The sequence below is a fragment of the Acinetobacter gandensis genome (assembly GCF_001678755.1).
GTDB lineage: Bacteria > Pseudomonadota > Gammaproteobacteria > Pseudomonadales > Moraxellaceae > Acinetobacter > Acinetobacter gandensis.
Map to the genome: position 1 here is coordinate 57,672 of NZ_LZDS01000028.1, position 57,671 is coordinate 115,342.

The following is a 57,671-nucleotide window of genomic DNA, read 5'->3' on the forward strand; positions in this document are numbered from 1 at the left end:
TTAATGTTTGTACCATGGTTGGGTCAAACTGTTGTTTTTGCATAGATATGTTCTGAATCGCAATCAAAGCATTTTTAATCACAGGATAAATTTGTTCGGCAAATGGCGTAGGTAACATTTTTGCACCTGCACGCACAAATAAATCATCCTGTAAATGTTGTCTTAAGCGTTGTAGTGCGTGACTTGCTGCTGATTGGGTAATACATAGAATTTGTGCAGCTTTAGAAATACTTCGTTGCTCATAAATAGCCACAAAAAGTGGATACAAATTGATATCGATTCGGTGAAATAGACTCATATCGATGATAGATTTTTTATGAATTGTATTCATATTTAAATATGGGATTAAATCATTTTGTTCATATTAGATTTCAGGTTATGGTGTTGTAAAGATCAAAGAACAGAATATTTTGAGGGATGATGCCATGTTTGAACTTTCAGCACGTGCACAAGACTATATTGAAAGAACTAAGAAATTCATTAAGGACGAAATTGAACCGATTGAAACGGAATTTTGGGCTGAAGTACATGAGCTGAATCAAGGTGGTGATTGGACGAAATGGCAGTGGCCAGCGCAACTAGAAGTACTTAAACAAAAAGCCAAAGAGTCAAATCTTTGGAATATGTTTTTACCTTGTGAAAAATTAGGACAAGGCTTATCTGTTCAGGAATATGCCCATATTGCCGAATTGTCTGGACGCAGTTTGTTAGCACCTACAGTATTTAACTGTAATGCACCTGATAGCGGCAATATGGAAGTTATTTGGCGCTATGGTACAGAAGAGCAAAAACAGCAATGGTTAGCGCCTCTGCTTGAAGGAAAAATTCGTTCTGTTTTTTGTATGACAGAGCCTGCTGTAGCTTCAAGTGATGCAACCAATATGGAAGCAACAGCAGTTGTAGAAGGCGATGAAATTGTTCTAAATGGCCGTAAATGGTGGTCATCAGGTTTAGGCGATCCAAACGCAAAAATTATTATTTTTATGGCACATACGCCAGACGAAAACAAAGACCGTCATCACCAGCATTCTATGGTTTTGGTACCAGTTGAAACGGCTGGAGTTAAAATCGAACGAATGTTGCCGGTATTTGGTGATTACGATGCGCCACATGGCCATGGTGAAATTAGCTTTAATAATGTCCGTGTACCCGTATCCAATTTTATTGGCGGTGCAGGTCAAGGTTTTGAAATTGCGCAAGGTCGCTTAGGGCCAGGCCGAATCCATCATTGTATGCGTTGCGTTGGTGCTGCTGAAAAATCATTAGAAATCATGATTGATCGTGGTATGACCCGCACTGCTTTTGGTAAAGAAATTTTAAAATTGGGTGGAAATTTGGAACGTGTTGCAGAAGCGCGTGTTGCGATTGACCAGGCCCGTTTATTGACGTTATATGCTGCTTATAAAATGGATACCATGGGCAATATGGCCGCTTTGACAGAAATTTCGGCCATTAAAGTCGTTGCACCAAGTGTATTAGAAAAAGTAGTCGATATGGCAATACAAATTCATGGTGGTGCAGGTGTATCCCGTGACACGCCATTGACAGGATTCTTTGCTCAAGCACGTTCACTACGCTTGGCAGATGGGCCAGATGAAGTGCACAAAGGTATGATAGCGAAGCTAGAGCTAGCAAAACGTGGTTACAGTTCACGCCGTAAAAAATAAAGTAAATGTGAGACATAGCATGGTTTGAATATACAAGCCATGTTATAAAAATAAAGCAATAACATAGCTGTAGGGCACCAAAAGCAACGCTTTATAGTAAAAGATATATACTAAGATTAGGGTTTAGGAAGAGCAGCATGTCAGTAATTGATGTAGGTGGTTCAGTTCGTGATGGTGAAGAACTTGATGTACGTGCCGTAGGAAATTGGCTGATAGAACACGGTGAAGAAATTTCTGGGCCTGTAGAAGTAACACAATATTCAGGCGGTGCTTCAAACTGGACGTATCGTTTAAAATATGAAAATGCTGATTTAATCTTGCGTCGCCCGCCAAAAGGAACTAAAGCCAAATCTGCACATGACATGGCACGTGAATATAACGTGCAAAAGGCATTGTCGGAGTTTTATCCCGTATTACCAGAAATGGTTGCACTCTGTCAGGATGAATCAATCATTGGTTGCGACTTCTATGTCATGAAACGAGTAGAAGGGATTATTCCACGTGCAAATTTACCGAAAGAGCTAAATTTCAATGAAACGCAAGTACGTGAATTGTGCATCAACGTCATCGATAAATTAATTGAGCTACATCAAGTCCCGTATGAAGGCACAAGTCTCGAAAAACTTGGCAAGGGTGAGGGTTATTGCCGTCGCCAAGTTGAGGGCTGGGATGCACGTTATGAAAAAGCGAAGACCATTAACGTGCCTTCATTTAAATATGTACGTAAATGGCTGAAAGATAATATTCCTGAAGACAGTAAAACTTGTGTGATTCATAACGATTGGCGTTTTGATAATGTCATCTTAAACCCTGAAAAACCAACTGAAGTGATTGGTGTATTGGATTGGGAAATGGCGACGTTGGGTGATCCACTCATGGATTTAGGTTCTGCATTGGCTTATTGGGTTGAAGATTCGGATAATGCGATATTTAAAGCGACACGCCGCCAACCAACAAATTTAAAAGGTATGTTCACGCGAAAAGAAGTGGTGGACTATTATTTAGAAAAAACAGGCATTCAAACAGATAATTGGGCATTTTATGAAGTGTTTGGCATCTTCCGTTTAGCTGTTATTGCACAACAAATTTATTATCGCTTCTATCATAAACAAACCAATAATCCAGCATTTAAAGACTTTTGGATTGTTATTCATGCCTTACATATTCGTGCACTCAAACTGATTGGTTTACAAAAAATCGAAGCCAATGAAGTGGCGCAAAAGTACATTGATAAAATGAAGGAAATTTTAGGGAAATGACCACCATTTATCTAATCCGACATGGGCAGGCTTCATTTGGTGCAGAAAGCTATGACAAGCTTTCTCCCAATGGTGAATTACAGGCGCAAGTTTTAGGACGTTATTTTGATGACATTCTAAAAGAAGCGCCTTATGTCGTAGCAGGATCTATGCAGCGCCATCAACAAACAGCGACTTTGACTTTGACAGAATGTTTTCCAGAAGCTGATGTCGTGACGGACAATGCGTGGAATGAGTTTAATCATCAGCAAGTCTTTGCTCAATATGAACCAAGGTTTAATGAGCCGCATTTACTCAAGCAAGATGTTGCAAAAGAAGCCAATCCACGTGCGTACTTAGCAAAAATCTTTGAAGGTGCAATTGAGCGTTGGACAGGTGGTGAATATCACCATGAATATGAAGAATCATGGCCAACCTTTAAAAACCGTGTTGAAACGGCTTTGCAAAACCTGTGTGATGAATTGGCAAAAACGAAACCGCGTTATGCAGTCGTATTTACCTCTGGTGGTGTGATTTCTGTCGCAGCAGGCAAAATTTTAGGTTTAAGCCCAGAAAAAACTTTTGCCTTAAATTGGGCGATTGCAAATACCAGTATGACTACGCTGCGTTTAGTTGGAAATGAACCACAACTACTCAGCTTAAATGAACACCACTTTATTAAAGCTGAAAACCCAAATTTACTTACATGGATATGAAGTAAATCCTTTGTCGTAAAAGAACAGAAAAGTTATAGGAATTTAAACATGGCAAAAACAGTATTAATTACCGGTGCAAGTTCAGGTATTGGCGCTGGTATGGCGCGTGAATTTGCACAAAAAGGCTATAACTTAGCAATTTGTGCACGTCGTATAGAGCGTTTAGAAACTTTAAAGCAAGAACTTGAAAGCCAATATGGTGTTAAGGTCATTGCAAAGACTTTAGACGTGACCAATTACGAGCAAGTTTTTGAAGTGTTCCGTGCATTTAAAAATGATTTTGGCACTTTAGATCGCGTTATTGTGAATGCGGGTGTAGGGGAAGGTCGTCGTATTGGTAAAGGTAACTTTGAAATAAACCGTTCAACTGTAGAAACCAACTTTATTTCTGCATTGGCGCAATGTGAAGCTGCTGTTGAAATATTTCGTGCACAAAATTCAGGCCATTTAGTGGTTATTTCATCCATGAGTGCTATGCGTGGCATGCCAAAACATTTAACTGCCTATGGAGCAAGTAAGGCAGGCGTTGCTGCATTGGCTGAAGGTATTCGTGCTGAATTAATTGATACACCTATTAAAGTGACCACAATTTTCCCTGGTTATATCCGTACTGAAATTAATGAAGGTGCTAAGAAACTTCCTTTCGAAGTCGATGAAAAGACAGGATCACGTTTACTTGCGGCTGAAATTGATAAAGAACCAGTAAAAGCCTATGTACCTAAATGGCCATGGTTGCCTCTTGGTCTTGCAATGAAAGTGCTGCCATTACGAATTGTCAATAAATTGGGTTAATAGATCAAGAAAGCTCTATCTTCGTGATTCAAATAAAAAGCTCCATTTGGGGCTTTTTTAAATTCATTTTCTACCATTCAACACAAATAGATTTATACATTGTAAATCGTGTATTCACACTAAGAATTTTCATTGGATGCACTAAATAATTTTAAACGCATAAAGGTTTTTATAAATTGAGTATTTACTCAGTTCACCATGTATTAAATCTATGAAAATAAATGATTTGTAGATTAAATAAGCAGATGAGTCAGGAAATCTTAAATAGCGATTTCCTTTTTTTTAATTTGCTTTAATGTACAACTGTTCATGAATTATAGGTTTGTTCTATGTCTTTTTCTTCAGAAATGACTGATCAGCAGCGTATTGCAAAAGTAAGAACTGTTGTGACGCAAGCAGGAGAAGATTTACGTAAGCAGTATCCGATTTTAAAACATCAAAATTTTATCGGTGCAGCAATTTTAGTTTTTGCCTTAGTGGGAATGGCTGCATGTTCTTGGGCTTATGCTATTGGTTTCTTACCAGCATGGGCATGCGTTATTTTGGTTGCTATTTTTGCCTCGCTGACTCATGAGCTTGAACACGACCTAATTCACTATATGTATTTTAAAAAAACACCTTGGGCGCATCATTTAATGTTGGCTTTGGTATGGTTAGCACGTCCAAATACAATTAGCCCATGGGCACGTCGCCGTTTACATTTAAATCATCACAAATTTTCCGGTTCAGAATACGATTTAGAAGAACGCGGAATTAGTAATGGCATGCCATGGGGCTTACGCCGCCTTTTGGTGATTAGTGACCAATTAATGTCTGTATATATTCGTCCTTTTCAAATGTTAAAAATGATGGCGCAATTTAAAGAAAAACAACCTGAAAATGAACGTAAAAAAGCAGTTATTGAACAACTGACAGGGTTTATTCCATTAAGTTTTATCTATTATGGTTTATGGTATGTGTTTGTCATTTATCATTTGGTCAATGGCGTTGCACCTTTACTTGGGCAGAGTATTAATTGGTCAGTAGCTTTAGTTAAAGCAATGCCAACGATTAACTTTTTGGCAGTAATATGGATAATTCCTAACTTTATTCGCTCATTCTGCTTGCAGTTTATCAGTTCAAATATGCATTACTATGGTGATATTGATCCACGAGATGTCATTAAACAAACACAAGTCTTAAATCCTTGGTGGTTATTTCCATTTCAATTATTTTGTTTTAACTTTGGTTCAACTCATGCAATTCATCATTTTGTTGTGAAAGAACCATTTTATGTCCGTCACTTAACCTCTAAAACGGCGCATAAAGTAATGCGGGAAGTAGGTGTTCGTTTTAATGATATTGGTACGTTTAAACGTACCAATCGATGGAATTAAGCCAAGACGCATAGCCTATTTATAAAATGCTCTCATAGTGAGGGCATTTTTTATGCTTAATGAATATGTTTAATGAAAAAGCTTTCCTGCTTGTTGCAGTATTTCCTTACCTGATTTTTCAACAGTCAAAATCACTTCAGGTGTTTCATCGGCACCCATAAAGATTCGATCGACTGAATAAATGTATGGGCCAGATTTGAAAATATATGTATGGTTTCCACTGCTGCCACTAAATTCAATTTTTCCTTTTTTGAGAACAAGCTGAGGCTTTGAACGCATCTTTTTATCCGCTTTCCATGATGCGTAACGAAATTGACCATTCGGCATTTCATCAATTCGAACTAAATAATCATCAGTTTTAAAACGAATTTCAGGAGACTTAAATTGCTTTAAGCTAAAGTACAACTCACTCTTTTGTTGTTGAATTAATTGTTTCAACAATTTTTTTTCAAGTTCAGTACTATAATTTAACGCAAAAATTTTACCGCCATTTAACCAGACTGTTCCATCGTCTAACATAATTCCGCGCCAACCGGCATTACTCCATTGAGCTGATTTCGAGTTAGCAATTTTATCGATAAGGGCTTGATCAAAAACTTGTTCAAAACGTGTCGACATTTCAGCCGAATTTTTGATTGTTGAAATCGGTTCGGGACGTTCAAGTGGATAATCAATTTGAGCAATAATTTGTGCGCGGTTATTTTTTTTGAATATTTGAATGACGTTATTCACTTGCTTTAGTTCAACTGGCGTTAAAGCTAGGACATCTGTACTCGCCACAAGCAGAACGGCACATAAAGAAAATGATTTTATCATTATGAAATACCAATATAATGGTCAATATTAGAGGCTCAACCTTGAAATCCGTTAAGCATCAAATAATTAACATAAACTCCAATGGGTACACTGTCAAAAATTAATTAGTAGAAAGTTCAGCATTAAATGAACTAATTTACTTCAGCTAAAATAAATTAGTTCATTCAGTTCTTTTATTTTCTTATAACGACTTAGAGAAGAAATGCTGTAAAGCATCTTGAATGGCCACCTGCCAAACAGCATAGGAATGACCGCCGATATATGATTTATAGGTCACATCATGACCTTTTTGTTTTAAATCCTCTGCGACTACAGGTGATGTCTCTAAAATGCTCAGCTCATTATTGTTGCGTGAGGTTTCATAACTATTTGCAGTAATAAACCAATGTTGCGGACTATGTAGGTTTTTTTCACGAATAATTTTACTCATACCATTGGGTAGGTCTGAATTTTCAGCTTGCCACCAGAATGATCCCGACAATGGAACAACGTGACTAATCATATTAGGGTTTTCAAGGGCTAAGTATGCAGAACTTAATCCACCTAAACTTGAGCCAAGTAATACAGTCTTATTGGCGTTTACCGTTTGTGGTGCATTTTTTTTAATCCAGGGCATCAGCTCTTGATTAAAAAATGCAGAAAATTCTTTATTTGGTGTTAGTTCTTTGGGACGGATTTGCTCATTAGGAGGTGAGACAAAAATCGCTTGTATCGGTGGTAATTTACCTTGCTCAACCAATATATCTAATGCTTTTGGTACATTTAGAAGTTCATTATAGTGTTGACCATCAAAGAAAATCGCTGTGATGTAATCTTGGTTTAGCTTAGCTTTGGATTGATAAATGCTAATCGTACGTACATTATTGAGTAGCTTACTTTCAAGTTGATGCTTTATTAGACTGGGTTGGGCAACGTCAGGATATTTTTTAGGATTAATAAATTTAGGCGCAAGTTTTAAAGCCACTAAATTTTCATTGCGTAAACCTGAATTGTTATTTTTTGCCAAATAAGCGTTATTATTGAAAGGATCTATTCGTTGAACTTGTATGACAGTACGACGTTGGCTGCGAGATTCTTTTAAATTAGGATTCAAATGAGGGCAGTAATTTGACAGATAGCCTTCAAGATTAGGTAAATCGACAGCAAAGCTATAACTACCAATATAACGATTATCGATAATTGACTCCTTAAACCAAACATCGCTCTTTGGCATCCGTGTTAACCATTCATGATCGTTACTCGGACCACCAATAAGACGAACATTATGTTTTGCACCTTTCCATAGAAAAATAATACGACTTTGTTGATCATTTAATGTTTCAATAATAGGCGTACCACTTTTATCAATTTTTGCCCAAAATTTATCTAAAATTTCTTTATTTTTACTTGGATTTATTTCAATTTGCTTTTGTAATTGCGTTAATAACTTACTCTCAGGGCTTATTGCTTCACATGGTGCAGCATATTCCAATTGCGTCTTTATAGGTGAGTGATTGAGTTCAGTTTGATCTACCACGACATTATTTTGATTTAAAGACGGTATTGGCAATGGTTTAGGTGTTTGTGCTATTGTGGCTGTACTCAATAAAGCTAAAGACGTTGTAAAAATAAAACAAGAAAGCGGAGATATTGGAAATTTTGACATTATAGATTTATGGCTAAGATATTTGTATAAATAATAATGATTCTTATTCTTGAATTCTAGCTAAATGTTTTGGATAATTGACTTGATCTGTTTATATATTAAGCTTTCTGGCATGCAAGCCAATACATAAGTTAAGAAATATCATTAATATAGACTTTAAATATTTTAGATCACAGCTATGTTTCTGAAAGCTTCCACCTTGTTACTTTTACCCGCTTTGATAGTTCAAGGCTATATCGTCAAGCAAAAAACGCCTCGTTTGCCTGAACCTGATGGCGAGCGCTGTGGTATATATGGGCAAGGTCGACCAACACTTTCCCTCTTAATCTTAGGTGATTCTGCTGCTGCAGGGGTTGGTGTGGTTGCACAAGCGGATGCCTTACTCGGTCAGCTATTAACCTTATTATCGCCTTACTTCATTATTGAATTTTGTCTAGAAGCAACAACAGGGCATACAACAAAACAAATATACCAGTCCCTTGAGCGCGTGGAATCGCGACAGTTTGATATTGTGATTAGTTCTGTTGGGGTAAATGATGTAACCAGTTTGCAGCAACCCAAAACATGGATCAAACAACAAAAAGAGTTATATCAAAAAATTCAGCAGAACTTTCAACCAAAACTCATCATTGCTTCGGGTGTTCCGCCAATGAATGAATTTCCTGCTTTATCATTTCCATTGTCTTGGTTATTTGGTCAATATTCTGCACAAATGAATGAACTTTTAGCTAAATATATTGCTACACAAAAAAATATGCAGTTGATTCAATATGATCTAAATGAATACCGTGAAAAAAACTTAAGTATGGCGCGTGATGGTTTCCATCCCAGCAAAGAAATTTATCAGCTTTGGGCTGAAAAAATAGTCGCAATCATTAAAACGCATAGCAACATTTAGAAAATTTGTGTAATGCGAGTCACCTCATTTGAGTTAATAAAATATGTCAGAGCAAAAAGAGACATTGAGCCAAACACGTTTAAGTGAATTGGAACAGGACATGGGACAAAGAGAAGGCCAAATTGAAAGACATCCGCTTGAGCCATTTTTACCATCAAACGCAAAATTATTGATGCTAGGAAGTTTTCCACCACCGAAAACGCGTTGGAAAATGGATTTTTACTATCCAAACTTTCAAAATGACATGTGGAAAATTTTTGGCCTATGCTTTTTTAACGATAAATTCTTTTTTTTGGATGTTGAAAATAAAACGTTTAGAGAGCAACTGATTCGTGAATTTCTAAATGAAAAAGGCATTGCAATTTTTGACACCGCTTATGAAGTTATCCGCTTAAAAGGCAATGCTTCTGATAAATTTCTCAAAATTCATACGCCCACAGATCTAACTGTATTGCTCGATAAAATGCCAAAGTGTCATAGCATGATGACCACAGGTGACAAAGCTACAGATACATTAATACTGTCCATGCCTGAAGGGACTCAAAAACCTGAAATTGGACATTCAACACAAACTACATTTCATGGACGTGACATGCGTTTGTATCGAATGCCGTCATCCTCTAGAGCTTATCCGCTGGCTGTAGAAAAGAAAGCGCAAGCTTATACGGTACTCTTTAAAGACTTGGCGATGCTCTGATTATTGAAACTTATACGGCGCATTAAACGCGCGTTAGCATATTTACACGACATGATTAAGCAAACAGCAATTGCACCTGAAAAGATATTTTGACTAAGCCTTTGATGCACTAACCATCATATTCAACATAGTCCCACAAATTTAATCGCGCTTTAATGTCTTTACGAAGATTAGGAAGTAAAGCCAATAAGGTGCCATCAATCCACAGGCTCAAGGCTTGTGCTGAAATTTTTTGATTTGCCTCATCAACAATTTGAGCACCTTTTACCATAACTAAGGTTTCTTCATTGGCTGCGGTTTCAATACCTTTAAACAAGAGCTGAAGTTCATGCCCTGTGTCTTGTATCAACCATTCAAGTTCAATTTGAATATTTTGGCTCGATTTTAAAACAGCTTGGCCTTCAAGGTTATCATTGTCATTGAGGCAATCGTGTTCGACACGAACTTTCGCTAAAAACCAATCTTGTCCACCTAATTCATTAAGGGTGGTAAATGGTGTCAAAATGTCACTTAAATTAAACTGACGACTCAAATCAAAAAATTGCATGAGAAAATGTTTGGGAGATATACAAAAAATAAAGCGTGAATGTTAAAGCATCGTAAACAGTGAGTAAAACCTTTGCAGTGATTGATCTTTATTTTGTATAAATAAGCAACCAATACTAATTAATCAAATTTTTAAAATGACAAATATAATTCAGGATGTACCCAGTCCTATTGATTTAAGGAATAAAAAAGATGCAGAACAGTGGGCAAATGAAGTTAATATTAAACGTCCCTGGTGTTATGCTTTTTTTGAATATTATGCTTGTTTAATTAATAAGCTTTCAGCCGGTCAAGTTTTACGTGTATTAGAACTCGGCTCTGGACCCGGCTATCTAGCTGAATACTTATTAGATCATTGTGCAAATATGCAATATACCGCTTTTGATTTTTCTAAAGCGATGCATAACCTATCAATAAAGAGGTTACTTACTAAAAGTAATATAGTGTTAAAAGATATAGAGCATTATTGTTTTTCAGACAATGAACAAGAAAGTCAAAAACATATTCAAATTGGAAATCATCAATGTACATCTACCCTTGGAGATTTTAAACAATCTAGCTGGACAGGTGTAATGGCGAATATGTTTGATGTCATCATTATTCATCAAGCTTTACATGAGCTAAGACATAAGCAACATGCAAGCCACTTCCATGCTGCTATCAAGCAAAATTTAATGCATGAAAAAAGTATATATTTGGTATGTGATCATTTATATGCTGAACATGCTATGCAAAATAATCAGCTTTATATGTCGCAAAATGAACATATACAATCTTTAAAAACAGCGGGCTACAACTCAGTTAAAATAGCCTTAGAAAGGCAAGGTTTATGTCTTTTTTCTGTTCAAAATTGAATAGAGAGATAATTTGTAATTTAAATGCAATTACATCATCCATTCAATTGGAAGGTATGAAACAGCTTTCATACTAAAACGTTGAAATTTTGTTGTTTCCGGATCATGTGTATAAGTAGTGATACTGCCATCTGATTTATGGTCTAACCAGTTGATTTGACCATTTTGATCTAATTTTAATTCGTAAGCTATTTGCGGTAAATAATGATCCAGTGACTTGGAAATTTCATCTTGTAATTTATCAGATTGAATCACTAAACCAACTTCGGTATTTAAATTTGCAGAACGTGGGTCAAAGTTGAATGAGCCGATAAATACCATGCCATCTATATCAAAAAATTTGGCGTGTAAACTAGAGGTATTTTTACCCTTGGCAGGAATAATATTACCTGTCATTACTTCATACCACGTGCGTCTTGTACGCTCGATATAGGGTTTAAACTCATATAGTTCGACACCACTTTTTAGCAAATCTTGACGATAATTTTTATAAAATGCATGAACCAAAGCCACGTCATTAGCCAAAAATGAATTCGTCAAAACTCTCACTTTGACATTTTTCTTTGGAAGACTAGTTAAATAGTCTGTACCTTTTTGTGTTGGAACAAAGTAGGCCGAAACCAATTCTAAGCGTTCTTTGGGTTGACCCATTAATTTAAAAAATTGTGTATAGATCAGTTCTTCAGATTTAGCTTCACCACGTATCTTATTGGGTGTGTCTGCTACAAAATGAGCTTTGGCCCAATTAATCGGTCTGAGTTTTAATTTATCAGCCAATTCTTGCTGCGCGTATTCAATGCGTTTTTCATCAGGATTAATATTTTGACCATCTTCAACGTATTTCAATTTAAGTCTTTCTAGGTCTTGCTTTTGGCCACTACCAATGAGCTGTTCTACAGAAAAACTTAGTTTATCATTCCAAAATTGATGAAAAGATGAATTTGCTTCTTGAACGACTTTACCTAAAAACAGGATATCTAGATCAGTAAATTGAAAACTTTCACTGGCGTCAAAATATTCGTTGCTGATATTTCGTCCACCGGTTACTGCGACAAAACCATCTGCAACAATTAATTTGTTATGCATGCGGTGATTGATATGTTTCAACCGAAAAGCGTAATCAATGACACGTAAATGTCGAAATTTATATGGATTGAATAATTTAATAGAAATATTGGGATGTAATGCGAGTACCTTTAGGGTGTCGTCAAGCTTTGTGCCATTTTGATCATCAATTAACAAGCGAACTTTAACGCCACGGTCAGCAGCTTGAAGTAATTCCCTTAGCATTAAATGCCCAATGGAATCGTTTTCCCAAATGTAATATTGAAGGTCGAGCGAGTGTTGTGCATTACGAATTAAGTGCAAGCGCGATGCAATGCTCAGGAATGCATCGTCTAATGCTAAATAAGCTGTTAAGCCTTGTTCAATCCGATCATTTTGAATTTGGCTTCCAATCCAATTTTTGGCATGTGGTTGAATGGTATTCTCTGGTTTAGCTTGATTAGGTGGCAAAGTGCATCCCGTCATTATGCTGAACGTAAGTCCCAAACCGAATACACCTTGAATTGCTCGTATCTGCATCATTATTTTAAGGTTATTAAATCATTATAAAATCATCATAACATCATGTTTTAAGGTTGTATCCATGCTTAAAAAGAGGTTACTGTAGCTCATCTGTTAATATCAGCTCTACAGGAAGTTTTAGACATGAAATCACGTGCAGCCGTAGCTTTTGGTCCAGGTCAGCCATTAGAAATTGTTGAAATTGACGTTGCACCGCCGCAAGCTGGTGAAGTATTGGTTAAAATTAGCCACACCGGTGTGTGCCATACCGATGCATTTACATTATCAGGTGATGATCCTGAAGGTGTTTTCCCAGCAGTATTGGGCCACGAAGGCGCAGGTGTTGTGGTTGAAGTAGGTGAAGGTGTAACTTCTGTGCAGCCGGGCGATCACGTTATTCCTTTGTACACTGCAGAATGTGGCGAATGTTTATTCTGTAAATCTGGTAAGACCAACCTGTGTGTCTCTGTTCGTGCGACACAAGGTAAAGGTTTAATGCCAGATGGTACGACACGTTTTTCTTATAATGGTCAACCAATTTACCATTATATGGGTTGTTCAACTTTCTCTGAATATACCGTTGTAGCCGAAGTTTCTTTAGCGAAAATTAACCCTGAAGCAAATCATGAACATGTCTGCTTATTAGGCTGCGGCGTAACTACAGGTTTAGGCGCAGTAAAAAATACAGCTAAGGTACAAGAAGGTGACTCAGTTGCTGTATTTGGCTTAGGTGGTATTGGCTTGGCTGTGGTTCAAGGTGCGAAAAAAGCCAAAGCTGGTCGAATTATTGCAGTAGATACCAATCCTGAAAAATTCAAGTTGGCTGAAGAGTTTGGTGCTACAGACTTTGTTAATCCAAAAGACCAGGATCGTCCTGTACAAGAAGTTATTGTTGAAATGACAGGTTGGGGTGTAGATCATTCATTTGAATGTATTGGCAATACAAATGTAATGCGTTCTGCGCTCGAATGTGCGCATCGTGGTTGGGGACAATCTGTCATCATTGGCGTAGCGGGTGCAGGCCAGGAAATTTCGACTCGCCCATTCCAACTTGTAACAGGTCGTACATGGAAAGGAACTGCATTTGGTGGTGTGAAAGGTCGTTCACAATTGCCTGGTATGGTTGAAGAGGCAATGAATGGTGACATCAAACTAGAACCATTTGTAACTCATACTATGGGACTAGACAAAATTAACGAAGCTTTTGACCTGATGCATGAAGGTAAATCTATTCGTTCAGTTGTACATTTTGAAGATTAAATTTTAGATAATTTGTTCTATAAAAATGTAAGTACAAATTAATCATCTTATGTATGAAAAAACTAGGCTGAGGCCTAGTTTTTTATGTGATTGAAAAAATTGCAAAAGTAAAAATTTGGATTTGCATAAAGTGACACATTGTTAGACAAAAAATGATGAAAAATGCCAAATGATAATTTTTGTCCTATATTCACATGGAGAGCTTGGCTGTCAAAATTTAATGTAGCCCTAAGTTAATGAACAAATGTATATTAAACATTGAGCGAGGTAATTATGACAACAATGAACTATAAGCCAGAATGGATCCGGGAAGATTTTATTGATTTTATTGCAGAAAAATTTGATGCAATCTGGGCATATAAAAAAGTAAAAGCACAGTTAGTGACGCAGCGTAAAATAGGGCAAGAATTTTACGAGCTGAGTTTTCAACCCAACCACAATTTCAATGCTCAACAGTATATTCCAGGCCAATGCGTTCTGGTTACCGTTGTACATGCTGGCGTACGTCATCAACGTAGTTACAGTATTGTAGAAATCAATCCCCAGGGGCATGTGGTCATTGCAGTCAAAAAGCAAGGTAAAGTTTCGAATGTATTAAGCCAACTTAGACAGGGCGACATTGTGGAATTATCACAGCCCCAAGGTGATTTTGCTTTGACTTCATCTGCTGATAAACCTGTTTTACTACTGGCATCTGGCAGTGGCATAACTTCTATTTTTGCTTTATTAAAGCAGTTGGCTTCACAAAACCGTATTGTCGATCTTATATATTTTAGCCGTGATGATGCTTATTACAGCCAAATCAAAGCTTTAATTGAAAAAAGTAAAAATTTAAATTTTCATGCAGTTAATACATTAAAGACCCCGATGCATTTAAGCAAAGAACTACTACAGCATATGGTTCCTAACTATGTTGAGCGTGAGACTTATGCATGTGGTGCAAATGCAATGATGCAAAGTATTCAGCAAATTTATGCGGAACAGGGTTTGCTCAATCAACTAAAAACTGAATTTTTCCAACTGCAAGTTGATGAAACTGTGGAAGCGCAAGCTGTGACCTTTAGCTTGGCGCAACAAGACTTCATGGCTACAGGCAATCTACTAGAAAGTGCAGAACGTGCGGGACTAAAACCCGCGCATGGTTGTCGTATGGGTATTTGTAATACTTGTTCGTGTACCAAACAGCAAGGTTCAGTTAAAAACTTGCTTACAGGTGAGATTGATCATGCCAACAATACCCAAATTAAACTGTGTATTTCTCAGGCAATCAGCCCAGTACGTATTCAGCTCTAAATCAACAACGAAGAATTAAAAGAAACAGGGGGAAATACCATGAATCAGTCAGTGAAACATATAGATCACAGCGTGCATCAAAACAGCAAATCACGTTATCTATCATCTGAGCAAGTGGAAGAATTTGGCGCAAAAGTCGAGCAAATCCGCCGTGACATTATGGACAGTGTTGGTGAAAAAGACGCAGCCTATATTTATAAAATACGAAACTTTGTACGTTATAGTGAAATTGCCTCGCGCAGCATGTTGATGTTCGGGGGCTGGATTCCGCCTGTGTGGTTATTTGGCACTGGCTTACTCGGTGTGTCTAAAATTGTAGAAAATATGGAGCTTGGCCACAATGTAATGCATGGTCAGTTTGACTGGCTAAATGACCCAAGTTTAAGTGGCGCGAATTATGACTGGGATACCATTGCGACAGGTCAAGATTGGAAATATACCCACAACTATGTACATCACACTTATACCAATATCGTCGGCATGGATCATGATGTTGGCTATGGGCTCGTACGTGTCAGTGAAGCGCAAAAATGGGAGCCGCGTTTTCTATTTAATATTCCACTTGCAATACAACTGATGGTGTTTTTTGAATGGTATGTCGGTATACAGCGCTTACATTTAGAAGATGTTCTGATCTACAGGACCAAAACGTGGAAGGAGGTCTGGAAAGATGCGACGGATGTACGTCAAAAAATTAAACGTCAAGTCGTGAAAGATTATGTATTTTTTCCATTGATTGCAGGGCCGAATGCGATTCCAGTGTTTGCTGGTAATGCAGTAGCGAATGTCATTCGTAGCTTGTGGGCTTCAGCAGTCATATTTAATGGTCATTTCACTGAAGACGCTGAAAATTTTGAAATGGACAATATTGACAATGAAACTCGTGCAGAATGGTATTTACGTCAAATCCGTGGTTCAAGTAACTTTAGCGGAACGCAATGGCTACATATTTTAAGTGGTAACTTAAGCCATCAGATTGAACACCATTTATTTCCGGATATGCCTGCAAATCGTTATGCTGAAGCTGCACCTAAGATTAAAGCACTCTGCGCGGAATACGGTATCCATTATAATGAGGCAAGTTTTATGAAACAGTTCGCAAGCGTTTGGGTAAAACTCGCTAAGTGTTCGTTACCAAATGATTGGCGTTCGGAACTTAAAGAACGTTCAACCAAGTTTCAACAGAGCCTGAAAAATCAATTATTAAATAAAATAGGTTTATAGGCATCAAAGCATGAATGTATAAATTGCATCATTCATCTAAATTTATCTAAATAAGATAGATCTATTTTTAGTTAACCCGAGTGTGTTGTACATACTCGGTATTTTTATTACTTATGTATCTGATGAAGAATAGCGTAAGAGCTATTCTTTTGAATCTTCAATTTCAACATAGTTTTGAATTCCACAAGCCTGAACAAATTCAGCATCATGCGAAACCAAAATGACAGCACCTGAATAGTTTTTGATAGCATTCGCCAATAGGTCTCTAGATTCAATATCTAAATGATTTTCTGGTTCATCTAAAAGCAATAACTCAATATTTACGGGATAAAAACTTAAACCCAGTAAAGCTACTTTTAATCGCTCACCACCGCTTAAACATTGGATTGGAAGTTCTGATTTATCTCCCCGAATTCTGAGTTGACCGAGCTGATTTCGCCATTCTGTTGAAGAAATTTTAGGATTGAACTTTGCCAAATTGTCTAAAACACTCAATTCGGACTTTAGCTGACTAAAATTTTGATCTAAAAAAAGTGTGCTGACACATAAATAAATATCTGAATTCAATTGTGCATTATATTGATTTAAAAAACTTAAAAATCTTGATTTACCAATTCCATTGCTGCCTCGTAAATGGATTTTTTCACCCGACATCAGTCCAAAATGAATAGGCTTATGTTTGGTTTGTGGCAGCTTGAAATTATTTACTCTTAAAATTTCACCTGATTTACTTGCATGATGATTTAAGTAAAATTGCTGATTTTTGAACTGCTCGAGCTGCTTTTGAGTGTTTAAAATTCGCGATTTCTTTTCCTCTAGTTGCTTTTTTTGCTGAGTTTGAATGGTAGATAAGCTTTGGCCTGCCTGCTCTTTTTTAAAGTCGAGTAGCACTTTAGCTTGAGATTTTGAGCAACGAAGTTGTTGTCCTTGTTGCACTCTTTTTTGTGTTTTAACTTTTATTTCATGCTGTTGTCTTTTCAATTGTTTTAAATCAAGCTTTTGTTATAGAACATGGCGTTCAAGAGCCGAATTTTGTAGGTTAAGTTGTTGAGTATAATCAGTATAGCTGCCACAAAAGCTTGACATACCATGCTCATTGAGCGCGTAAATATGAGCTGCATGTTGTAGCAATGCTCTGTCATGAGTAACGATTAATGCACCTGAAGAATGTGCTTTTAAACAATCAATTAACCATAGACGTGATGCATAATCTAGATGATTACTGGGCTCATCAAGGAGTAAATAGTGATCAGTTTTCACAAAAAGGGCACACAGCGCTAATTTGGTCTTTTGACCTTCACTTAGGCATGAAATTGGGTAATCTAATTGTGTCGGAAGATTTGCTTTTAATAACTGTTGTTGCCACAGTAGCGGTAAATGCCATTGATGTTCAGTCATTTCAAAATCTTCAAAACGACCGATACCAGATTCAATACGCTGAAAAGCTTGGTATAACGGGTCTACACCTAATGCATTTGCAATGGTATCGGCTTGAAGCCTTGAAAATTGAGATAGATAAGCATGCGGCATTTGCCATGAAACTTCTCCTTCATAGGGAATATCATGGACACTTTGAAAATGTAAAATTTGTAGAATTAAAGATTTACCTAAACCATTGCGCCCAATACAAGCGGATAACTGTTGTTTAGCTAGATTCAATTGAAGATTTTTGAATAATGTTTTTGATGAAAACTCTAAACTGAGCTTACTCACAATACATGTGGATTGAGTCATACGTGCACCTTGCGATAGCAAAAGTGTGCAAAAACAATAACTAATTTTTATAAAAAATAAGAAAATAACTCAAAATATTCAACGTGTGATGAAGCTATTCGTCATGTGTTTGCACATCATAAAAATGGAAAAATTAATGATGAGAAAAACAGGACTTACTTCATTGGCAGATACTCGAATGGGACAGAAAGGGAAAGTCATAATTTGACTGACACATTTTCAAATTTTAGCGAAAGTTGTTTTTTTAATCAATTTTTTTCAAATTGAATAGAGTGTTTTAAAGCTGTAAATATTGGAGATTGAATGTAAATATTTTTTAAAAAGCTATTGTCAAAGTAATGAATACAGCGTATTTTAAATTACAGACAAGCAACTTTTTTTGATGAAATCAAAATGATTAAGCAGCCAGTTTCTTCTAACGCATCGTATTATTTTTGGCAATTTAGATAATTGCCTGAATGCATTCGGGCAAAGAAATGGTTGCCCACCAAGTTTATACCTGATCGGCAACCCTGGTCAGGTTTTTTTATGCCTTGATTTTTATATATTTTTTGGAGAATTCACATGTACACATTAAACGTTTCATATTTTAGCAACTCTTATTGGTTTTACTTTAGTCAGTCTATGTCTAATGCCTTGCAATCCCTAAGTCCCACAACGCTCAGATAAAAGATCGGACTGTCATAGAAACAGTCCAAAGGAAATAATCAATGAATGCTTTAAATACTGCTTTACAACAAACTCAAGCGACTACAACTTCGTCAACAGAAACGATTTTAAGTTTGCCGCATCAGCTGAAAAAACAACTCCCATTATCAGCGAACTTAGCAGCACAGATTGAACAACATAGAACAACCATAGAAAATATATTAAATGGCGTTGATCCGCGTCTCATGGTTATCACTGGGCCATGCTCAATACACGATCCTATCGCAGCACTAGAATATGCTGAAAAATTAATTGAACTCCAAGCACAAGTTTCTGACCAGATTTTCCTCGTAATGCGTACATATATTGAAAAACCTCGTACCACTGTAGGCTGGAAAGGTTATATGTATGACCCAACTTTAGATGGCTCATCGAATATGCAACTTGGTTTAGAAAAGTCACGTGAGCTTTACCTACAAATTATAGAAAAAGGCTTGCCGATTGCTTCTGAAATTTTAAGTCCTATGGCGACAGCATACTTCAATGATTTGTTAGCATGGGGTGCAATTGGAGCTCGTACGAGTGAATCACAAATTCACCGTGAAATTTCAAGTCATATGCCGTATAGCATTGGCTTCAAAAATGGTACAGATGGCTCAATCCAAATTGCACTCGACGCGATTCAATCGGCGTCAAATTCGCATCAATTCATGGGGATGAGCCAAAGTGGTTTACCATGTGTATTAAACTCTGTGGGTAATCCTAAAGCACATTTAATTCTACGTGGTTCAAACTCTGGCCCAAATTACCAATTGGCTGAAATCGAGAAAATTCGAGAAAAAGCCAAAGGCGAATTACCTGCATTGGTAATTGACTGTAGTCATGGTAATAGTCATAAAGATCCTTTGAAACAACCCGAAGTATTACGCACAATCGTTGCTCAAAGAGTAAAAACACATGTTCGTGGTGTAATGCTGGAAAGCCATTTGGTGGACGGAAATCAGAAAATTTCATGTGATATGACTTATGGACAGTCTGTAACTGATGGATGTTTAGGTTGGGATAAAACAACCACTCTAATTCAGCAAATTGCCAATGATTTACGTACTGTGAGCTTAAAGCGTAGTGCCTAAAGCTTTTAAAAGTGAATTATGAATTTATGCCCCAAAAACATGTGTACTTGGGGCAATATTTCAAATACGCATTGTACCCACGTTAATTTTAAGCAATGTAATAATAAGAACCAAAAAGTGTGATAAATATCTCATTAGGAAATAATTAAATTATTTAATTCAATGATTTAAGTTTGTATATTTTGTTTTTCTTATGCACAATAAACTGTGATTAAATTCAAAACAAATAATAATTCAGTTTTGAAGTTGAAGCATTAACTATGCGTTGGGGAGAAATATGTATACCGCTGAACTGCTTGAAGAAGCACGTCGTTTTATGTTCCATATGTTAACTAAAGTTGTTGAATATGGTGGCTCAGATTTATTTATTACAGCGGATTTTCCACCAAGTATTAAGCATCAAGGTTTAATGAAACCCTTTGGACAACAAGAATTAAATGCTGAAAAAACCAAGCTATTTGCTTATAGCTTAATGAATGAAAAGCAACGTAAAGAGTTCGAGACTGAGCTTGAATGCAACTTTGCAATTAGTGTTCCGAATGTTTCACGTTTTCGGGTCAATGTATTTCAACAACAGCTTCACGTTGGGATGGTCATCCGTACCATTACTGCTGAAATTCCAAATTTTGAAAAGTTACAATTACCTGCTTCTTTAAAGCATGTCATTATGGAAAAACGTGGGCTTGTTTTAGTAGTTGGTGGAACTGGCTCAGGTAAATCAACCTCATTAGCAGCTATGATTGATTACCGAAATGAAAATTCAGCGGGTCATATTATCACGGTTGAAGATCCCGTTGAATACGTACATAAACATAAAAAGTCGATGATTACTCACCGTGAGGTTGGCGTGGATTGCCATTCTTGGCATAACGCACTGAAAAATACCTTACGTCAGGCTCCAGATGTTATTTTAATTGGTGAAATTCGTGATACCGAGACCATGGAACATGCGATTGCTTTTGCCGAAACCGGTCATCTTTGTTTAGGTACGTTACACTCAAACAATGCCAATCAAACTCTGGATCGTATAATTAACTTTTTCCCAGAAGAGCGTCGAAATCAATTGTTGATGGACTTGTCTTGTAACATGAAAGCGATTATTTCACAGCGTTTAATTCGGACTGAAGATGGTAAAGGACGACGCGCTGCAGTTGAAATTATGCTGAATACGCCATTGGTGTCCGATCTCATTTTAAAAGGTGATTTTCATGAGTTAAAGCCAATTATGGCGAAGTCACGTGAACTGGGAATGCAAACATTTGACCAAGCTTTGTTTGACTTATATAACGATGGTGCAATTTCCTATGAAGAAGCATTACGAAATGCAGATTCGACCAACGAACTTCGTTTACAGATTAAATTGAAGAGTACACGTGCGACTAGTTCTGCCAATGCAGCTCAGGGATTTAGTATGGTGGAAGAGAAAAAAGAAGAAGCAGAAGCGAGTGAAAATACAGAAGCTTAATCTGAACAAAAAAAGACCTAAATTTTTAGGTCTTTTTTATTCTATGGAATATGCGGTCTATGCAGTAGCCGCTTTTTTAACAATCACCAAACGGTAATAAACCAAGCTCACAAGAATGAGAAGGGCACAAATGATGTACGCCAAGCTATAACCCGCATCACTAATCACCATGCCGAGTGCCAATGAACCAATCGCGATACCTAAATCGTAACAAGTGAAATATGTCGATGTTGCATGACCAATACGGTGTTTTGGTGAACGTTGAATAGATATTGTTTGTAAACATGGTTGGGCTGAACCAAAACCCATACCAATTAATACGGCAGCAAACATAAAGCCAGTGAGGCTTTCGATCTGACTCAGTACAAATAAGCCAGCAGCAAATAATAACAATGCGGGATAAATGACATAACTCGGGCCTTTACGGTCATAAATTTTACCAGTAAAGGGACGTAAGCTCATCATTGCTATGGCAAATACAGCAAAGAACAGCCCAGCATAGCTCAATAAGTGTTTCGATTCTGCAAATGTTGATATAAATGACATAATGCTGGCATAACAGAAAGACACCATCATTGCCATCAATGCAATAGGCAAGGCTTTAAATTCAATAAAATCATTTATGCTGAGCTTTTTCTTTTCTACTGAAGCAGTTGACAGAGGTTTATTGGCAAGTGGAATAAAGAAACAGAAGATATAGCCCAACACTACACAAGCCGTCAAAATAGCCGATACAGCAGCAAATGAAATATGTTGGATTAAACTCAAGCCGATTAATGGTCCAAGCACAATCCCTAAATTAATTGAGACCAAGAAATACCCCATACCTTCACCTTTACGTTTGGCTGGAATAAAGTCATTTACAATAGGGATCGTTACCGTAGTTAAAATACTGAACCAAATTCCGTGTAGGAAGCGAATCACCATGAGAAAATTCATGTTGTCAGCAAATAAATAAGCAAAACAGAATAAACAAAACATAGTTTCAGACACATAAAGCGTTTTTTTCGCGCCAAATTTTTCGATAATTAAGGCACTAAATGGTCTGATCGCAATTGCTGATGCCATAAATAGAGTCATTGCAAGGCCAGCTTGTGACAAGCTACCACCTAAATCATTAACAATATAAATCGGTAGAATAGTGGTTTGTGCAAAATAAAAGATGAATAGAAACAAGTTGTTTGCTAAACATAATAGAAATGATTTATTCCATAATGCTTCAGCATTGAAATCAGTCATGGGGCACCAGCGTATAGATACTTTAGACCTTATCTGTGCTTATGATTATAGGGATGCTAAGAGGTAGCTTATTTTTGAATTACACAAATGAAGGTGGGGTGAATATAATTTAACCATTATATATGAAAAGTCAACTAATGTAATAATTAGTTATCATATTTTATTTATATGATGAATAAAAAATAAAAAAATATCAAAATATGATTATCTGAAATTATTTTAATAATAAAAAAATCAGTCGAAATGACTGATTTTTTAAAATTCAATTTGATACTTTGAACTTAAAGACCGGCTTCGTATTGCTCGCTTGAAAGTAAAGCCTCTACATCTGCAATATTGTCAGGTTTAATTTTGTAGATCCAGCCTTTGCTATAAGGTGCATCATTGACAAAATCCGGATCATCTTCAAGGTCAGGGTTTACTTCAACCACAACACCAGAAACCGGAGCATGAATATCAGATGCTGTCTTTACTGATTCAACCACACCAGATTGTTCACCCGCAGTAATGTGTTTACCTACTTCAGGTGCTTCTACATAGACTAAATCACCTAGGGCATCTTGTGCATGATCAGAAATACCAGTAACAACGAGGTCACCTTCAATTCGCACCCATTCATGTGTACTTGCGTACTTCAAATCTGAAGGATGATTCATTGATAACTCCTTAAATCCATTAAATTCATTTTTCGCATGAGTTATACATGCTTTTGATCCAAAACAAAAGACTTATAAGTACGGATCTTTACGCCAATTGCTTGGGCTTCGACCACTCCAACGTTTGAAGGCACGGCTAAAATTAGCAACATCACTATAGCCCAATTCATCTGCAATTTGTTCAAGGGTAAAGTCTGTACGAGACAATAGTGAGGTTGCATGCCGATAGCGAACTTCATCCACTAAAGTCGAAAATGATGTACCTTCAGCAGCCAGTTGTCTTTTCAGAGTTCGATCAGACATATGTAAACGTTCAGCAACACTTTCAATGCTTAGATAGTGTTGTTCAGAATTGGTTAATATATCTCGTACACGCATCGCAATACGATGACGCTCACCTAAGGCTGAAAGTTCGGCTTCACATTGGTTAATCGCAATTTGACTCGCAATAGGGTCAGCATGAACTAATTTATTCCCCAAATATTGTTTATCAAAACTGAGTAATAGATGAGGTTGATCAAATCTAAACTGGTGACGTGGATATTTTGCAATAAAACGTTCTAAACCTTCTGGCTGTGGGAAATCGAAGTCTATTTCACCGGCGGAATAATCAACACCGGTAATGGCTTTTCCCATACTGATCATGCCAAAAATCAACGCAATAGATATTTCGGTACGTAAGGGTTCTAAGGTGACATCAGTTTGTAATTGAATAGTCGCTTTACTGCCAAAGGTAGAAAAAAACAATTGCAAAAAGGGCATACGTAACTGTATAAATCGGTTTGCTAAAACCAAGGCATCCGTAATATCCCGTGCAGTCATAATGGCATAACCAATAAAACCATGTATGGAAATACGCATTTGATTCCCGAGGTGAAAGCCTAGAGTCGGTTCACCCGTAAGCTTTAATGCATGCTCAACTAACTGGTTGGCTATCGCTGTCGGAATGCGAAAATCAGGTTCAGCAAGTTGCTCACTATTGAGCCCAAACGGTTCAAATAATGTCTCTGCGGTGTAGCCCCAACGTGAGACAACATCTAAAAGGAGCAATCCATAAACGCCGGGTATACCCTGATCCTGACGGGAAGTAATTGTTTTCATAGCGTTCCGTTGCAATGCAGGTTTTTTCTTGTGTTCAAATCTATATTGGCATGAAATCAAGTTGCATCCTACAAAAATTGTTGGACAAACTTTGCTTAGCTTCTTTTATATCGATTGAATTTTAACTTGTAAAGTACTTGTAATTCACTGACTATTCCGCTTTGAAGGTCTTACTAAATACAACAATTTTTGTGGTCGACATAAACAGCACATCGCCATTTTGATTCAAAGCCTGCGTAACATAACTTACGATGCCGCGATCGTTTTTACTTTTCGATGGCGTAATTGCTACAATTTCTACTTCAGCATGTAATTTATCTCCAGGCCGTGTTGGTCGTGGCCAGCGGAGACTCGATTCGGAACCAATCAAACCATAAGCCACAGGGAAACATTCTGTCCAAAGACGCATGGTGACAGCTGCAGTATGCCAGCCACTTGCTGCCAAGCCTTTAAAAATAGGGTGTTTTTCAGCTTTTTCCTCATCTGTATGAAATTCTTGCGGATCATAAGCATTTGCAAATTGCTTAATCTCATCAATACCCATTTCATATTCACGACTGACGAAACGATCACCTACTTTTAAGTCTTCCAAGTACAGCATGTATTAATCTTCCTTTGCTTCAGGTTTATGTTGTTCTATTAAAAATCCGCCAGTCTGGCGTTGCCATAAATGTGCATAAATTCCATTTAAAGCAACTAATTCTTCGTGTGTACCTTGTTCAGCAATTTTTCCCTCATCCAAAACAATAAGACGATCCATTTGTGCAATTGTCGATAAGCGATGGGCAATTGCAATCACGGTTTTGCCTTGCATCAAATCATCTAGACTAGATTGGATCGCCGCCTCAACTTCTGAATCTAAGGCACTGGTTGCTTCATCTAAAATTAAAATTGGTGCATCTTTAAGGAATACTCGCGCTATGGCAATACGTTGACGTTGACCACCTGAAAGTTTTACACCGCGTTCACCCACAAATGCGTCATAACCACGTTGACCACGTAAGTCGACTAATTGTGGAATGAACTCATCCGCCTTGGCTTTACGTACAGCCTCATACATTTCTTCATCCGTCGCATTTGGACGACCATATTTAATATTTTCCTCGACGGTACGATGTAAAAGAGAGGTATCTTGAGTGACTAGTGCAATACTTTTTCTCAAACTATCCTGTGTCACATCTTCTATATTTTGACCATCAATCGAAATACGACCTTGGTTAATAGTATAAAAATGCAGTAATAATTGTATTAATGTAGATTTACCTGCGCCAGAGCGACCCACAATACCAATCTTCTCACCAGGGCGAATGGTCAGGTTAAATTGATCAATAACGTTTTTATCGTTGTAGGCAAAATTCACATTTTCAAATTTTATTTCACCTTGAGGCACAACTAATTCTTTAGCGTCTGGTTTATCTTGAATATTAATACGGCGTCCCATGGTTTGCATGCCATCTTGAATTGTGCCGACATTTTCAAATAAAGCAGATGTTTGCCACATCATAAATTCTGAAATACTGCTCAGTTTTAAAATCATGGCGGTCGCTGCAGCAATTACGCCTAATTCAGCTTGGCCATTCATCCATAGCCAAATGGCAGTTCCCAATACTCCGCCATATAGAACAATCGTAAGCAAATTTGTAGTGATGTTATATTTTGCACCCAATCGCATTTGCTTGTAGACGGTGGTCATGAACTCTTTCATGGATGATTTAGCATACTGACTTTCTCGACCAGCATGAGCAAATAGTTTTACTGTTTGAATATTGGTATAGGCATCAGTTACACGACCTGTCATGACAGCGCGTGCATTGGCTTGTTCATTAGCAACTTTACTCAGCTGCGGAATAAAATAACTTGCAGAACCAATAAATAATGCCAACCACAACATTAAGGGAATAATTAAAAGGGGCGAAATAGCACCTAAAATAATCGTAATAGAGATCAAATATATAAGCACATAGGCAACCATATCGCCCAAGATGATCCAAAATTCACGTACGGCCAATGCGGTTTGCATGACTTTTGCAGAGAGTCGACCAGCAAAATCATTATGAAAAAAATCCAAACTTTGTTTTAACAGTAAATTGTGAAATCTCCAACGCAAACGCATTGGGAAGGTACTGTATAAAATTTGATGCTTAATAATGGTTTGTAGACATGAGAAAAAGATATTGGTCAGTAAAATACAGGCCAAAATGGTTAAATTGGTTTGATGCTGCTGTAAAAAAGTATCAGGCTGTGATTGGCTAAGCCAATTTACTAATTCACCGATTTTTGAATAAAGTAAGGCTTCAAAACTAGCTACACCAGCGGTACAGAGTACCAATATGAGTAAATAGCGTTTTACACCAGATGCTGCTTGCCAAACAAAGGGGAAAAATTTCGTAGGCAAGGGCTGATGCAAATTTTTTTCTGGATAGGCATCGACTAAATTTTCAAACCATTTAAACATGCAAACAACCTAGTATTTTAAGACAGCGAATCTTTGATCAATACCGATGAGTGTAATTGATTCGATTCAGTTAAACCATGTCGTTTTACTTGTTGTTTTATACAAGTTGTTCACTCTGATTCATAGTGTTGTAATGAACAACACAATTTCGGCCTTGGTGTTTGGCTTCATATAAAGCAATATCGGCATGTTTAATAAGTTGGTCTAATTTCGGATGTTTAGGATCCAATTTAGAAACCCCTACAGAAATTGTGAACGTTAATTCTTGATCATTGATATTTAAACATTGTTGTTCCATCTTATAGCGTAGACGTTCTGCAATTTTTAGCGCATCAGCTTGTACAGTATAGGGTAGTAGAACAATAAACTCCTCACCGCCAAAACGCGCTAACATATCATTATGTCGCATCTCTCGACGAGCGACTTCTGCAATACAGCATAGGACTTGATCACCAACGTCATGACCATAAGCGTCATTAATCTGTTTAAAATGATCGACGTCGAAAATTAGTAAACTGGTGCTGACCGTATGCGGTGTCTCTCTAATTTTTCGATTGGCTGATTGCACAAAATGACGGCGGTTACTGATTTGAGTCAGTTCATCAGTGTGCGCTAACTTACGTAATGTATGATAATTCCAATCATCAAGCAGTGCGCGTAAGAATGTCTTACGTGAATTTAAAGTATTGTTCCAGCATATATAAATACTAAATAGTAAGATGGGAACATATACAAATAGGTAAATGATAAAGTCACTGAGGACATTAAGACGCCAGACGCCAAACAAAACTGCCGCAGTAATCATTGCAGAACTGAGTAAAGCCGGACGAAAATGTACCTGTATACTAAGGTTGCCTAAAACAATCAAAATAACGGCTGCATATTGATATGTATATACAGCTTCATTGCTGGAGTTGAGTAGAATTTCAAACCATAGTATAGCCGATAGACAGGTCGCATAAGGCAAAACCATATCGAGTAACTGAATACGCCGAATGTATTTAAATAAAAAAAAGTTAAGTCCAAACGCACCAATAATTGCAATGACTCGAATCACACCAGATAGTACTTCTACATCCGGCAAAACGTATCGATCTGCCCAAAAATAAATTAAAAACGCCAATTGAGCAAAATGATTTACTTGCTGTAAATATTTTTTTTGATTGTAGTATAAAAATTTATGGAAAGCGCTTTTAAATTGACTCGGTATACGTGCAATCGGATCGCGTAGAGCATTTTCAATGTGTTCACGGCTATGGACATCGCAGGCTTCTGATTTTATTAGGGTGTGCTTAACCGGTGATTGATTCATTGAATCAAACAAAATTTCTGATGGTGTTCTAACTGATTTATGAGAAGGGTTTGGGGTACCTTCCATGATCAAGTTCCTATTTTAGAAGCTTTTTTATGCGTTTGTTTACAAATAATATATAAAATACACCAGTTTTGTATACAGTTTTAGCTGAAATATTTTTGATTTTTAGATGAATGTGAGAAATAGCGCATGAATCTAGACATTAAGAATATAAAACAAAATTGTTCAATCAATCATGAAAAATGAATATTCATTCAATTTGTTAAATTTTTTTGAAAACGAACAGCCTTAGATTAAGGCTGTTGACTCGATTCAGACCATTGGTTTATTTGTTTAAAATCCGAACCAGAAGGCGCTTGATACACACTTAAGCCGAATTCAGGAATAATCGCAATGAGGTGATCAAAAATATCCGATTGAATTGCTTCATAGTCCTTCCATGCAATAGTATTGCTAAAGGCATAAATTTCCAGCGGTAGACCTTGACTGGTACTTTGTAATTGGCGAACCAAGATGGTTTGGTGCTGAGCAATGCCTGAATGTTGTTTTAAGTAAAACTCAACATAGGCCCGAAAAGTCCCTAAGTTGGTTAAACGTCTTTGATTATATTGCGATTGATTTGAAAGTTGCTGATTGAAATGAGCCAACTCTTCGTGTTTTGTGTCTAGATATTGGTCGAGTAATAAAAAATCCTTGAGCTTATTTTGCTCGTCTTGTGTCATAAAATGCACTGAGCTTTGGTCAATATAAATTGAGCGTTTAATTCGACGCACCCCAGCTTGTGCCATACCACGCCAATTTTTAAAAGTATCTGTCACCAATTTATTGGTTGGAATTGTGGTGAAAGTCTTATCAAAGTTCTGTACCGTAATAGTATGTAATGACATATCAATGACATCGCCATCCGCATTTAAAGAAGGCATCTCAATCCAGTCACCTATACGCACCATGTCATAGGATGAAATTTGAACGGATGCCACCAAGGATAAAATTGTATTTTGAAAGACCAGCATTAATACCGCGGCCATAGCACCAAAACCAGCCAATAAAGTAAATACGTCCTTTTTCAAGAAAGTACCTAAAATCATCAAACCACATACGATATAAATGATTAATTTGACCAGTTGTAGATATCCTTTAATCGGCTTATTTCTAGACTTCGGATTTCGTTGGTAAATCAGGTTAAAAATATTGAGTAATTCTGAGATTGCTAGTGCAATGGTTAGAAAAATAAAGGCTTGGCAGGCCATTTGAATTACCGTTTCAACTTTATCCGACAAATGTGGAACGGTTGTGATGCCATTCAATATCACAATAGCGGGCACAATATTGGCAAAGCGTTTGATCACACTATGTTCTGACAAAATTTGGCTATGACTAAAGGTCATTTTTGAGACCAATTTACGAATACCACGTACAACAATTTGTTTGGCAATAAAGTTTGCAAGAATGGCAAAAATTAATACCAGTCCAAGCGAACTCAGCATTTCTAGCCATGGATATTGATCTGACCAATCTTGAATATTTTGTATAAACTGAAATTTTTCCAAAATAACCCTTCTTTAAATTTGAATAACGTTAAATGTGTAAACTGATTAATTGATAAGATTCTAATATTGAAGATTTTATATGCAAATTTATACAATCAAATTTTACGGATTGGCTACATTTGTCATTCATATAATTACAACTAAGTGACCCAATCTAAGATCAATATTTGAAAATAGTTGTTTCAACAAATTTAAAGCCATATCGATGAATTAACAGTCAAAGTTTGAAATTCATTTCTATCAATTTATTTTAATATCATAAAAAAAGAGTGAATAAATAATAATCAATAATTCTCACTCAATTTTTTTATTTGGTTCTTTAGGGGAACACTATGGGGATTTATGTCGTAACAAGTTTAAAACGAGGCTCAGGAAAAACAACGATTGCGCAATATTTGAGTCAGGCTTTATCAATTTTAAATAAGACGATTCTATTGGATGCTGATCTAAGTTCTGCCAATTACGAGTGGGCAATGCAACAGAATAATCATCTCGGTTTTGAACATATCAATGTAGTAGAAAGTGATAGCAATACATTAGATTTACGTATTCAACATTTGAAAAACCACTATGCCAATATTGTTGTTGATATTCATGGACATGATTCCAATGCGCTAAGATCGGTATTAAAACATGCGAATAAAATAATTATTCCAACAGGTTTGACGGAGCAAGATACGCGGTTAGTCCAAGAGATGTTAGCTTTGGCTATTGCGATAAAGCAATTTAATACAGGATTACAGATTTATATTGTATTAAATAAAATACCGATTGGGACAGACGCTGAAGAGATTATTGAGGCAAAAAAACATCTACAAGATATCCCAAGTGCAAAATTTTTAAATACTGTAATTTATAATTTGGACGAATGGCCGTCTTATTTAAATAATGCTTTAGATGATCAATCATCTACAGACGTTCAAGTTATATTGCAGGATTTTCTCACTGAAGTTTTAAATTAAACTCATCGTTCAATACACAATAAAAAGCTCCTATGAAAGGAGCTTTTTATTTGATTTAAAGAAAATTATCGCAAATTACCACATTAAATCATCAGGAATGACGTACGCTGCATACGGATCTTCTTCATCCGTTGTTTGTTCATTGTTTTCTGAATTATTAACAATGATAAAGCCTTCCATTTTCGCATTGATACGATCTGCAAGTGGTTTTGGTAAAAAAGCATAACTACAATTTTCACGTGCAATAACAAGACTACCTGCAACCAGCGCGTTGTAAATTTGCTGATTAATGTAGACTTTTTTGATTTTGCTATCATCAATGAATTGATACGTTGACTCACCATCGGTATCGCGAATTTTGTGCTGATTGATCATTTGCATGATGGCAGCTTTCAATTCTTTTTCTTGCAAAACTGCTTTACGACCTTGCTCTAAGGCATGATCTTTTGCCATTTTTTGCTGCTGATCTTGTTCGATTTTCGCTTTGATTTCAGCTTCATTGCTTTCACCTGTACGTTTTTCATGTACAGCTTGTTTAGACAATTTTTTTGCCTTTTTATTATCGACCAGACCTGCTTTAAGCAATTGCGCCTGTAATGCATTTTTAACCATAATACGTTCCAACTAATCGTGTATATGTCGATAATGAAAATAGATGACCCAATACACCACACTCATGATTAAACTTAATGCGGCAGGGATAAGGAATGCGTTTAATTTTAAATAAGGATAAAGCCAACTGGCAAGTAACCCGCCGACAATAAATCCAATTAAAATGAGTAAGTGCAAAATGACGCGCTTAGATTCGACTTCTAAACTGCGTGCTTTATAACCTAAAGCTAAACCTAGATCTGTCAGTACACCCGATAGATGTGTGGTGCGAATAATTGTGCCTTTATAGTGGCTGACCATTGCATTTTGTACACCCATTGCCACACATGCCCACAGTAATGCATAACGTGGGAAAAAGGGCAGAAGTAGCCAACACAGGACAATAAAAAAAGCCACCAAGCTTAGAGGCACACCATAACGGCGTGTTAAGCTGAAGTGACTATTTCCAAGTATCAGCCCACTATAAAATGAACCGATTACATAACACATTAAGACCAGTATTAAATACATGATGGTGGCAGGCTGCCAATCGAGGATCGCCATAGCCAACATGCTGACATTACCAGTCATGTGTGAAACGGACTGGTGTAAAACGGTCACCAGTCCGAGTACATTAATCATTCCCGCATTGACTGCAAGAAAAAAAGCCCCGAGTTGTATCCACAACGGTAAAGTTTGAAAAGGCATAATTTCGCCTTAAATATATCCAATATCAGGATATTATCTTAAACCACGATCAACTGCAGCAGTAAATAATACGTCAGTCGAAGAGTTTAATGCAGTTTCAGTTGAGTCTTGTAGCACACTGATTACCATACCAATGGCAACAACTTGCATAGCGATATCGCTTGAAATACCAAACAAACCACATGCAACTGGAATTAATAGCAATGAACCACCAGCAACACCAGAAGCACCACAAGAGGACACAGTTGCGACCACAGATAAAATCAACATCGTTGTGAAATCAACAGAAATACCTAAAGTATTAACTGTAGCAAGTGTTAAAACAGTAATCGTAACTGACGCACCAGCCATGTTGATCGCAGCACCTAAAGGAATCGCAACACTTGCGGTAGATTCAGGTACACCTAGACGCTTCGCAAGGTCTAAGTTCACAGGAATGTTGGCAGCAGAGCTACGTGTAAAGAAGGCAGTGATACCACTTTCACGTAAACATTGGAATACCAATGGGAACGGATTTGAGCGTGTCATAAACGCCACCATCATTGGGTTAATGACCAATGCTACAAAGAACATAGTGCCAATTAACACAGCCAATAGGTGAGCGTAGCTAACCAGTGTTTTCAGACCTGAATCTGCAAAGGTAACTGCAACCAAACCGAAAATACCAATTGGAGCAAAGTTAATTACTAAACGGATAACTTTATTGACCGCTTCAGCTGCATCAGATAAAAATGATTTCGTCGTGTCCGATGCGTGACGGAATGCGATACCTAAGGCAACAGCCCAAGCCAAAATACCAATGAAATTTGCTTCAGAAATAGCAGTGACAGGGTTTGCCACAAAACTTAATAATAAGTTTTTCAAAATTTCAGCAAGACTGCCTGGTGGAACAAGATTTTCTGCAGCAACATCAAGGATTAATGTACTTGGGAAAAAAATACTTGCAATCACTGCGCTGAGTGCAGCAAAGAACATGCCCAAAGCATACATCAACATAATTGGTTTAATGTATGCATTGCTGCTACCAACTTTGAAATTTGCAATGGATGACAGCACAAGTACAAATACGAGTATTGGTGCTACGGATTTCAATGCCTTAATGAATAAATCACCAAGCAAACTTAAATATGGTGCAACGCCAGGAGCAACAACAGCAACCAATACACCTAAAATAATGGCGATGATAATTCGGGTTACTAAACTCAAGCGTGTAAATGCTGAAAACATAGGGGAGCCTTGTCAGAATTACTATGACAAATTGATGAAAATTAGCCACATATTTTATACGAAAATGTGGAATGCTTAAAAAATAATTTTATTTAAAAATAAAACATTGTTTTATAAAGTCAATTTTTATATTTTAAATCAATTTTATAAATATGCTCATAACTTATAAATTAAAGTTGACTAAATAATAAGCATGAAAAAGTTTAAATTTGGTATTCAGTATGAGATGCATCTAACTCCTGAATGGCTTGATAATGTGTGAGAAATGCTTGCCCACTCAAGTGTTTTAACAGTTTTGAATGCTGCAATTTGTCCATAACTGGGCCTTTAATTTCTGAAAAATGTAGTCGAATATTGAGTTTTGAAAGCTCGGCATTTAAATCTTCCAACATTTCTAAAGCACTTAAATCAATTGAACTGACGCTTGAGCAGTTAATGATGACATGCTCCAATTTTTCATTTTGACTCACTTCATTAATGAGGAAGCCTTTTAAGGTATTGGCATTTAAAAAAGTAAGGTTTTCATCAATACGCATAGATAAAATATGTGGTGCCGTATAGACATGATGACGCTGAATATTTCTAAAATGTTGTGTGCCTTCCACCAAACCAATGACTGCAATATGAGGACGGCTAATCCGCCACAGCATCAGGATGAATGTCGACACAATCCCGATAATCAAACCTGTCGAAATGTCGATACAAACCACGCCAAAAAAAGTCACCCACATCGCAATACCATCGGCTTTTGAATAGCGCCATGTATCTAAAAAAGGTTTAAAGTCAACTAATTTCCATATAGAAACAATAATGGTGGCAGCAAGGATCACTAAAGGTAAATCACGAAAAAATCCCGTGAAATATAAGCTGACTAAAATAATTAATAATGATGATAAAATACCGGCCATTGGCGTTTTTGCACCGGCATCGGCATTCACCACTGTTCGAGACAAACTACCCGTTACGGGAAATGCAGAACTCACACCCGCGCTTAAATTGGCTAAACCAAGGGCAATTAATTCTTGATTACTATTTAAATTACTTCGTTGTTGTAACGCAGTCGCTTGAGCAATGGATAAGGATTCTACAAAGCTAATCATGGCGATCATGCTTGCGCCGGGTATGAGAGTTTTGACTAATTCCCAGTTCCAATGCGGAAAGCTTAGAGGAGGAAATCCAGATGGAATTTCTCCTACCGTTTTAATGCCTGCATCTTGTAAATTAAAATACATCACACTGGCAATGGAGATAACGACTAAAATCAGGGGCAGTGCTTTCGATAAAAATGCAGTTGAACCAAGACGTGACTGTATCGCCTGTGATGCCAAAATTTTAGGGGCGTACACTAAAAAAATGATCGCTAAAATACCAAAGAGCAACGAGTTGATATGGCTAAAACGCAAGTACTGCCATAATGAAATTATAAATTCAGCGATGTTATTGGCCTTTAATGGCACATTGACCAAAAACTTAAATTGACCTAATGCAATCAGTAAAGCTGAGGCAATAATAAAGCTCTTGATTACTGGGTGACTAATGAGCTGAATTAAAAAGCCAAAACGTAGTAGCCCCAATAGTAATGAAATTAGACCCACCATTAATGCCAGTAAGGTTGCAGCTTCAATATAAACAGGAGAACCGACTTCAAACAGAGGGTTCAAAGTCGCAAAGGTCATCATCGAAATAATGGCCACAGGCCCAATGGATAAAGTTGAGCTTCCACCAATGAAGGCATAGATAATCATCGGGAGGATGCTGGCATATAAACCCATAATCGGAGGTAAACCAGCAAGCATGGCATAGGCCATGCCTTGAGGAACTAACATGGCGATCACAATCAAGGAAGCCAATACATCAGATTTAAATTTGACAGGTGTGTAAGCTTTTAGCCATGCCCAAGCGGGTAGAAAATCAAGTACACGGTGGTTTAAATCTGACATATAAAATTCTAAATCACAATTTCGTATATATTATGCATAAAAAGTGCTAAGAAGTCTTTAGCTTGTTAAGTTTGTGTTGTTTAAATTTTACATATGGTTGTTGTATAGGTGAAAGATTAAGACAATCAATTGATATTGTTGATTTGAATTATTCGGAACTCTTTAGAATCTGAAAGGATAAAATGCTATTCACTGTTTTAGTTTTTTATTGGTACAGGAACAGCATTTAGTAATTAAAGCGTTAAAATTTAATGCTTTAATGAAGGGTGACAATATAATTGATACAACGTATTTAATACTTCAACCAAATTGGCATCTTTAATTGAGTAATAAATTTGCTTACCATCACGACGCGTGGTCACCACATCACTTTTACGCAACATCATTAACTGCTGTGATAGGGTCGGCTGCTTAATATCGGTAATTTGTTCAATCTGAGACACATTTAATTCTTGCTGTGCCAGATGACATAAAATAAGTAAACGATCCGTATTGGCTAGCGACTTTAAAACGCCCACGACTAATTCGGCAGAATCACGCATTGAGGTGATTTCCAGATCGGTATTCATTGGGAAGGTCCATAGGATTAACAACAGTTCAAGTATACGGATATCGCTGTTTAATACATTGAATAAATAAAACAATTTCTATGGTTTTTAGTGAAAACAAGTATCAATAATATTTATATGTTATCTTTTAGTTCATCAATTAAGCTTATTGCTTGATTTTAGTGCAAATTAACAAAAAATACTCCTATATAGAGTACTTTAGCCTAAAAAGACATGCACAGTTGAAAAATGGTTGTATGATCTAAAGGTCGTTTAAAATACAAATACATCAGGGAATATACTCATGAGTACAGATTCATCATTTCCAGTGCCTAGCAATTTAGGTATCGCGGTTTATAGCAACAATGCAGAAGCTATTGGTAATACACCTTTAGTGCGCATTAACCGTGCCATTCAATCTGCAGCAACGGTTCTTGCAAAAGTTGAAAGTCGTAACCCTGCATTTTCAGTAAAATGTCGTGTAGGAGCCGCTTTAATTGCCGATGCAGAAGCTAAAGGTTTGCTTAAAGCAGGCATGCATATAGTTGAGCCAACGAGTGGTAATACAGGTATTGCATTAGCTTTTGTTGCTGCAGCGAAAGGTTATGATATTACTCTTACTATGCCTGCAAGCATGAGTATTGAACGCCGTAAAGTGTTGAAATCATTTGGTGCAAACCTAGTATTAACTGAACCTGCTAAAGGCATGAAAGGGGCGGTTGAGGAAGCGCAGCGCCTAGTTGCAGAGCATCCAGAAACATATTACTTGCCTCAACAATTTGAAAACCCAGCGAACCCTAAAATTCATGAACAAACCACAGGCCCAGAAATTTGGGATGCAACTGGCGGTAAAGTCGATATTTTAGTTTCAGGTGTAGGAACTGGTGGTACTATTTCAGGGATTTCAAGTTTCTTTGAAAAAGTGAAAAATCAACCAATCTACTCTGTAGCTGTTGAACCAGCAGAATCACCAATTATTGCACAAGCGAAAAAAGGTGAAACATTGACACCAGGGCCGCATAAAATCCAAGGTATTGGTGCGAACTTCATTCCGGGTAACTTAGACCTTGAGCTTGTAGATGAAGTCATGGGCATTGAAAGTACTGAAGCAATTGAGTGGGCGCGTAAAACGGCAACTCAAGAAGGTATTTTAGTAGGTATTTCAAGTGGTGCAGCAATGGCTGCTGCAGCAAAATTGGCTGCACGTCCTGAAAATGCAGGCAAAACGATTGTCGTGATCTTACCGGATGGCGGCGAACGCTATCTTTCTTCTGTGTTATTTGAAGATATTAGTGCTGACTAATTGAGTTAGAAAGATTTAAAAGCCCATTCAGTAGAATGGGCTTTTTATATTGCAAAGGTAGATTTTGCTAGGCTGCATCATTGTCCTGATTATTTAACAGCGATGTTTTTTTCATATGTGTTTCGTCATTTAAAGTCAGGTCTTTATTTTTTATAGATACCTTATCGTTTAAAGACGCATTTGGCTTTTTTGTTTCAGCTGATTTATATCCAAACGTTGTTGCAATGTATTTAAAAAGAAAGCCCAGAAGTACACAGACCGTGACAGCTGGAATCACAACTTGAGTGAGCCAGACGTCAATGTGATCTAGACTCCAACTTAGTAATAAAAATAAAAAAGCAAACAAATAGGCGCAGTTCAAGCACAGGTTCGACAGTTTGTACATGCGAAAAATAGGAATATCGTTTGGTGGTCACGAATTTCTATCTTACTGAAATACGAGACAATGTATAGAATTAATATAAGAAAAATAACTAAATGAATAATCATTATTCAATTTTATTGATTATTCTTATGTAGGCATTGAAATTTTTTTCAATTACACACTGTCATGTCTGTCGGTAATAAAAAAGGAAAATGACGCATTAAAAAACCTTGACCTTGCCATAATAGTAATGTTTAAGCTATGCATAGAACAGATAAATATCATTAGGGTGTTGTCATGAATGATTCAACAGAAAATAAACTTTTTGAAGGCAAACTTGCCATAGAAGGAATGACCTGTGCTTCATGTGTGGCACGTGTAGAAAAAGCTTTAAAAAAAGTCGATGGTGTGAGCAATGCTGAAGTCAATTTAGCCACTGAAACAGCGCAAATTCAAAGTCAGCTACCACTAGATTATCCTGCTTTCATTCAAGCGGTGGAAAAAGCAGGCTTTGGTGTGGCGCAAAAACAAATTGAGTTAAATATTGAAGGCATGACCTGTGCTTCTTGTGTGTCGCGGGTAGAAAAAGCCTTAAAAAAAGTACCCGAAGTTATTGATGCCAAGGTCAATTTAGCCACCGAAAAAGCCACCGTAACTGCTTTAGAAACAGTACACACTACTGAGTTGGTCAAGTCCGTTGAAAAAGCAGGATTTCAAATTGCTCAGCCCAATATTGAATTGAATATTGAGGGTATGACCTGTGCATCCTGCGTAGCGCGTGTAGAAAAAGCACTAAAGGCAGTTGGTGGTGTAAGCCACGCTACAGTGAATTTAGCTAATGAAAAAGCCTTTATTCAAGCCCCTGCAAGTCAAACACAGCAACTGGTTGCTGCGGTAAAAAAAGCCGGTTATGAAGCAACATTGGTAACGGAGCAGCAACCATCGTTGGCTGAAAAGAAAGCCGATGAAGCTCGACTATTAAAGCGTGATTTGATTATTGCTTTGGTACTAGCTGTTCCTGTGTTTATTCTGGAAATGGGATCTCATATGATTCCGGCATTCCATCATTTTATTGCGCATAATTTGGGTACGCAAAATAGTTGGTACATTCAATTTGTCTTGACCACTTTAGTGTTGATATTTCCGGGGCGTCGTTTTTATCAACATGGCATTCCAGCCTTGACACGACTCGCACCCGACATGAACTCTTTGGTTGCTGTGGGTACGTTGGCTGCGTTTAGTTTTTCATGTGTCGCAACGTTTGCACCGCAATTATTACCGCAAGGCACCGTGCATGTTTACTTTGAAGCAGCTGCCGTAATTGTTGCTTTAATATTGCTGGGTCGCTTTATGGAAGCCAAAGCCAAAGGAAAAACTTCACAGGCCATTCAGTATTTAGTCGGTATGCAACCAAAAACGGCACGCGTTGAGCAATCGAGTAGTATTGTAGATATGCCTATTGCTGATGTACAAAGTGGTATGTTGATTGAAATTCGTCCAGGTGAACGTTGCCCTGTAGATGGTGAAGTAGTTGCTGGTAGCAGTTATATTGATGAATCCATGATCAGTGGTGAGCCTCTACCTGTAGCAAAACAAGTGGGTGATCAGGTTGTGGGTGGCACGATTAATCAAAATGGGCATCTGAAAATTAAAGCCACAGCAGTTGGACAAGATTCTGTTTTGGCGCAAATTATTCAAATGGTTGAACAGGCACAAGGTTCTAAATTACCGATTCAAGCCTTAGTCGACAAAGTCACTTTATGGTTTGTTCCTGTGGTGATGTCACTTGCCGTGCTGACTTTCCTGATTTGGTACTTTGTTGGCCCTGAACCAAGTCTGACTTATGCATTGATCAATGCTGTTGCGGTGCTGATTATTGCGTGTCCATGTGCGATGGGTTTGGCAACACCAACCTCGATTATGGTTGGGACAGGTCGTGGTGCAGAGTTGGGTGTGCTGTTTCGTAAAGGTGAAGCCTTACAACAGCTTAAAAATACCCAAGTGGTTGCCGTGGATAAAACTGGAACTTTAACTGAAGGCAAGCCAACGCTGACTGATTTTGAGGTGACTACGGGTTTTAATAAGGATCAGGTGTTTCAGATGCTTGCATCCGTTGAAGCCAAGTCGGAACATCCTATTGCCTATGCCATTGTTCAAGCCGCGCAGGATATGAATATACAACTGCTTGAAGTAGAAAATTTTGACTCGGTGACAGGCGCAGGTATTCAAGCATTAGTGAATGGTCAACAACTCTTTATTGGTGCCGATCATTTGATGCAAAAAATGGGCTTAGATACTACGGTATTTGCAGCACAAGCTGAAATTATGGGTACAGAAGGTAAGACACCATTGTATGTGTCTATTGATCAACAACTTGCCGCGATTGTTGCGGTCGCTGATCCAATAAAAAGCTCGACCTATTCAGCAATTCAAGCTTTACATGATTTGGGCTTAAAAGTTGCGATGATTACCGGTGATAACCGACACACGGCTGCGGCTATTGCAAAGCAATTGAAAATTGATCATGTGATTGCAGAAGTGATGCCTGAGCAAAAGGTGCAATCTGTACAGCAACTACAGCAAGAACATGGAGTAGTGTGTTTTGTCGGAGATGGTATTAATGATGCACCTGCCTTGGCACAAGCCGATGTTGGGATGGCGATTGGAACAGGTACAGACGTGGCGATTGAAGCGGCTGATGTGGTGTTAATGTCGGGTAACTTACAAATGGTGCCAACAGCAATTGCACTGAGTACTGCGACCATGAATAACATTCGGCAAAATCTATTTTGGGCCTTTGTTTATAATGCCGCACTCATTCCTGTTGCCGCAGGTGTGTTGTATCCATTCTTTGGTGTTTTACTGTCACCAATGTTTGCCGCAGGTGCGATGGCATTATCATCAGTCTTTGTGGTTTCAAATGCGTTACGTTTAAAAGCCTTTCAAGGCCCTATATTTAAGGAGTCTTAAGATGAATATTGGACAAGCTGCAAAGTCGTCTGGGATTTCCGCCAAGATGATCCGCTATTATGAAAGTATTGGGCTACTCAATAATGCACAACGTACAGATGCGGGTTATCGGGTGTATAGCGAAGCTGATGTGAAAACCTTGAGCTTTTTACGTCATGCACGTGATTTGGGCTTTTCTTCCGAGCAAATGAAAGAGTTATTGGGGCTTTGGAAAAATACCGACCGTCAAAGTGCGGAAGTTAAGCAACTTGCTTTAAAGCATATTGAAACTTTAAATCAGAAAATTGCAGATCTACAAGCGATGGTACAAATTTTACAGAACTCTGTAGATGGCTGTGCCGGTAATGAGCAGGCAGAATGCAATATTTTGAATCAGATTGAAAAAGGTGTTGTTAATTGCTGTCAGCACAAATAGGTATAGCTACAAATACTTGCTTATCTATAAGCTAAATCCGCGCTTGACCTTACCATCATGGCAAGCTTTAAAGTGTATACATAAATGTTTAATCATGAGAAATGAAAGATCAGACGCGAACTTTCTAGTAATCAAACTTTTAAGTTAGGTCGATCGCATTTGAAAGAGGATATAAAGATGAAATTTCGTATTGAAAATATGACTTGCGGTGGTTGTGCGCGTAGCGTGACAGCAACGATTAAAGATGTAGATGCCAATGCCAATGTCAATATTGATGTGGCAAGCAAATTGGTAGAAGTAGAAACCACGCTGGCAGAAGATCAAATTGTTGCAGCATTAACTGAAGATGGTTTTCCACCAGTTTCTGCATAATTTAATTAGGTGAATGTAAAAAGCCAAACATCATGTTTGGCTTTTTTATAGATGCTAACGAGTAACCTAACCCTTTGAGTTGTAAGCAGACTTTATACCGCAGAAATTTTGTCTGGGGTCATTAAGGCCTGGTTAATATACAGTTTGATTAAGCGTTCACGTGAACCAATCGATTTTTGATAATGTGTCGAATTCAGTAGAAGTGAAGCACCATAAGTCACAGTCCAGATATAAGATAAATAATCTCGAATGGACATTGCACTATCAAGTGATTTTAAATAATCACTGGTCATGTCTTTAATTACAATAATGCGTTCTTCACGTACACGATAAAGCTCTTCAAATAGTTCTTTGAGTTTACGTTCATTATTGGTTAGACGTTCTTCAATGACATGTAATAATATCGTTCGATTTGAATTCAACATATTATAAAGCATATATTGAGAAACATAAGTTTTAATATCGTGATTATATTTTTTTGAAATTTCTAATAATCTTTTTTCATTTAAAATAATTAGTTCTAAATATAATTGGTTTTTACTTTTAAAATGTTTATAGATGGTGCCTTTTGCAATATCCAGTTCACAGGCCAACTCACTTAAGGTGATGTCCTGATTATTATCCAATAGCAGGGTTTCTGCCATGGCTAAAATTTTTTCCTTGCGCAGGATAAAATTTTGTTGGCGTACTGAACTCATGTTGGTTGTTCCATAAACTTTTGAAGAGAGAACAGGTCTAGCATATGCCAGACCTGTGTTTTTTCACATTCCACTATGGTCTCGAATTTGACATAAATTGGCTTAAAAATAAACATATTAGTGATTTGTGTGAAAGATAAACAATTCATAGCAGCGTTTTAATGTCAATAAAACTGAACCCTAGAGGTCATTTTTTTTAAATAAAATTCCATTTTTTATTTTTTTAATTTATTGTCTTTTCGCTTTTACAACAAAAGCAGCATTTAATTGAACTGTAATGGTTGGTATTTTATTTATACAACTTGGATTAAACATGATTATGGGTAATCATTATGTTTGGTTTTAATTTTATTCAATATACGAGTTTAATATCTTCAACAAATTTATATATTTGTAATAGAAAAATGCTGCGATCAAATCCAGATGATAGAAATCATCTAGTCGGTAAAAACAGGACATCTGCAGACTAAAGCGGTGCCCAAATGAATAAACAGATTTTTAAGAATTTCCACACAAAATAATTTTTTTATTTAGTGCGGGAGCATGCAACTTTAAAAAAGTACTTTGTCAAAGTACATGACAAAGCCTGTAGAAAAGGAAAGTACAATGCCAATATACAATGCGCCGTTAAAGGACATGGACTTCATCTTAAATGATGTATTCAATGCGGATGAGTTCTGGCAGTCAAATGAAAATCTTGCTCATATTGATATGGCAACAGCAAATGCCATTCTTGAAGAAATGGCTAAATTTTCAAAAAATGTCATTCTTGATCTAAACCGTACTGCTGATGAAGAAGGTGGTGCACAGTTTAACAATGGTGTTGTGACGACTCCGACAGGTTTTAAAGATGCATTCAAACAATTCGCTGAAGGCGGTTGGGTGGGTTTAGGTGCTTCAGAAGAATGGGGCGGCCAAAACATGCCGAAAATGTTGACTGTTCTTGCTGATGAAATGATTTGGAGTACGAACCCATCATTCATGCTTTACCCACTACTGACTGTAGGTGCGGGTATGGCCATTAATGACCGTGCTTCCCAAGAGCAAAAAGAAACGTATTTACCAAAATTCTATACAGGTGAATGGTCAGGGACGATGTGTTTGACTGAACCGCATTCAGGTACTGATCTAGGGATTATTAAAACCAAAGCAGAGCCGAATGATGACGGATCATTCAATATTACAGGTACAAAAATCTTCATTACCAGTGGTGAACATGACCTGTGTGAAAATATTATTCATTTAGTATTGGCTAAAACACCGAATGCGCCTGCGGGTTCACGTGGTATTTCACTGTTTATTGTGCCTAAATTCCATGTGAATGCTGATGGTTCAGTGGGTGAACGCAATGCAGTTTCAGCAGGTTCGATTGAACACAAAATGGGTATCAAAGGATCAGCGACATGTGTGATGAACTTTGATGGCGCGAAAGGTTATATCGTCGGTAAAGAAAACGAAGGCCTTGCTGCAATGTTCGTTATGATGAACTACGAACGTTTATCCATGGGCATTCAAGGCATTGGTGCAGCAGAATTTGCTTATCAAAATGCAGCACAATATGCGACTGACCGCTTACAAGGTCGTTCTGCAACAGGTGCTCAATCTCCTGAAAAACCAGCAGACTCAATTTTGGTGCATGGTGATGTGCGTCGTATGTTATTAAATGTACGTGCCAACAATGAAGCTTCACGTGCATTTGCAGTCTACGTGGGTCAACAACTCGACATTACAAAATACTCGACAAATGAAGCTGCCGTGAAGAAAGCCAATGACCGTGTAGCATTGCTTACACCTATTGCCAAAGCGTACTTAACGGATACCGCTTTACAGGCGACTTTAGAAGCGCAAATGTGCTTTGGTGGTCATGGTTATATTCGTGAATGGGGTATGGAGCAATGTATCCGTGACTTACGTATTTCACAAATTTATGAAGGCACCAACGGTGTTCAAGCCATTGATTTAATTGGTCGTAAAACCACCAAGTGTAATGGTGCATTTATTGCAGAATACTTAACTGAAATCCGTGAATTTGCTGCAACTATGTCAGATTCAAAAGTGAAGTCTGCTGCACTACAAGTTTCTGATGAAGTAGAAGTATTAACTCAGTTTATTGTTGAACAGTCTAAAACAACACCTGACTTTACAAGTTCTGTAGCAGTAGATTATTTACACGCAGTTGGGCTACTCAGCTTCGTCTACATGTTTGCCCGTATCAGCAAAGCTGCGGCAGCAAAAACTGAAAGCTTCTACCAAAATAAATTGGTTCTTGCAGACTACTATGTCGAAAAAGTATTGCCAGATCTTGCAGCGCGTGCACAACGTATCAAGTCAGGTTCTGAGCTAGTAATGCAGCTTCCTGAAGAATACTTTACTGCTCAATCTTAAGACTATTACTTCAGCCTCATACCTTTAAATGTAGGCTAAGCACACTTTAAAGCATTAAGATGGAAACATCGTGGAGGCAGTCATGCCTCCAGGGTCAAAAAAGATTTAAAACAGGATGAAATAAGAAATGATTGTAATTTTAGATGGCGTTCGTACAGCGATGGGTGGTTTTCAGGGTTCACTTTCATCTTGTGCCGCTCCCGAATTAGGTGCAGCAGCAATTAAAGAAGTTGTTGCGCGCGCTGGCTTACAGCCAACAGATATTGACGAAGTTATTTTTGGTTGTGTACTTCCAGCGGGCTTGAAACAAGGCCCTGCACGTCAAGCAATGCGTTTGGCTGGCTTACCAGACTCAACAGGTGCAACCACCATTAACAAAATTTGTGGTTCAGGTATGAAAGCCGTGATGCAAGCTGCCGATGCGATTAAAGCAGGTTCAGCAGACATCGTTGTTGCTGGAGGTATGGAGTCGATGTCAAATGCGCCATACCTTTTAGAAAAAGCTCGTGCCGGTTACCGTATGGGGCATGGTAAAACAACCGATCACATGTTCCAAGAAGGTTTGGAAGATGCCGAAACAGGTTTATCGATGGGTATTCTTGCTCAAGAAATGGCGGATAAGAAAGGCTATACACGCGAACAGCAAGATGCTTTTGCCATTAACTCATTAAATAAAGCGGTGACTGCAATTAATGGTGGTTTCTTTAAAGATGAAATCGTGCCAGTTACAGTTAAATCACGTAAAGGTGAGGTGGTTGTTGATACAGATGAACAACCATTAAATGCCAAACCAGAAAAAATTCCGACGTTGCGCCCTGCGTTCAAAAAGGACGGCACCATTACTGCAGCGAATGCAAGTTCAATTTCTGATGGTGCTTCTGCATTGGTAGTGACTTCTGAAGAAATTGCAGTTGCACGTGGCTTAAACCCTGTTGCAAAAGTAGTGGCTTATGCTACGAATTCACAGCATCCATCTGAATTTACTATTGCGCCAGTTGGCGCAATTGAAAAAGTGTTGAAAAAAGCAGGTTGGGATGCCAAAGACGTCGATCTTTGGGAAGTGAATGAAGCATTTGCCATGGTAACGATGCTGGCAATTGATGGGTTTAACCTAGATGAAGCAAAAGTAAACGTAAATGGTGGTGCTTGTTCATTAGGTCACCCATTAGGTTCTTCAGGTTCGCGTATCATTGTGACGCTGATCCATGCCCTTAAACGCACAGGCGGTAAAAAAGGTATTGCAGCACTATGTATTGGTGGCGGTGAAGCAACTGCAATTGCGGTTGAACTTGCGTAATTGTCCTCAATTATCATTTTTAGATAACTAAGTTTTTAGATAAGCAATAACAAAGCCATTTCAGTTCGCTGGGATGGCGACCTATAGATGTTTATTTTGAGATGTTATTTTTGAGATTTTGATTATGAACGGTTTAGATCGCATTCGCTTACTCTCCCTTCGCGACAAAGTTATGTCTGCTGAACAAGCCATTGAATTAATTCAAGATGGTTCAGTTGTAGGTTTAAGTGGTTTTGGTGGCGCAGGTGAAGCCAAAACAGTACCGTTAGCATTAGCAGATCATGCAGTTTCGCATCCTTTACGCATTACCTTAGCAACAGGTGCAAGTTTAGGAAATAGTATTGACGGCCGTTTAAATGCAGCACATGCGATTGAACGTCGATATCCATATCAAGCCGATCCAGGCCTGCGTAAAGCCATTAATGCTGGCGAAGTCATGTATATCGATCAACACTTGTCTGAAATGGCCGATAACATTCGTCATCATAATTTACCGCGTATTAATGTTGCAGTGATTGCAGCTACTGCCATTACTGAAGATGGTCAAATCATTCCAACAGGTTCATGTGGTAACTCAGCAAATTTCGTTGAAATGGCTGATCATGTGATTATTGAAATCGATAACACGATTAATCCTGTGCTTGAAGGCGTGCATGATATTTATGTTCCTAAAGCTCGTCCAAATCGTGGGCCGATTCCTTTAACCCAAGCGGGTGATCGTATTGGTACATTGGGTATCCACGTGAGTCCAGAAAAGATTTCAGCAATCGTATTGAATGATTTGCCTGATACCCAGTTTAAAATGGATGAACCTGATGTTGAAACACTTGCGATTGCACAGCATCTGATTACCTTCTTTGAAGGTGAGGTTGCAGCAGGGCGTTTACCTGAAAATCTTGGACCGCTTCAGTCAGGTGTTGGCTCAATTGCTAATGCTGTTTTTGCTGGATTTGAACACTCAAATTTCCATGACCTGGAAATGTACTCTGAAGTACTCCAAGACTGTACATTCCAATTGATTGATTCTGGCAAAATGAAATTTGCTTCAGGCTGTTCAATGACTTTATCTGAGCCTTGTGCACAGCATGTGATGAATAACTTCGATCAATACAAAGACAAAATCGTGTTGCGACCACAAGAGCTTTCAAATAATCCAGAGATTATCCGCCGTTTGGGGATTATTGCGATTAATACCGCGCTAGAGTTTGATATATACGGTAACGTCAATTCAACGCATGTAACCGGCACCAAAATGATGAACGGTATTGGTGGTTCTGGTGACTTTACTCGCCATGCGCATATTGCCATTTTCGTTACTAAATCTATGGCGAAAGGTGGTGCAATTTCATCGGTGGTACCAATGGTGAGCCATACGGATCATACAGAACATGATGTAGATGTGCTTGTGACTGAGCAAGGTCTGGCTGATTTACGTGGTTTATCGCCGCGTGAGCGTGCACGTAAAGTCATAGAAATTTGTGCGCATCCTGAATATCGCGGAGCATTACTCAGTTATTTTGAACGTGCGTGTGAGCGTGGCGGTCAAACCCCGCATATTTTGCAAGAAGCCTTGTCTTGGCATGCAAAATTTGAAGAAACAGGCAGCATGAAATCAGCTTAAGTATTTAATTTTTTAAATAAAGAAGCCCGATTAATTCGGGTTTTTTTAGCCTCGGTTTTTTATTGTTAGCATCTAAAATTGAAAAAGCCATGCTAAAAGTTTAGCGTTGAAGATAATCAATTAATGTTGCAAAGTCTGGTACAAAATAATCCGTTTTGGCTTGAATTTGCGCTAGCTCATGTTCCGAGTATTGATCATAAATGGCGACGACTTCAATACCTGCTTGATTCGCAGCTTCAATACCAATGAGTGAATCTTCAATAATTAAACATTCGTCAGCTGCAAATCCAAAATGTTGAATGGCTTTTAAATAAACTTCGGGATGCGGTTTGATATTCTGTACATTTTCACGTGTCAGCATGAGCGAAAAATCTTGCTGAAAATCGATCTTAGAATGAATTTGGGTATTATTTTGTTGATAACGCTGCACATTATAAAGACTAGTCGTAGTGGTAAGCGCAGTTTTAATTTGTAACTGCTTTAAGTGGTGTAGTAGCACATCTGCTTGTGGTTTTAGCTCGACCACATGATCTAAAAAATGTCGTGAAATCGCATAGCGACGTTCTTTGACTTCAGCCTTGTCTAATTTAAAGTGATATTTTTCATTTAAAAAGCCGCAGTATTCTAAGTAGGGATCTGTATATTCTCTAAAAAATTTAAGCTGAATGTCGCGTTGGCGTTGTAGTTCAGTATGTTCGATATCTAGACTAGATAATTGTCGAATTAACGCAGCATCGACCTGATTCCAAATACCAACGGAGTCGATTAATGTGCCGTCCAAATCGAAACAAACCAACTTTTTATTTTTAAACATGATACATCCTAAATCAATCTGCATGCATTATGCGCAGATCGATGCGTATATTAAAGTAAATATCATCTATTACTGAGACACTATGGTTTTTCATCTACATTAAAAGTAATATTTCGATATTGGCATTTATAACAAGAACGCCGATGATGCAGGGACTGTATTAGAAATTTAAATGTAGGAAAATTGGATTCGTGTTTGAACTCGACTGTAAACTTTTAAGCATCTTTTTTCATGTTTATAAGTATAAAAATGTCTCGCAGGCAGCAGATCATCTGCAAATGAGCCAGCCCACGGTCAGTAATATTCTGAACAAAATCCGACAACATTATAACGACCCATTATTTTTGCGTATGGGCAATGAAATGGTGCCTACAGAGTTGTCTCGTCAGCTTTTTCCATTGGTGAGCGAAGCATTAAGTAAAGTTGAGGCAATTAATAACTTTACGATTGATTTTGACCAATCCATGTCGGATCAGCAATTTACTTTGGCAATGACTGACGTATCACATCTGGTTTTATTGCCTAAAATTAGTCAATATTTAAAAAAACATGCACCACAAATTCGTTTAAATGTTCGTCCGATTACCACTGAAACCAGCTATCAAATGGCTAATGGTGAAATCGATCTGGCGCTTGGTTTTTTACCGCATTTAGAAAGTGGTTTCTATCAGCAGAAATTGTTTGAACAATATTATGTGGTGATTGCAGCCAAAGATCATCCGCGTTTAACGGGGGATACAATTACCACAGAGCAATATATTAGTGAATCGCATATTGATATTGATGCAGGGATGGGACATTACCATATTGAAAATGAGCTGCTTAATTTAGATTTAAAACGTGACATTCTAATGCGTTTGCCAAGTTATCTGGGTGTGGGCTTGGTGGTACAAGATACAGATGCAATTGCGACCGTTCCTTATTACCTCAGTGAAGTTTTGCTATCACGTGGCAATTTAAAAATATTTAATGCGCCAATCGCATTTCCGACATATGGGGTAAAACAATATTGGCACATGTCGTGCCATCACAAAACCAGCCATCAGTGGTTGCGGCACATGTTCCATGAAATTTTAGTTAAATAATATAGAGAATATTTTCTAAACATCTGAGCTTAAATTCTTTGAACTGATTCGTAATGTTCCATTGATGGGAGTACATTTACCGCTTCTTATTGGATCTTACGCAAACTATGGCGCTGAGCTGGATACTCTTTACTTTAATGGCTGCATTTATGCAGGCTTGGCGTAATGCATTTCAAAAACAGTTGAGTCATACAGTTGACGCTTATGGCGTAACATTGGCACGATTCATTTTTGCTTTTCCATTAGCAGGGCTTTATCTCTATTATTTATACAACCAGTATCCTGTTCAGCACATCGTTAGCTTTAATTCTAAATTTTATTTTTATGTATTAATTGCGGCATTAAGCCAAATTTTGGCAACCATATTGATGGTTCAGTTATTTAAACAAAAAAACTATGCGATTGGCGTTGGGCTAGCTAAAAGCGAAGCTATTTTAGCAGCCATAATTGGAGTGGCATTACTGGGTGAGCATTTAAGTTTATTGGCCTGGACAGGTGTTTTTCTCGGTGCTTTTGCCATATTTTTATTGAGCAAGGGCGGATTACAAAATAGTAAATTTTCGTGGAATACCTTAATCATTGGTACAGCAAGCGGTTTATGTTTTGCAATTACGTCGCTACTAGTTCGCCAAGCCAGTTTACAGTTAGATATGCTGCCATTTCTACATCGTGCAGCTTGGGTCTTAGTGAGCATTACTGGTATTCAATGCAGTGTTTTACTACTTTTTTTAGGAATTTTTAAACCCGCAACTTTCATTGCAATGTTTCAGCGCATAGGTTTAATTACTAAAATTAGTTTTTGCAGTTTTGCTGCTTCACTCGGCTGGTTTACTGCCATGAGTGTACAGTCTGTTGCTTTGGTCACAACACTCGGACAAATTGAAATATTATTTAGCCTCCTTATTTCAGTCTATTTCTTTAAAGAAAAACTAGTCGCAAGCGATCACTGGGGACTGTTTTGGGTAGTTATTGCTGCGACCTTGGTTATTTGGGCTTAGTGCTCGTTTTTCAGGCTTTGACGTTTTCGTTAAGCGTTATATTGAAGCAAAATTCATAAAGTTAAACTGGCGAAAATTTGGCTAAAACAAAAATAATGATAAAAAGTCACTTTAAAAAATAATTCTGCACTTTCTATGTGCATAAGCACCTCTTGAGTGCTCATGACTAAATTATCTTCTTTTGGAAGTCTCTTAATTCCATTATTTATTAATCCGTATTGCATTTTTAGCCAAATGATTTACTTATTCCTTTGGCTCTATGTCTTGTGATATCAGTATTTTACTCATCTTTAGTAATACGAAATAAAAATACCGTAATACTAAACTGGCACAGCCTTTGCATCTATCTAACCCATCATAAAGTGATCTAGGGTTCCGATGCATGAATATTCATGTATGTCCGAGACCGAGAGTTCACGGCTTAAGTTTCAAACTCAAGCTACACGGAGGGATAAAAACCCGGGAGGTAAACCGTAGAAGATTGGGATGGATGCATATGAGCACAATAACTTATCACGAAGATCAAGTCCTTTGGACGGAACGTTTACCGGGTGGACACCATTGGTCAGCACGTATTCAGCGTGGCGCACTATTACAACTCAAATCCTTAGGTCAAAATGCCAATGTGGCGCTGTACTGCGTCAATAGCGAAGACAAACTCGAACGCTACAACATGCCAGACAGTTTAAAAGGGCAACATACAGCTTTTTTAAGCACAGGACATATCCTTGCATCTGATCTAGGTCGCGCGATGATCTCCATTGTCAAAGACGACCACGGTTGGAATGATGCATTCTGCGCACCAAGTACCGCACAACAAATCGAAAAACAATTTGGTTCAAAAACCTTTCAAGATGCCCGTAATGACATGCACAGAAGTGGCAAAGACTCTTTACTGCTTGAAATGGCCAAATTTGGTTTATCAGCAACAGACCTCAGCAGTACTTTAAATCTGTTTTCTAAAGTCCAACCAGATGACAATGGCAACCTTAGCTATGTGGCATCTGACAATACCGATCAAGTGCTTGAATTACGCTTTGAAATGGATTGCTTGGTGTTTTTATCATCCGCACCACACGCATTAGATAACAGCATGGAATATGCACCTGCTGATGTTGAATTAAACCTGTTTAAAGCACTTCCATTATTTGATTCCGATGTGTGTCGTGATTCATGCCCGCAAAATCAGCGTGCATTTCAAAACAACAATCGTTACTACGCACTCAGCGCTTAATTGGAGGAATACAACATGACTGCACTTGTTAACTCACTACAAAATCATGAAAAAACAGTTTTAAGCGAAGTTTGTCCTGCTGGTGAAGCATGGATGTGCGAAGTCAAAAAAGGACAGTATTTCCGTATCGTGGATTTAGAAGGCAACCAAGCGGTTGATACGCTCTTTATCTCTGCTTCAAATCCTGAAGAGCGTTATAGCGCAACCGATACACTGGCAATCAATCAGCAGATTTATTTAGAAAAAGGCACAGCTTTATACACCAACTTTGGCAACAAAATTGCCACCATTCATGATGACAATTGTGGTCGCCACGATACTTTAGGCGGGGCATGTTCATGTGAAAGCAACACCGTTCGTTATGCACATGACACATTTCCAATGCACAGTTGCCGTAACAATTTCATGATTGCGCTGTCTCAGCATCCGATTGCCAAAAAACATGGCTTAAACGTGCGTCATATTGGTCCAAATATTAACTTCTTTATGAATGTGCCTGTGACCTCTGAGGGTCATCTGAAGTTTGATGATGGTATTTCTGCACCGGGTAAATATGTCGAAGTGAAAGCAGAAATGGATTTGATCGTGTTGATCTCTAATTGCCCACAACTGAATAATCCTTGTAATGCCTATAACCCAACTAAAATTCAATTGATCATCCGTGAAGGCGAGGACGCATAACATGTTTAATAAAGTTTTAATCGCCAATCGTGGTGCAATTGCATGTCGTGTCATTCGTACCCTTAAAAAATTAGGCATCCAATCGGTTGCGGTCTATTCGGAAGCCGATCGTGATTCATTGCATGTGACTTTGGCGGATGAAGCAGTCTACATCGGTGAAGCCCCAGCGAGTCAAAGCTATTTAAATGTCGATAAAATTTTAGAGGTAGCCAAACAAACCGGAGCACAAGCGATTCATCCGGGCTATGGCTTCTTGTCTGAAAATGCTGAATTCTGTGACTTTTGTGAATCACAAGGTATTGCTTTTATTGGGCCAAACTCTGCACAGATGCGAGCCTTTGGTCTTAAACACACTGCACGTGAACTGGCGATTCAAGCCAATGTACCGTTACTTCCAGGTAGTCAGCTCTTAGCGGATGAAGCTGAAGCACTGATTGAGGCCAATCGTATTGGCTACCCTGTGATGCTAAAAAGTACCGCAGGTGGCGGTGGGATCGGCATGCGTTTGGTCTGGAATGAAGCTGAACTGAAAGATGCTTATGCAACGGTGTCTTATTTAGCGCAAGCCAACTTTAAAGATGCAGGTTTATACATCGAGAAATTCGTACAAAACGCCCGTCATATTGAAGTGCAAATTTTTGGTGATGGCCAAGGACAGGTGATCGCACTCGGTGAGCGTGATTGTTCAGTACAACGTCGTAACCAAAAAGTGATTGAGGAAACCCCGGCACCGCATCTCAATGATGAACAGCGTGCCTATCTCCAAGATGTTGCCATTCAACTGATGCAGTCTGTGAACTACCGTTCTGCCGGTACGGTTGAATTTGTGATGGATACCGACACACAAGAGTTCTATTTCTTGGAAGTGAATACCCGTCTACAAGTGGAACATGGCGTAACGGAGCAAGTCTTTGGTGTCGACTTAGTCGAATGGATGGTCACCTTGGCCAGCGGTGATTGGACTGCGCCAACTGAAAAATTGGAATCTAAAGGTCATTCGATTCAAGTACGTTTATATGCTGAAGACCCAATCAAAAACTTCCAACCCAGTGCTGGTCTTCTGACACATGTTGAGTTTGATTCTAATGCCCGAAATGAAACATGGGTGGAAACGGGCTCAAACGTATCATCATTCTATGACCCGATGATTGCGAAGATTATTGTCACAGCAGATGATCGTGCATCTGCGATTCAAGCCATGACGGGTACTTTGGCGAAAACCTCAGTTGCAGGGATTGAAACCAATCTTGAATATCTACAAAACATCGTGGATGGTGAAGTGTTTAAAGCAGGCACACAGACCACACGTTTCTTAAATACCTTTGAGTGGAAAACTCAAAAAGTTGAAGTGTTACAAGCCGGTATTCAAACCGCTGTGCAAGATGTCACAGGGCGTTTGGGCTACTGGGATGTTGGTGTGCCACCATCAGGTGCGATTGATCCATTGTCACTGAATGTCGCAAACCAGTTGCTTGGCAACGCCTATAACACCGCAGGGCTTGAATGTACGCTACAAGGTCCCACTTTGAAATTCCATTGCGACAGCCAAATCGTGCTTGCCGGTGGTGATATGCCATCGACTTTGGATGGTGTTCAAGTTCCGATGTGGCAGACTGTCAATGTATGTAAAGGTCAGGTGCTCAAATGTGGCAAAATCGCCACAGGTTGCCGTACTTATATCGGTATCAAAGGCGGTTTGAATGTGCCTGAATATCTCGGTTCACAAGCGACCTTTACCTTAGGTCACTTTGGCGGTCACGCAGGTCGTAACTTATTGATTGGCGATATGTTGCCGATTACTGCATTTACAAGTGAAGAAGTGAAAAGCCTTGCACCTGAACAAGTACCGTCATTTAGCCATGAATGGGAAATTGCGGTGATGTACGGCCCACATGGTGCGCCTGATTTCTTCACCAAAAATGACATTGATACTTTCTTTGCCAATACCTTTGAGATTCACTTTAACTCTAGCCGTACCGGTATCCGTTTGATTGGTCCAAAACCGGAATGGGCACGTGAGGATGGTGGTGAGGCCGGTCTGCATCCATCCAATATTCATGACAATGCTTATGCCATTGGTGCGATTGACTTCACTGGTGATATGCCGATTATTCTCGGTCCAGATGGTCCAAGTCTCGGTGGTTTTGTTTGTCCTGCGGTGGTGATTAATTCTGAACTATGGAAACTCGGTCAACTCAAAGCCGGTGACAAAGTGAAATTTGTCCCTGTGAGCTATCACCAAGCTAAACTCTTAAATGAAAAATATCATGCACAGTTAGAGGCATCAGATACACAAGCGGTGGCATTTGATGAGTCGTTCTATCCTGAGCTATCTACACTGAAAAACGCCGTGCTTGATACCTTAAAAGGTAAAGATGGTACACCTGATGTGGTGTATCGTCCTGCGGGTAACAACTACATGTTGGTGGAATATGGTGAGTTAGTACTTGATCTAAACTTACGTTTCCGTATTCATGCGTTGATGCAATGGGTTCAAAAGCAAAAGATTCAGGGCATTATCGACCTGACACCAGGTATTCGTTCATTACAAATCCATTTTGACTCGATCAAACTAGATCAGCTTGATTTACTGCGTTTATTGCAAGTCGCTGAAGCTGAACTCCCTGATGTGACCGAAATGCAAGTCCCATCGCGTACCGTGTATTTACCACTGGCTTGGGAAGATTCACAAACCCAATTGGCAACCGAACGTTATATGCAAACTGTGCGACCTGATGCACCATGGTGTCCGGACAATATCGAATTTATCCGTCGAATTAATGGTTTAAAAGACAAACAAGCTGTGAAAGATGTGGTGTATAACGCAAGTTATTTGGTCATGGGCTTGGGTGATGTGTATTTAGGGGCACCTGTGGCAACCCCACTTGATCCACGTCAGCGTTTAGTGACCACAAAATATAACCCTGCACGAACTTGGACACCTGAAAATGCTGTGGGGATTGGCGGTGCATATATGTGCGTATACGGTATGGAAGGTCCGGGCGGTTATCAGTTTGTCGGTCGTACTACACAAATGTGGTCACGCTACCGTAAAAATGCCGACTTTGAGCAAGGCAAGCCGTGGTTACTGCGCTTCTTTGACCAAATTAAGTTTTATGAAGTGTCTGAAGAAGAACTCATGCAGATGCGTGAGGACTTTAAAGCAGGTCGCTTAAAACTTCGTATTGAAGAAGGTGTATTGAACCTCAAAGAGTACAACGACTTCTTAACTGAAAACCAAGCATCCATTTCAGCATTTAAGTCAGTGCAACAAGCTAATTTTGATGCAGAACGTCGTCGTTGGCATGAAGCAGGTCTTGCAGAATATGTCTCTGAAAGTTTAGATGCTGTGGATGATGGTGAAGGCGTCGAAGTGCCTGAAGGGGGCTGTGCGGTGGAATCGCATATGCCGGGTTCAATTTGGAAAATTGAATGTCAATCAGGCGATATTGTGGAAGAAGGCGCTACACTTGCAGTCATTGAAGCGATGAAAATTGAGATTCCAATTATTGCACCTGAGCGTATGCGTGTAGATGCCATTACCATTGAGAAAGGGCAAACGGTAAAAACGGGGCAGGTATTGTTTACGTTAGCGCCAGTGGCTTAATGCGATAGGGAAAAAAAGACCGCTTAGGCGGTCTTTCTTCTTTGGATTGCGCGTTCAATCCAACTTTCAATATTTAATCTAATATCATTGTATGCATCTGTAGGATTAGGATCATAACAATCAACATAATTAGAAAAATTATTTCCATTTATTGTAAAGTCAGAAAAGGGATTTTTTCCTTTAACTGATGTGCCATTTCTTGGGCATTTAATATTATGTATATGTATACCTAAGACAGCTTTACCTAACTGCCAAGCTCTTTCGATTTCATATTTTACCCATTTTCTATTTGATGTGTCAGAGCCAATAAGAACTATTAAACAATTTTTGTATTTAAATTGATTATCTATCCAATTTTTGATTGCTGTATCACCACTACGTTTTAACGTTTCCCAATCATTAGCAGAAACGGGTGTATTACCTTCTAGAGCACCAATATTTCGAATTTGTTGTACTCTCATTACATCATTATCATAATGGAAACTGTAAAAAACTTGTCTTTTCATGAATAGCTAAACCTTTTGAAGTAAACCAATTGCTTTTAATATATTTGAAATTAAATCATCAACTGAATTATCTACTTTGTTGATTTCAATTAAAATATTTCTAATTTCAACATTATCAGGATAGTGTTGACTAAAATTGTGATCAACTTTTTCCCACAATTTTTTAGCAACATGACCAGTTGCACCTATTGGTATTGGGATTACATTATTTTTGAGACACAGCTCAAATTCTTCAAACATTCCCTGTGAATCAATAATTGCATCCGATACATTTTCTTTTTTATTTCCAAATAAAAAAAGGGCAATCCCAGCTTGGGATATCATTTCTTCTCTATATATAGTGTTTTTTTCAGGGGTGGGGTTAATTTGAGGAAACGGTCTTAAAATGAGTAAATCATCAAGATTTCTGTAGGACGATTTTAGTTTAAAATCTAAAGCACCATTTATTACCAAGCTACCAATACCCAAACCATAACCTGAGATAATTTTGTAATTTTTTTCTGCTAGCTTATAACTCAATTTAAAAATGAAATCTTCAGCCTTTTCCTTGCCGAAAGGCTCATAATTTTCAGCAGCACCTGAAATAAAGATGTTTTTCCGTTTTACACGTTTTTCAATTAATTTAAGAATTTTAGTAATAATTGGATAGTCATCTACAAGAACAGCATGGATACCATATCTCTTTAGATCATCAATTTTTAAATCTTGTCTTATTTTTGCATATAAATAATCTTGTTCTTCTGAAAAGCTATTTTTTTCAATTTCTTTAAAAAAACAATAATGTTTAGGAGTGTTATCTTTTAAGAGAATTCTAATTCTACTCAAAATATAATCTATATTAGGGTCATCAAAGCTAAATCCTATGAATAAAAAAACTTTTGAAAGCAGATCTCCTCTTAATACTGTTGAAAATAACTCTCTACTATCGTGGTAATCTTCATAATCATTTTTTGTTAACACCGCATTGTGTGGTGCATCTTTATCACCATGCATTTTGTAAACGGTAGCATCTTTTCTCTTTATATACCTTGAAAAATCTTCATTAGTAACTTTCTTATCAACTGTCTTTCCATTATCTTCTAAAGTTTTTTCTATAAGTTGATCATAATTTGTTGTCCAATAGGTATCTATATCTAATTTACTTAAAATTTGGTGATTTTCACTGCCTTTGTCTAAGCTTGTAAATTCATTGATAATTTTATCGTTAATACGAGTTCTGTTGAATTTATTATAATGATATTGTGCTATCGAGAGTAGATCTGTTTCTTTATCAATATCAAGATCTAAATCATCAGCTAAATCTCTTAATAGTTCTTTCCAATTAACAAATCCTAAAGATGCAGATAGACCAGCTCCAGCAAAAATTGCAGCATTTCCATCTTGAATAGCTTTAACATATTCATTGATAAATTTTTCTTGAGATTTGGTAAAGCTCATTATTAATTAACCTTTTAACCATGT

The 57,671-nt window shown here is 37.9% G+C and carries 48 protein-coding genes, 1 pseudogene and 1 riboswitch (2 of these 50 cut by a window edge); of the genes and pseudogenes, 26 read left to right on the forward strand and 23 right to left on the reverse strand.

The window, feature by feature from the left end; genetic code table 11:
- Positions 1–331: the 5' portion of a LysR family transcriptional regulator gene (locus tag A9J31_RS12605; RefSeq protein ID WP_067766489.1), read on the reverse strand. Its footprint begins 587 nt before the window's first position; 331 of the gene's 918 nt are visible here — the first part of the coding sequence; its start codon is at positions 329–331; its stop codon lies off the left edge, out of view.
- Positions 332–425: 94 nt separating this feature from the next.
- On the opposite strand from A9J31_RS12605, the gene A9J31_RS12610 reads away from it, so the two are divergent.
- The 5 genes from A9J31_RS12610 (at position 426) to A9J31_RS12630 (ending at position 5,789) form a co-directional block, all read left to right on the forward strand.
- Positions 426–1,667 carry an acyl-CoA dehydrogenase family protein gene (locus A9J31_RS12610; RefSeq protein WP_067766492.1) on the forward strand — a complete coding sequence of 414 codons (1,242 nt, stop codon included), beginning with the start codon at positions 426–428 and terminating at the stop codon, positions 1,665–1,667.
- Positions 1,668–1,804: 137 nt separating this feature from the next.
- Complete coding sequence (locus tag A9J31_RS12615; protein ID WP_067766494.1) at positions 1,805–2,926, forward strand: phosphotransferase family protein; 1,122 nt, start codon at positions 1,805–1,807, stop codon at positions 2,924–2,926.
- Positions 2,923–3,621, forward strand: a complete 699-nt coding sequence (locus tag A9J31_RS12620) for a histidine phosphatase family protein (RefSeq protein ID WP_067766497.1) — start codon at positions 2,923–2,925, stop codon at positions 3,619–3,621. Before A9J31_RS12615 ends, A9J31_RS12620 begins: the two co-directional genes overlap by 4 nt.
- A gap of 48 nt (positions 3,622–3,669) precedes the next feature.
- Positions 3,670–4,413, forward strand: coding sequence for an SDR family oxidoreductase (locus tag A9J31_RS12625; RefSeq protein ID WP_067766500.1), 744 nt, complete (start codon positions 3,670–3,672; stop codon positions 4,411–4,413).
- Positions 4,414–4,742: 329 nt separating this feature from the next.
- A complete protein-coding gene (locus tag A9J31_RS12630; RefSeq protein WP_067766503.1) occupies positions 4,743–5,789 on the forward strand; it encodes a fatty acid desaturase in 1,047 nt (348 codons plus the stop codon).
- Between the two features lie 69 nt (positions 5,790–5,858).
- On the opposite strand, the gene A9J31_RS12635 is transcribed toward A9J31_RS12630, so the two are convergent.
- Both A9J31_RS12635 and A9J31_RS12640 read right to left on the reverse strand, forming a co-directional pair.
- Positions 5,859–6,605, reverse strand: a complete 747-nt coding sequence (locus A9J31_RS12635) for a hypothetical protein (RefSeq protein ID WP_067766506.1) — start codon at positions 6,603–6,605, stop codon at positions 5,859–5,861.
- Between the two features lie 181 nt (positions 6,606–6,786).
- Positions 6,787–8,250, reverse strand: a complete 1,464-nt coding sequence (locus A9J31_RS12640) for an alpha/beta hydrolase-fold protein (RefSeq protein WP_081410329.1) — start codon at positions 8,248–8,250, stop codon at positions 6,787–6,789.
- Between the two features lie 178 nt (positions 8,251–8,428).
- Here A9J31_RS12640 and A9J31_RS12645 point away from each other — a divergent pair, with 178 nt between their 5' ends.
- Entirely contained in the window at positions 8,429–9,148 is a 720-nt protein-coding gene (locus tag A9J31_RS12645; protein WP_067766509.1) for an SGNH/GDSL hydrolase family protein, read from the forward strand.
- A gap of 100 nt (positions 9,149–9,248) precedes the next feature.
- Complete coding sequence (locus A9J31_RS12650) at positions 9,249–9,845, forward strand: uracil-DNA glycosylase family protein (protein WP_067766996.1); 597 nt, start codon at positions 9,249–9,251, stop codon at positions 9,843–9,845.
- Between the two features lie 109 nt (positions 9,846–9,954).
- Here the strand turns inward: A9J31_RS12650 and A9J31_RS12655 are convergent, their stop codons facing one another.
- Positions 9,955–10,392 (reverse strand): hypothetical protein, encoded by a 438-nt coding sequence (locus A9J31_RS12655; RefSeq protein WP_067766512.1) that lies wholly within the window; start codon positions 10,390–10,392, stop codon positions 9,955–9,957.
- 136 nt (positions 10,393–10,528) lie between these two features.
- Here A9J31_RS12655 and A9J31_RS12660 point away from each other — a divergent pair, with 136 nt between their 5' ends.
- Entirely contained in the window at positions 10,529–11,245 is a 717-nt protein-coding gene (locus A9J31_RS12660) for a class I SAM-dependent methyltransferase (RefSeq protein WP_067766515.1), read from the forward strand.
- Between the two features lie 30 nt (positions 11,246–11,275).
- On the opposite strand, the gene A9J31_RS12665 is transcribed toward A9J31_RS12660, so the two are convergent.
- Positions 11,276–12,829: a phospholipase D family protein gene (locus tag A9J31_RS12665; protein WP_067766999.1), complete on the reverse strand. Its 1,554-nt coding sequence runs from the start codon at positions 12,827–12,829 to the stop codon at positions 11,276–11,278.
- Between the two features lie 126 nt (positions 12,830–12,955).
- Here A9J31_RS12665 and A9J31_RS12670 point away from each other — a divergent pair, with 126 nt between their 5' ends.
- The 3 genes from A9J31_RS12670 to A9J31_RS12680 all read left to right on the forward strand — a co-directional run bounded on the left by A9J31_RS12670 (position 12,956) and on the right by A9J31_RS12680 (position 16,588).
- The gene (locus A9J31_RS12670) at positions 12,956–14,071 is read left to right on the forward strand and encodes an S-(hydroxymethyl)glutathione dehydrogenase/class III alcohol dehydrogenase (RefSeq protein WP_067766518.1); all 1,116 of its coding nucleotides are present in this window, start codon (positions 12,956–12,958) and stop codon (positions 14,069–14,071) included.
- A gap of 273 nt (positions 14,072–14,344) precedes the next feature.
- Positions 14,345–15,364 carry a flavin reductase family protein gene (locus A9J31_RS12675; RefSeq protein ID WP_067766521.1) on the forward strand — a complete coding sequence of 340 codons (1,020 nt, stop codon included), beginning with the start codon at positions 14,345–14,347 and terminating at the stop codon, positions 15,362–15,364.
- 39 nt (positions 15,365–15,403) lie between these two features.
- Positions 15,404–16,588: a fatty acid desaturase family protein gene (locus A9J31_RS12680; protein WP_067766524.1), complete on the forward strand. Its 1,185-nt coding sequence runs from the start codon at positions 15,404–15,406 to the stop codon at positions 16,586–16,588.
- A 141-nt stretch (positions 16,589–16,729) separates the two neighbouring features.
- Here A9J31_RS12680 and A9J31_RS12685 read toward each other — a convergent pair.
- Positions 16,730–18,322 (reverse strand): annotated as a pseudogene (locus tag A9J31_RS12685) (ATP-binding cassette domain-containing protein).
- A 710-nt stretch (positions 18,323–19,032) separates the two neighbouring features.
- On the opposite strand from A9J31_RS12685, the gene A9J31_RS12690 reads away from it, so the two are divergent.
- A complete protein-coding gene (locus A9J31_RS12690; RefSeq protein ID WP_067766527.1) occupies positions 19,033–20,103 on the forward strand; it encodes a 3-deoxy-7-phosphoheptulonate synthase in 1,071 nt (356 codons plus the stop codon).
- 277 nt (positions 20,104–20,380) lie between these two features.
- Entirely contained in the window at positions 20,381–21,568 is a 1,188-nt protein-coding gene (locus A9J31_RS12695) for a PilT/PilU family type 4a pilus ATPase (protein ID WP_067766530.1), read from the forward strand.
- 57 nt (positions 21,569–21,625) lie between these two features.
- Here the strand turns inward: A9J31_RS12695 and A9J31_RS12700 are convergent, their stop codons facing one another.
- The 7 genes from A9J31_RS12700 to A9J31_RS12730 all read right to left on the reverse strand — a co-directional run bounded on the left by A9J31_RS12700 (position 21,626) and on the right by A9J31_RS12730 (position 29,884).
- The gene (locus A9J31_RS12700; RefSeq protein ID WP_067766533.1) at positions 21,626–22,807 is read right to left on the reverse strand and encodes an MFS transporter; all 1,182 of its coding nucleotides are present in this window, start codon (positions 22,805–22,807) and stop codon (positions 21,626–21,628) included.
- Positions 22,808–23,088: 281 nt separating this feature from the next.
- Positions 23,089–23,463 (reverse strand): glycine cleavage system protein GcvH, encoded by a 375-nt coding sequence (gene gcvH / locus A9J31_RS12705; RefSeq protein ID WP_067766536.1) that lies wholly within the window; start codon positions 23,461–23,463, stop codon positions 23,089–23,091.
- Between the two features lie 72 nt (positions 23,464–23,535).
- Positions 23,536–24,564 carry an AraC family transcriptional regulator gene (locus tag A9J31_RS12710; RefSeq protein WP_067766539.1) on the reverse strand — a complete coding sequence of 343 codons (1,029 nt, stop codon included), beginning with the start codon at positions 24,562–24,564 and terminating at the stop codon, positions 23,536–23,538.
- Positions 24,565–24,715: 151 nt separating this feature from the next.
- Positions 24,716–25,165, reverse strand: a complete 450-nt coding sequence (locus A9J31_RS12715) for a MaoC family dehydratase (RefSeq protein WP_067766541.1) — start codon at positions 25,163–25,165, stop codon at positions 24,716–24,718.
- 3 nt (positions 25,166–25,168) lie between these two features.
- Positions 25,169–27,019 (reverse strand): ABC transporter ATP-binding protein, encoded by a 1,851-nt coding sequence (locus tag A9J31_RS12720; protein WP_067766544.1) that lies wholly within the window; start codon positions 27,017–27,019, stop codon positions 25,169–25,171.
- Positions 27,020–27,116: 97 nt separating this feature from the next.
- Positions 27,117–28,397 (reverse strand): GGDEF domain-containing protein, encoded by a 1,281-nt coding sequence (locus A9J31_RS12725; RefSeq protein ID WP_067766547.1) that lies wholly within the window; start codon positions 28,395–28,397, stop codon positions 27,117–27,119.
- 230 nt (positions 28,398–28,627) lie between these two features.
- Positions 28,628–29,884 (reverse strand): mechanosensitive ion channel family protein, encoded by a 1,257-nt coding sequence (locus A9J31_RS12730; protein ID WP_067766550.1) that lies wholly within the window; start codon positions 29,882–29,884, stop codon positions 28,628–28,630.
- Between the two features lie 332 nt (positions 29,885–30,216).
- Here A9J31_RS12730 and A9J31_RS12735 point away from each other — a divergent pair, with 332 nt between their 5' ends.
- Positions 30,217–30,846, forward strand: a complete 630-nt coding sequence (locus tag A9J31_RS12735) for a nucleotide-binding protein (protein WP_067766553.1) — start codon at positions 30,217–30,219, stop codon at positions 30,844–30,846.
- Positions 30,847–30,921: 75 nt separating this feature from the next.
- Here A9J31_RS12735 and A9J31_RS12740 read toward each other — a convergent pair whose 3' ends face one another.
- The 5 genes from A9J31_RS12740 to A9J31_RS12760 all read right to left on the reverse strand — a co-directional run bounded on the left by A9J31_RS12740 (position 30,922) and on the right by A9J31_RS12760 (position 35,881).
- Entirely contained in the window at positions 30,922–31,458 is a 537-nt protein-coding gene (locus tag A9J31_RS12740; protein WP_067766556.1) for a DUF2058 domain-containing protein, read from the reverse strand.
- 12 nt (positions 31,459–31,470) lie between these two features.
- Entirely contained in the window at positions 31,471–32,145 is a 675-nt protein-coding gene (locus A9J31_RS12745) for a YoaK family protein (protein ID WP_067766558.1), read from the reverse strand.
- Positions 32,146–32,178: 33 nt separating this feature from the next.
- On the reverse strand, positions 32,179–33,372 hold the full coding sequence (gene sstT, locus A9J31_RS12750; protein ID WP_067766561.1) for a serine/threonine transporter SstT: 1,194 nt from the start codon (positions 33,370–33,372) through the stop codon (positions 32,179–32,181).
- 203 nt (positions 33,373–33,575) lie between these two features.
- Complete coding sequence (locus A9J31_RS12755; RefSeq protein ID WP_067766564.1) at positions 33,576–35,312, reverse strand: SulP family inorganic anion transporter; 1,737 nt, start codon at positions 35,310–35,312, stop codon at positions 33,576–33,578.
- 248 nt (positions 35,313–35,560) lie between these two features.
- Positions 35,561–35,881: an ArsR/SmtB family transcription factor gene (locus A9J31_RS12760; protein WP_067766567.1), complete on the reverse strand. Its 321-nt coding sequence runs from the start codon at positions 35,879–35,881 to the stop codon at positions 35,561–35,563.
- A gap of 283 nt (positions 35,882–36,164) precedes the next feature.
- On the opposite strand from A9J31_RS12760, the gene cysK reads away from it, so the two are divergent.
- The 4 genes from cysK to A9J31_RS12785 all read left to right on the forward strand — a co-directional run bounded on the left by cysK (position 36,165) and on the right by A9J31_RS12785 (position 41,284).
- Positions 36,165–37,163, forward strand: coding sequence for a cysteine synthase A (gene cysK, locus A9J31_RS12765; RefSeq protein WP_067766571.1), 999 nt, complete (start codon positions 36,165–36,167; stop codon positions 37,161–37,163).
- Between the two features lie 661 nt (positions 37,164–37,824).
- Positions 37,825–40,497 (forward strand): heavy metal translocating P-type ATPase, encoded by a 2,673-nt coding sequence (locus A9J31_RS12775; protein WP_067766577.1) that lies wholly within the window; start codon positions 37,825–37,827, stop codon positions 40,495–40,497.
- A gap of 1 nt (position 40,498) precedes the next feature.
- Entirely contained in the window at positions 40,499–40,912 is a 414-nt protein-coding gene (gene cueR / locus A9J31_RS12780; protein WP_067766580.1) for a Cu(I)-responsive transcriptional regulator, read from the forward strand.
- Positions 40,913–41,089: 177 nt separating this feature from the next.
- Positions 41,090–41,284: a heavy-metal-associated domain-containing protein gene (locus tag A9J31_RS12785; protein ID WP_067766583.1), complete on the forward strand. Its 195-nt coding sequence runs from the start codon at positions 41,090–41,092 to the stop codon at positions 41,282–41,284.
- A gap of 92 nt (positions 41,285–41,376) precedes the next feature.
- On the opposite strand, the gene A9J31_RS12790 is transcribed toward A9J31_RS12785, so the two are convergent.
- Entirely contained in the window at positions 41,377–41,982 is a 606-nt protein-coding gene (locus A9J31_RS12790) for a TetR/AcrR family transcriptional regulator (RefSeq protein WP_067766586.1), read from the reverse strand.
- 606 nt (positions 41,983–42,588) lie between these two features.
- Here A9J31_RS12790 and A9J31_RS12795 point away from each other — a divergent pair.
- The 3 genes from A9J31_RS12795 (at position 42,589) to scpC (ending at position 47,285) form a co-directional block, all read left to right on the forward strand.
- Positions 42,589–44,367, forward strand: a complete 1,779-nt coding sequence (locus A9J31_RS12795) for an acyl-CoA dehydrogenase C-terminal domain-containing protein (RefSeq protein ID WP_067766589.1) — start codon at positions 42,589–42,591, stop codon at positions 44,365–44,367.
- 127 nt (positions 44,368–44,494) lie between these two features.
- Positions 44,495–45,664 carry a thiolase family protein gene (locus tag A9J31_RS12800; protein WP_067766592.1) on the forward strand — a complete coding sequence of 390 codons (1,170 nt, stop codon included), beginning with the start codon at positions 44,495–44,497 and terminating at the stop codon, positions 45,662–45,664.
- A gap of 124 nt (positions 45,665–45,788) precedes the next feature.
- A complete protein-coding gene (gene scpC / locus A9J31_RS12805; protein ID WP_171256701.1) occupies positions 45,789–47,285 on the forward strand; it encodes a succinyl-CoA:acetate CoA-transferase ScpC in 1,497 nt (498 codons plus the stop codon).
- Between the two features lie 100 nt (positions 47,286–47,385).
- Here scpC and A9J31_RS12810 read toward each other — a convergent pair whose 3' ends face one another.
- Complete coding sequence (locus A9J31_RS12810) at positions 47,386–48,099, reverse strand: HAD family hydrolase (RefSeq protein WP_067766595.1); 714 nt, start codon at positions 48,097–48,099, stop codon at positions 47,386–47,388.
- A 191-nt stretch (positions 48,100–48,290) separates the two neighbouring features.
- Between A9J31_RS12810 and A9J31_RS12815 the strand changes: the two genes are divergently transcribed.
- The 5 genes from A9J31_RS12815 (at position 48,291) to uca (ending at position 55,704) form a co-directional block, all read left to right on the forward strand.
- Positions 48,291–49,184: a LysR family transcriptional regulator gene (locus A9J31_RS12815; protein WP_067766597.1), complete on the forward strand. Its 894-nt coding sequence runs from the start codon at positions 48,291–48,293 to the stop codon at positions 49,182–49,184.
- A 107-nt stretch (positions 49,185–49,291) separates the two neighbouring features.
- Positions 49,292–50,182 carry a DMT family transporter gene (locus A9J31_RS12820; protein ID WP_067766600.1) on the forward strand — a complete coding sequence of 297 codons (891 nt, stop codon included), beginning with the start codon at positions 49,292–49,294 and terminating at the stop codon, positions 50,180–50,182.
- 356 nt (positions 50,183–50,538) lie between these two features.
- Positions 50,539–50,650: riboswitch (guanidine-I (ykkC/yxkD leader) on the forward strand.
- Between the two features lie 28 nt (positions 50,651–50,678).
- A complete protein-coding gene (locus A9J31_RS12825) occupies positions 50,679–51,416 on the forward strand; it encodes an urea amidolyase associated protein UAAP1 (protein ID WP_067766603.1) in 738 nt (245 codons plus the stop codon).
- A gap of 15 nt (positions 51,417–51,431) precedes the next feature.
- The gene (locus A9J31_RS12830) at positions 51,432–52,097 is read left to right on the forward strand and encodes an urea amidolyase associated protein UAAP2 (RefSeq protein WP_067766606.1); all 666 of its coding nucleotides are present in this window, start codon (positions 51,432–51,434) and stop codon (positions 52,095–52,097) included.
- 1 nt (position 52,098) lies between these two features.
- The gene (gene uca, locus A9J31_RS12835; protein WP_067766610.1) at positions 52,099–55,704 is read left to right on the forward strand and encodes an urea carboxylase; all 3,606 of its coding nucleotides are present in this window, start codon (positions 52,099–52,101) and stop codon (positions 55,702–55,704) included.
- 23 nt (positions 55,705–55,727) lie between these two features.
- Here the strand turns inward: uca and A9J31_RS12840 are convergent, their stop codons facing one another.
- The 3 genes in view from A9J31_RS12840 to A9J31_RS12850 are tightly spaced (at most 6 nt apart) and all read right to left on the reverse strand, a layout consistent with a single transcriptional unit that may run on beyond the window.
- The gene (locus tag A9J31_RS12840; protein ID WP_067766613.1) at positions 55,728–56,210 is read right to left on the reverse strand and encodes a TIR domain-containing protein; all 483 of its coding nucleotides are present in this window, start codon (positions 56,208–56,210) and stop codon (positions 55,728–55,730) included.
- A 6-nt stretch (positions 56,211–56,216) separates the two neighbouring features.
- The gene (locus A9J31_RS12845) at positions 56,217–57,647 is read right to left on the reverse strand and encodes an SIR2 family protein (RefSeq protein ID WP_067766615.1); all 1,431 of its coding nucleotides are present in this window, start codon (positions 57,645–57,647) and stop codon (positions 56,217–56,219) included.
- Positions 57,648–57,653: 6 nt separating this feature from the next.
- Positions 57,654–57,671 carry the final stretch of a toll/interleukin-1 receptor domain-containing protein gene (locus A9J31_RS12850; RefSeq protein ID WP_067766618.1) on the reverse strand. The gene runs 522 nt beyond the window's last position, so 18 of the gene's 540 nt are visible here — the last part of the coding sequence; its start codon lies beyond the right edge, outside the window — the gene reads right to left on this strand; it ends in the stop codon at positions 57,654–57,656.

Bases quoted from the DNA above. Each gene is read 5' to 3' on its own strand.
- A9J31_RS12610 (WP_067766492.1), top strand. From the start codon at position 426: ATGTTTGAACTTTCAGCACGTGCACAAGACTATATTGAAAGAACTAAG.
- A9J31_RS12615 (WP_067766494.1), top strand. From the start codon at position 1,805: ATGTCAGTAATTGATGTAGGTGGTTCAGTTCGTGATGGTGAAGAACTT.
- A9J31_RS12620 (WP_067766497.1), top strand. From the start codon at position 2,923: ATGACCACCATTTATCTAATCCGACATGGGCAGGCTTCATTTGGTGCA.
- A9J31_RS12625 (WP_067766500.1), top strand. From the start codon at position 3,670: ATGGCAAAAACAGTATTAATTACCGGTGCAAGTTCAGGTATTGGCGCT.
- A9J31_RS12630 (WP_067766503.1), top strand. From the start codon at position 4,743: ATGTCTTTTTCTTCAGAAATGACTGATCAGCAGCGTATTGCAAAAGTA.
- A9J31_RS12635 (WP_067766506.1), bottom strand. From the start codon at position 6,605: ATGATAAAATCATTTTCTTTATGTGCCGTTCTGCTTGTGGCGAGTACA.
- A9J31_RS12640 (WP_081410329.1), bottom strand. From the start codon at position 8,250: ATGTCAAAATTTCCAATATCTCCGCTTTCTTGTTTTATTTTTACAACG.
- A9J31_RS12645 (WP_067766509.1), top strand. From the start codon at position 8,429: ATGTTTCTGAAAGCTTCCACCTTGTTACTTTTACCCGCTTTGATAGTT.
- A9J31_RS12650 (WP_067766996.1), top strand. From the start codon at position 9,249: ATGGGACAAAGAGAAGGCCAAATTGAAAGACATCCGCTTGAGCCATTT.
- A9J31_RS12655 (WP_067766512.1), bottom strand. From the start codon at position 10,392: ATGCAATTTTTTGATTTGAGTCGTCAGTTTAATTTAAGTGACATTTTG.
- A9J31_RS12660 (WP_067766515.1), top strand. From the start codon at position 10,529: ATGACAAATATAATTCAGGATGTACCCAGTCCTATTGATTTAAGGAAT.
- A9J31_RS12665 (WP_067766999.1), bottom strand. From the start codon at position 12,829: ATGCAGATACGAGCAATTCAAGGTGTATTCGGTTTGGGACTTACGTTC.
- A9J31_RS12670 (WP_067766518.1), top strand. From the start codon at position 12,956: ATGAAATCACGTGCAGCCGTAGCTTTTGGTCCAGGTCAGCCATTAGAA.
- A9J31_RS12675 (WP_067766521.1), top strand. From the start codon at position 14,345: ATGACAACAATGAACTATAAGCCAGAATGGATCCGGGAAGATTTTATT.
- A9J31_RS12680 (WP_067766524.1), top strand. From the start codon at position 15,404: ATGAATCAGTCAGTGAAACATATAGATCACAGCGTGCATCAAAACAGC.
- A9J31_RS12690 (WP_067766527.1), top strand. From the start codon at position 19,033: ATGAATGCTTTAAATACTGCTTTACAACAAACTCAAGCGACTACAACT.
- A9J31_RS12695 (WP_067766530.1), top strand. From the start codon at position 20,381: ATGTATACCGCTGAACTGCTTGAAGAAGCACGTCGTTTTATGTTCCAT.
- A9J31_RS12700 (WP_067766533.1), bottom strand. From the start codon at position 22,807: ATGACTGATTTCAATGCTGAAGCATTATGGAATAAATCATTTCTATTA.
- gcvH (WP_067766536.1), bottom strand. From the start codon at position 23,463: ATGAATCATCCTTCAGATTTGAAGTACGCAAGTACACATGAATGGGTG.
- A9J31_RS12710 (WP_067766539.1), bottom strand. From the start codon at position 24,564: ATGAAAACAATTACTTCCCGTCAGGATCAGGGTATACCCGGCGTTTAT.
- A9J31_RS12715 (WP_067766541.1), bottom strand. From the start codon at position 25,165: ATGCTGTACTTGGAAGACTTAAAAGTAGGTGATCGTTTCGTCAGTCGT.
- A9J31_RS12720 (WP_067766544.1), bottom strand. From the start codon at position 27,019: ATGTTTAAATGGTTTGAAAATTTAGTCGATGCCTATCCAGAAAAAAAT.
- A9J31_RS12725 (WP_067766547.1), bottom strand. From the start codon at position 28,397: ATGGAAGGTACCCCAAACCCTTCTCATAAATCAGTTAGAACACCATCA.
- A9J31_RS12735 (WP_067766553.1), top strand. From the start codon at position 30,217: ATGGGGATTTATGTCGTAACAAGTTTAAAACGAGGCTCAGGAAAAACA.
- A9J31_RS12740 (WP_067766556.1), bottom strand. From the start codon at position 31,458: ATGGTTAAAAATGCATTACAGGCGCAATTGCTTAAAGCAGGTCTGGTC.
- A9J31_RS12745 (WP_067766558.1), bottom strand. From the start codon at position 32,145: ATGCCTTTTCAAACTTTACCGTTGTGGATACAACTCGGGGCTTTTTTT.
- sstT (WP_067766561.1), bottom strand. From the start codon at position 33,372: ATGTTTTCAGCATTTACACGCTTGAGTTTAGTAACCCGAATTATCATC.
- A9J31_RS12755 (WP_067766564.1), bottom strand. From the start codon at position 35,312: ATGTCAGATTTAAACCACCGTGTACTTGATTTTCTACCCGCTTGGGCA.
- A9J31_RS12760 (WP_067766567.1), bottom strand. From the start codon at position 35,881: ATGAATACCGATCTGGAAATCACCTCAATGCGTGATTCTGCCGAATTA.
- cysK (WP_067766571.1), top strand. From the start codon at position 36,165: ATGAGTACAGATTCATCATTTCCAGTGCCTAGCAATTTAGGTATCGCG.
- A9J31_RS12775 (WP_067766577.1), top strand. From the start codon at position 37,825: ATGAATGATTCAACAGAAAATAAACTTTTTGAAGGCAAACTTGCCATA.
- cueR (WP_067766580.1), top strand. From the start codon at position 40,499: ATGAATATTGGACAAGCTGCAAAGTCGTCTGGGATTTCCGCCAAGATG.
- A9J31_RS12785 (WP_067766583.1), top strand. From the start codon at position 41,090: ATGAAATTTCGTATTGAAAATATGACTTGCGGTGGTTGTGCGCGTAGC.
- A9J31_RS12790 (WP_067766586.1), bottom strand. From the start codon at position 41,982: ATGAGTTCAGTACGCCAACAAAATTTTATCCTGCGCAAGGAAAAAATT.
- A9J31_RS12795 (WP_067766589.1), top strand. From the start codon at position 42,589: ATGCCAATATACAATGCGCCGTTAAAGGACATGGACTTCATCTTAAAT.
- A9J31_RS12800 (WP_067766592.1), top strand. From the start codon at position 44,495: ATGATTGTAATTTTAGATGGCGTTCGTACAGCGATGGGTGGTTTTCAG.
- scpC (WP_171256701.1), top strand. From the start codon at position 45,789: ATGAACGGTTTAGATCGCATTCGCTTACTCTCCCTTCGCGACAAAGTT.
- A9J31_RS12810 (WP_067766595.1), bottom strand. From the start codon at position 48,099: ATGTTTAAAAATAAAAAGTTGGTTTGTTTCGATTTGGACGGCACATTA.
- A9J31_RS12820 (WP_067766600.1), top strand. From the start codon at position 49,292: ATGGCGCTGAGCTGGATACTCTTTACTTTAATGGCTGCATTTATGCAG.
- A9J31_RS12825 (WP_067766603.1), top strand. From the start codon at position 50,679: ATGAGCACAATAACTTATCACGAAGATCAAGTCCTTTGGACGGAACGT.
- A9J31_RS12830 (WP_067766606.1), top strand. From the start codon at position 51,432: ATGACTGCACTTGTTAACTCACTACAAAATCATGAAAAAACAGTTTTA.
- uca (WP_067766610.1), top strand. From the start codon at position 52,099: ATGTTTAATAAAGTTTTAATCGCCAATCGTGGTGCAATTGCATGTCGT.
- A9J31_RS12840 (WP_067766613.1), bottom strand. From the start codon at position 56,210: ATGAAAAGACAAGTTTTTTACAGTTTCCATTATGATAATGATGTAATG.
- A9J31_RS12845 (WP_067766615.1), bottom strand. From the start codon at position 57,647: ATGAGCTTTACCAAATCTCAAGAAAAATTTATCAATGAATATGTTAAA.